Origin of the sequence: Mesorhizobium sp. M0119 (genome assembly GCF_040322615.1) — a bacterium.
GTDB lineage: Bacteria > Pseudomonadota > Alphaproteobacteria > Rhizobiales > Rhizobiaceae > Mesorhizobium.
In genome coordinates this window covers 57,672-114,972 of the sequence record NZ_JAMYTU010000007.1, presented here as the reverse complement: position 1 = coordinate 114,972, position 57,301 = coordinate 57,672, and the positions used below count along the sequence as shown (strand labels likewise).

General features: G+C 63.3%; 50 protein-coding genes and 2 tRNA genes (2 of these 52 only partly in view). 19 read left to right on the top strand and 33 right to left on the bottom strand.

Features of this window, described 5'->3' with window-relative positions:
- The 5 genes in view from NKJ40_RS09570 to NKJ40_RS09550 are tightly spaced (at most 15 nt apart) and all read right to left on the bottom strand, a layout consistent with a single transcriptional unit that may run on beyond the window.
- On the bottom strand, positions 1-34 hold the 5' end (the start) of the coding sequence (locus NKJ40_RS09570) for an aldehyde dehydrogenase family protein (protein ID WP_352465867.1). It extends 1,478 nt beyond the left edge of the window; only the first 34 of its 1,512 coding nucleotides appear in the window; it begins with the start codon at positions 32-34; its stop codon lies off the left edge, out of view.
- Positions 35-49: 15 nt separating this feature from the next.
- Positions 50-826, bottom strand: a complete 777-nt coding sequence (locus tag NKJ40_RS09565) for an enoyl-CoA hydratase/isomerase family protein (RefSeq protein WP_352465866.1) — start codon at positions 824-826, stop codon at positions 50-52.
- Positions 819-2,420, bottom strand: a complete 1,602-nt coding sequence (locus tag NKJ40_RS09560) for an acyl CoA:acetate/3-ketoacid CoA transferase (RefSeq protein WP_352465865.1) — start codon at positions 2,418-2,420, stop codon at positions 819-821. The genes NKJ40_RS09565 and NKJ40_RS09560 overlap by 8 nt, the downstream gene beginning before the upstream one ends.
- A complete protein-coding gene (locus tag NKJ40_RS09555; RefSeq protein ID WP_352465864.1) occupies positions 2,417-3,433 on the bottom strand; it encodes a Gfo/Idh/MocA family protein in 1,017 nt (338 codons plus the stop codon). Before NKJ40_RS09555 ends, NKJ40_RS09560 begins: the two co-directional genes overlap by 4 nt.
- A complete protein-coding gene (locus NKJ40_RS09550) occupies positions 3,430-4,485 on the bottom strand; it encodes a LacI family DNA-binding transcriptional regulator (protein WP_352465863.1) in 1,056 nt (351 codons plus the stop codon). Before NKJ40_RS09550 ends, NKJ40_RS09555 begins: the two co-directional genes overlap by 4 nt.
- Positions 4,486-4,728: 243 nt before the next feature.
- Between NKJ40_RS09550 and NKJ40_RS09545 the strand changes: the two genes are divergently transcribed.
- Entirely contained in the window at positions 4,729-5,883 is a 1,155-nt protein-coding gene (locus NKJ40_RS09545; protein ID WP_352465862.1) for a dihydrodipicolinate synthase family protein, read from the top strand.
- A gap of 163 nt (positions 5,884-6,046) precedes the next feature.
- Positions 6,047-7,009, top strand: coding sequence for a GDP-L-fucose synthase (fcl, locus tag NKJ40_RS09540; protein WP_352465861.1), 963 nt, complete (start codon positions 6,047-6,049; stop codon positions 7,007-7,009).
- A 92-nt stretch (positions 7,010-7,101) separates the two neighbouring features.
- On the opposite strand, the gene NKJ40_RS09535 is transcribed toward fcl, so the two are convergent.
- Both NKJ40_RS09535 and cpdR read right to left on the bottom strand, forming a co-directional pair.
- Positions 7,102-7,176, bottom strand: a tRNA-Val gene (locus NKJ40_RS09535).
- Positions 7,177-7,338: 162 nt separating this feature from the next.
- Positions 7,339-7,701, bottom strand: coding sequence for a cell cycle two-component system response regulator CpdR (cpdR, locus tag NKJ40_RS09530; protein WP_006199474.1), 363 nt, complete (start codon positions 7,699-7,701; stop codon positions 7,339-7,341).
- Between the two features lie 139 nt (positions 7,702-7,840).
- Here cpdR and NKJ40_RS09525 point away from each other — a divergent pair, with 139 nt between their 5' ends.
- Positions 7,841-8,797: an N-formylglutamate amidohydrolase gene (locus tag NKJ40_RS09525; protein WP_352465958.1), complete on the top strand. Its 957-nt coding sequence runs from the start codon at positions 7,841-7,843 to the stop codon at positions 8,795-8,797.
- A gap of 327 nt (positions 8,798-9,124) precedes the next feature.
- Positions 9,125-9,898: a histidinol-phosphatase gene (gene hisN / locus NKJ40_RS09520; RefSeq protein ID WP_352465860.1), complete on the top strand. Its 774-nt coding sequence runs from the start codon at positions 9,125-9,127 to the stop codon at positions 9,896-9,898.
- A 133-nt stretch (positions 9,899-10,031) separates the two neighbouring features.
- Here the strand turns inward: hisN and NKJ40_RS09515 are convergent, their stop codons facing one another.
- Both NKJ40_RS09515 and NKJ40_RS09510 read right to left on the bottom strand, forming a co-directional pair.
- On the bottom strand, positions 10,032-10,490 hold the full coding sequence (locus NKJ40_RS09515) for a styrene oxide isomerase (protein WP_352465859.1): 459 nt from the start codon (positions 10,488-10,490) through the stop codon (positions 10,032-10,034).
- A gap of 137 nt (positions 10,491-10,627) precedes the next feature.
- Positions 10,628-11,602, bottom strand: coding sequence for an alpha/beta fold hydrolase (locus tag NKJ40_RS09510; RefSeq protein WP_352465858.1), 975 nt, complete (start codon positions 11,600-11,602; stop codon positions 10,628-10,630).
- Positions 11,603-12,072: 470 nt separating this feature from the next.
- Between NKJ40_RS09510 and NKJ40_RS09505 the strand changes: the two genes are divergently transcribed.
- Positions 12,073-12,537, top strand: coding sequence for an Hsp20 family protein (locus NKJ40_RS09505; protein ID WP_023675381.1), 465 nt, complete (start codon positions 12,073-12,075; stop codon positions 12,535-12,537).
- Positions 12,538-12,628: 91 nt separating this feature from the next.
- Here the strand turns inward: NKJ40_RS09505 and NKJ40_RS09500 are convergent, their stop codons facing one another.
- Positions 12,629-13,681: a threonine aldolase family protein gene (locus NKJ40_RS09500; RefSeq protein WP_352465857.1), complete on the bottom strand. Its 1,053-nt coding sequence runs from the start codon at positions 13,679-13,681 to the stop codon at positions 12,629-12,631.
- 476 nt (positions 13,682-14,157) lie between these two features.
- Between NKJ40_RS09500 and gltB the strand changes: the two genes are divergently transcribed.
- Together gltB and NKJ40_RS09490 are read left to right on the top strand one after the other, a co-directional pair.
- On the top strand, positions 14,158-18,888 hold the full coding sequence (gene gltB / locus NKJ40_RS09495) for a glutamate synthase large subunit (protein WP_352465856.1): 4,731 nt from the start codon (positions 14,158-14,160) through the stop codon (positions 18,886-18,888).
- 143 nt (positions 18,889-19,031) lie between these two features.
- Positions 19,032-20,486, top strand: a complete 1,455-nt coding sequence (locus NKJ40_RS09490; RefSeq protein ID WP_352465855.1) for a glutamate synthase subunit beta — start codon at positions 19,032-19,034, stop codon at positions 20,484-20,486.
- A gap of 22 nt (positions 20,487-20,508) precedes the next feature.
- On the opposite strand, the gene NKJ40_RS09485 is transcribed toward NKJ40_RS09490, so the two are convergent.
- Together NKJ40_RS09485 and NKJ40_RS09480 are read right to left on the bottom strand one after the other, a co-directional pair.
- Positions 20,509-21,756: an SGNH/GDSL hydrolase family protein gene (locus tag NKJ40_RS09485; protein WP_352465854.1), complete on the bottom strand. Its 1,248-nt coding sequence runs from the start codon at positions 21,754-21,756 to the stop codon at positions 20,509-20,511.
- Positions 21,757-21,782: 26 nt separating this feature from the next.
- Positions 21,783-23,009: a lytic murein transglycosylase gene (locus tag NKJ40_RS09480; protein WP_352465853.1), complete on the bottom strand. Its 1,227-nt coding sequence runs from the start codon at positions 23,007-23,009 to the stop codon at positions 21,783-21,785.
- Positions 23,010-23,216: 207 nt separating this feature from the next.
- Here NKJ40_RS09480 and galU point away from each other — a divergent pair, with 207 nt between their 5' ends.
- Positions 23,217-24,122: a UTP--glucose-1-phosphate uridylyltransferase GalU gene (galU, locus tag NKJ40_RS09475; RefSeq protein ID WP_352465852.1), complete on the top strand. Its 906-nt coding sequence runs from the start codon at positions 23,217-23,219 to the stop codon at positions 24,120-24,122.
- Between the two features lie 130 nt (positions 24,123-24,252).
- Here galU and NKJ40_RS09470 read toward each other — a convergent pair whose 3' ends face one another.
- Positions 24,253-25,992: an outer membrane beta-barrel protein gene (locus tag NKJ40_RS09470; protein ID WP_502903697.1), complete on the bottom strand. Its 1,740-nt coding sequence runs from the start codon at positions 25,990-25,992 to the stop codon at positions 24,253-24,255.
- A gap of 177 nt (positions 25,993-26,169) precedes the next feature.
- Between NKJ40_RS09470 and NKJ40_RS09465 the strand changes: the two genes are divergently transcribed.
- Complete coding sequence (locus NKJ40_RS09465) at positions 26,170-27,171, top strand: KpsF/GutQ family sugar-phosphate isomerase (protein ID WP_352465957.1); 1,002 nt, start codon at positions 26,170-26,172, stop codon at positions 27,169-27,171.
- Positions 27,172-27,184: 13 nt separating this feature from the next.
- Here NKJ40_RS09465 and NKJ40_RS09460 read toward each other — a convergent pair whose 3' ends face one another.
- The 13 genes from NKJ40_RS09460 to NKJ40_RS09400 all read right to left on the bottom strand — a co-directional run bounded on the left by NKJ40_RS09460 (position 27,185) and on the right by NKJ40_RS09400 (position 41,752).
- Entirely contained in the window at positions 27,185-27,649 is a 465-nt protein-coding gene (locus tag NKJ40_RS09460) for an NfeD family protein (RefSeq protein ID WP_352465850.1), read from the bottom strand.
- A gap of 10 nt (positions 27,650-27,659) precedes the next feature.
- Complete coding sequence (locus NKJ40_RS09455) at positions 27,660-28,610, bottom strand: SPFH domain-containing protein (protein ID WP_292664671.1); 951 nt, start codon at positions 28,608-28,610, stop codon at positions 27,660-27,662.
- 129 nt (positions 28,611-28,739) lie between these two features.
- Positions 28,740-29,804: a ferrochelatase gene (gene hemH / locus NKJ40_RS09450; protein WP_352465849.1), complete on the bottom strand. Its 1,065-nt coding sequence runs from the start codon at positions 29,802-29,804 to the stop codon at positions 28,740-28,742.
- Between the two features lie 150 nt (positions 29,805-29,954).
- On the bottom strand, positions 29,955-32,105 hold the full coding sequence (locus tag NKJ40_RS09445) for a 5'-nucleotidase C-terminal domain-containing protein (RefSeq protein WP_352465848.1): 2,151 nt from the start codon (positions 32,103-32,105) through the stop codon (positions 29,955-29,957).
- A gap of 189 nt (positions 32,106-32,294) precedes the next feature.
- Positions 32,295-32,669 carry an outer membrane lipoprotein Omp10 gene (omp10, locus tag NKJ40_RS09440; RefSeq protein WP_352465956.1) on the bottom strand — a complete coding sequence of 125 codons (375 nt, stop codon included), beginning with the start codon at positions 32,667-32,669 and terminating at the stop codon, positions 32,295-32,297.
- 85 nt (positions 32,670-32,754) lie between these two features.
- On the bottom strand, positions 32,755-34,200 hold the full coding sequence (locus NKJ40_RS09435; RefSeq protein ID WP_352465847.1) for a homospermidine synthase: 1,446 nt from the start codon (positions 34,198-34,200) through the stop codon (positions 32,755-32,757).
- A gap of 122 nt (positions 34,201-34,322) precedes the next feature.
- Entirely contained in the window at positions 34,323-35,561 is a 1,239-nt protein-coding gene (locus NKJ40_RS09430) for a hypothetical protein (RefSeq protein ID WP_352465846.1), read from the bottom strand.
- Positions 35,545-36,501 (bottom strand): heme-dependent oxidative N-demethylase family protein, encoded by a 957-nt coding sequence (locus NKJ40_RS09425; RefSeq protein ID WP_352465845.1) that lies wholly within the window; start codon positions 36,499-36,501, stop codon positions 35,545-35,547. Before NKJ40_RS09425 ends, NKJ40_RS09430 begins: the two co-directional genes overlap by 17 nt.
- Positions 36,498-36,785 (bottom strand): YciI family protein, encoded by a 288-nt coding sequence (locus NKJ40_RS09420; protein WP_352465844.1) that lies wholly within the window; start codon positions 36,783-36,785, stop codon positions 36,498-36,500. Before NKJ40_RS09420 ends, NKJ40_RS09425 begins: the two co-directional genes overlap by 4 nt.
- A gap of 17 nt (positions 36,786-36,802) precedes the next feature.
- Positions 36,803-37,465: an aminotransferase class IV family protein gene (locus tag NKJ40_RS09415; RefSeq protein ID WP_352465843.1), complete on the bottom strand. Its 663-nt coding sequence runs from the start codon at positions 37,463-37,465 to the stop codon at positions 36,803-36,805.
- Positions 37,414-38,565 carry an aminodeoxychorismate synthase component I gene (locus NKJ40_RS09410; RefSeq protein ID WP_352465842.1) on the bottom strand — a complete coding sequence of 384 codons (1,152 nt, stop codon included), beginning with the start codon at positions 38,563-38,565 and terminating at the stop codon, positions 37,414-37,416. Before NKJ40_RS09410 ends, NKJ40_RS09415 begins: the two co-directional genes overlap by 52 nt.
- 156 nt (positions 38,566-38,721) lie before the next feature.
- On the bottom strand, positions 38,722-39,525 hold the full coding sequence (locus NKJ40_RS09405) for a helix-hairpin-helix domain-containing protein (protein WP_352465841.1): 804 nt from the start codon (positions 39,523-39,525) through the stop codon (positions 38,722-38,724).
- 391 nt (positions 39,526-39,916) lie between these two features.
- The gene (locus tag NKJ40_RS09400) at positions 39,917-41,752 is read right to left on the bottom strand and encodes a M3 family oligoendopeptidase (RefSeq protein WP_352465840.1); all 1,836 of its coding nucleotides are present in this window, start codon (positions 41,750-41,752) and stop codon (positions 39,917-39,919) included.
- A 151-nt stretch (positions 41,753-41,903) separates the two neighbouring features.
- Here NKJ40_RS09400 and NKJ40_RS09395 point away from each other — a divergent pair, with 151 nt between their 5' ends.
- The 3 genes from NKJ40_RS09395 (at position 41,904) to NKJ40_RS09385 (ending at position 45,852) form a co-directional block, all read left to right on the top strand.
- Entirely contained in the window at positions 41,904-43,481 is a 1,578-nt protein-coding gene (locus NKJ40_RS09395; RefSeq protein ID WP_352465839.1) for a sigma-54-dependent transcriptional regulator, read from the top strand.
- A gap of 360 nt (positions 43,482-43,841) precedes the next feature.
- Entirely contained in the window at positions 43,842-45,695 is a 1,854-nt protein-coding gene (mepK, locus tag NKJ40_RS09390; protein WP_352465838.1) for a peptidoglycan L,D-endopeptidase MepK, read from the top strand.
- An 83-nt stretch (positions 45,696-45,778) separates the two neighbouring features.
- Positions 45,779-45,852 (top strand) — tRNA-Gln (locus tag NKJ40_RS09385).
- Between the two features lie 58 nt (positions 45,853-45,910).
- Here NKJ40_RS09385 and NKJ40_RS09380 read toward each other — a convergent pair.
- Complete coding sequence (locus tag NKJ40_RS09380) at positions 45,911-46,549, bottom strand: 2-dehydro-3-deoxy-phosphogluconate aldolase (protein WP_352465837.1); 639 nt, start codon at positions 46,547-46,549, stop codon at positions 45,911-45,913.
- 170 nt (positions 46,550-46,719) lie between these two features.
- On the opposite strand from NKJ40_RS09380, the gene trhO reads away from it, so the two are divergent.
- Positions 46,720-47,640: an oxygen-dependent tRNA uridine(34) hydroxylase TrhO gene (trhO, locus tag NKJ40_RS09375; RefSeq protein WP_376703285.1), complete on the top strand. Its 921-nt coding sequence runs from the start codon at positions 46,720-46,722 to the stop codon at positions 47,638-47,640.
- A gap of 21 nt (positions 47,641-47,661) precedes the next feature.
- Here the strand turns inward: trhO and NKJ40_RS09370 are convergent, their stop codons facing one another.
- Positions 47,662-48,021, bottom strand: a complete 360-nt coding sequence (locus tag NKJ40_RS09370) for a YybH family protein (RefSeq protein WP_352465835.1) — start codon at positions 48,019-48,021, stop codon at positions 47,662-47,664.
- A 277-nt stretch (positions 48,022-48,298) separates the two neighbouring features.
- Between NKJ40_RS09370 and NKJ40_RS09365 the strand changes: the two genes are divergently transcribed.
- A complete protein-coding gene (locus NKJ40_RS09365) occupies positions 48,299-49,045 on the top strand; it encodes a tellurite resistance TerB family protein (RefSeq protein ID WP_352465834.1) in 747 nt (248 codons plus the stop codon).
- Between the two features lie 223 nt (positions 49,046-49,268).
- Positions 49,269-50,024: an SDR family oxidoreductase gene (locus tag NKJ40_RS09360; RefSeq protein ID WP_352465833.1), complete on the top strand. Its 756-nt coding sequence runs from the start codon at positions 49,269-49,271 to the stop codon at positions 50,022-50,024.
- A gap of 23 nt (positions 50,025-50,047) precedes the next feature.
- Here NKJ40_RS09360 and NKJ40_RS09355 read toward each other — a convergent pair whose 3' ends face one another.
- Both NKJ40_RS09355 and NKJ40_RS09350 read right to left on the bottom strand, forming a co-directional pair.
- On the bottom strand, positions 50,048-50,428 hold the full coding sequence (locus NKJ40_RS09355) for a YciI family protein (protein ID WP_352465832.1): 381 nt from the start codon (positions 50,426-50,428) through the stop codon (positions 50,048-50,050).
- A 29-nt stretch (positions 50,429-50,457) separates the two neighbouring features.
- The gene (locus tag NKJ40_RS09350; RefSeq protein ID WP_352465831.1) at positions 50,458-51,642 is read right to left on the bottom strand and encodes a pyridoxal phosphate-dependent aminotransferase; all 1,185 of its coding nucleotides are present in this window, start codon (positions 51,640-51,642) and stop codon (positions 50,458-50,460) included.
- An 83-nt stretch (positions 51,643-51,725) separates the two neighbouring features.
- Between NKJ40_RS09350 and NKJ40_RS09345 the strand changes: the two genes are divergently transcribed.
- The 4 genes from NKJ40_RS09345 to denD all read left to right on the top strand — a co-directional run bounded on the left by NKJ40_RS09345 (position 51,726) and on the right by denD (position 54,817).
- Positions 51,726-52,412, top strand: coding sequence for a GNAT family N-acetyltransferase (locus NKJ40_RS09345; protein WP_352465830.1), 687 nt, complete (start codon positions 51,726-51,728; stop codon positions 52,410-52,412).
- A gap of 173 nt (positions 52,413-52,585) precedes the next feature.
- A complete protein-coding gene (locus tag NKJ40_RS09340) occupies positions 52,586-53,569 on the top strand; it encodes a cation diffusion facilitator family transporter (RefSeq protein WP_352465829.1) in 984 nt (327 codons plus the stop codon).
- 62 nt (positions 53,570-53,631) lie between these two features.
- Positions 53,632-53,838, top strand: a complete 207-nt coding sequence (locus NKJ40_RS09335) for a hypothetical protein (protein ID WP_352465828.1) — start codon at positions 53,632-53,634, stop codon at positions 53,836-53,838.
- 1 nt (position 53,839) lies between these two features.
- Entirely contained in the window at positions 53,840-54,817 is a 978-nt protein-coding gene (denD, locus tag NKJ40_RS09330) for a D-erythronate dehydrogenase (RefSeq protein WP_352465827.1), read from the top strand.
- Between the two features lie 25 nt (positions 54,818-54,842).
- Here denD and NKJ40_RS09325 read toward each other — a convergent pair whose 3' ends face one another.
- From NKJ40_RS09325 to NKJ40_RS09315, 3 genes are all read right to left on the bottom strand, one after another.
- Positions 54,843-55,997, bottom strand: a complete 1,155-nt coding sequence (locus NKJ40_RS09325; protein ID WP_352465955.1) for a nickel/cobalt transporter — start codon at positions 55,995-55,997, stop codon at positions 54,843-54,845.
- Positions 55,994-56,662 (bottom strand): DUF1007 family protein, encoded by a 669-nt coding sequence (locus NKJ40_RS09320; protein WP_352465826.1) that lies wholly within the window; start codon positions 56,660-56,662, stop codon positions 55,994-55,996. The genes NKJ40_RS09325 and NKJ40_RS09320 overlap by 4 nt, the downstream gene beginning before the upstream one ends.
- Before the next feature lie 86 nt (positions 56,663-56,748).
- A protein-coding gene (locus NKJ40_RS09315; protein WP_352465825.1) for a LysR family transcriptional regulator crosses the window boundary here: on the bottom strand, positions 56,749-57,301 show its 3' portion. It continues 347 nt past the right edge of the window; the window shows 553 of its 900 coding nt (coding positions 348-900); the start codon falls outside the window, past its right edge; it ends in the stop codon at positions 56,749-56,751.

Sequence of the window (57,301 nt, the reverse complement as noted above, 5' to 3'; positions counted from 1 at the left end):
CCGCGGGCATGGCGATGTTGAGAGGTGCGTTCATGTGAGTTTCAGGTTCCTAAGATCTTGAGAACGCCGGCTTCTGCTTGGCTTTGAAAGCCTCGACGCCAGCCCTGAGATCGCTTGTCAGCGCAATGAAGCCGCTGGCCAGCGCTTCGGTCGCGGCAGCACTCTCCTCGCCTTCGGCGATGGCAATCATCAGCTTGGCGGCCTCGGTCGCCAGCGGTCCGCGCTCGGCGATTTTTTCTCCCCAGGCCTTGGCCTCGACGCGTGCCTGACCGGTCTCCACCACCCGATCAACGATGCCCAGAGCAAGAGCCTCGGTCGCCAGAAACACTTCGCCGCCAATCGCCATCCGCCGCACCGCCTGTGCACCGAAGCGGCGCACGGCGCGCTGTGTGCCGGACCAGCCGGGAACGACGCCGATCGAGGTTTCGGGGAACCCCAGCTTCACCTGCGTTTCCGCCACGCGAAAGTCGCACGCAGCCGCCAGTTCCAGCCCACCGCCCAGCGCATGGCCGGCAAGAACGGCGATCGTCGGCTGCCGCAGTCGCGCCAGCCGCTCGAAGACACGGTGGCCGTAGCGCACCCATTGCACCTGGAAATCGGCGGCGCTCATTTCTGCCCAAGCCTCGACGTCGCCGCCGGCGCAAAAGCCCTTGCCTTCGCCGCAGATCAGCACGACGCGGATGCCTTCCGCCGCCTCGGCTTCATCGAGTGCCGCTTCCAGCGCCCGCAGCATCGGAATATCGAGCGCGTTGAATTTCTCCGGCCGGCGCAGCGTGACAATGCCGATGGCGCCGTCAGTTTCAAAGGTGACGAGGCGCTCAGCCATAGGCGCCTCCAAGCGATGCGCCGCCATTGAGCGACAGGCCGATCGGCCGGTCCCGGTAGAGCGCATCCGGCGTCACTTTCAGGTCGTTGGCGACAGCAAGCGGGACCTCGGCCTGGGCCAGCACATCGCGCTCCAAGTCTACACCCGGCGCCAGCTCCGTCACCATCAGCCCTGCTGGCGTCAGCTTCATCACGCAGCGCTCGGTGACATAGGTGATATCCTGTCCCTGCGCGACGGCACGCTTGCCCGAGAAGGAGATATGCTCCACCTCGCCGACGACTTTCTTGATCTTGCCCTCCTGGTCGATGCGGATGCCGCCATCGGCAAGCGACAGCTTGGCGCCGGCATTGAAGAAACCTGAAAAGACGATCTTCTTCGCCCGCGCGGTGATGTCGACGAAGCCGCCGGCGCCGGCGGTGACGTGGGGTCGCGCCGATAGCTTCGACACGTTGACAGAACCATGGCGGTCGATCTGCAGGAAGGACAGCAGCGAGGCGTCGAAGCCGCCGGCCTGGAAATAGAGGAACTGGTGCGGCGAGGGCATGAAGGCGTCGGCGTTCGACGAGCAGCCGAACTTGAAGTCGAGCAGCGGCACGCCGCCGACCGCGCCCTGTTCGATGACCCAGGTGACCTTGCCGTGCTGGCCTTCCTCGAGCAGGATCCGCGGCACATTGGCCGAGATGCCGAAGCCGATATTGACCGCCATGCCGTCGGCAAGCTCCATGGCGACGCGGCGCGCAATGACCTTCTGGACGTTCATCTCGGCGTTGCGGAAGCTCGACAACGGACGGAAGATCTCGCCGGAGATGGCCGGATCGTAGGGCGTCAGCGTCGTCTGCAACTGGTAGGGCGCCACGACGATATGGTCGACCAGCATGCCGGGCACGCGCACATCGTGCGGTTTCAGCGTGCCGTTCTCGACGACGCGCTTGACCTGCGCGATGACGATGCCGCCATTGTTGCGGGCGGCGAGCGCCTGTTCGAGGCCGCCGAGATAGGCACCCTCATGCTCATAGGTGAGGTTGCCGCGCTCGTCGGCGGTGGTGGCGCGGATGATCGCCACCTGCGGCACGATCGCGCGGAAATAGAGCCACTCCTCGCCGTCGAACTGCTGCACCGAAACGATCGGCTCGCTGGCGGCAGCATTCATGGCGCAACCCTGGTGGCGCGGGTCGGCAAAGGTATCGAGCCCGACCTTGGTCAGCACGCCGGGGCGTTTGGCGGCGGCTTCGCGATGCATGTCGAACAGGATGCCGGACGGCACGTTGTAAGCGGCGACCGTATTGTCGCCGATCATCTTCCAGATCTGCGGCGGTTCCGACGATGACGGCCCGGACGGATAGGAGCCGCACAAAGTGCGCTTCAACAGGCCGGGCTTGGCTAGATGGTCGATGCCCTTGATGCCGTACATGTCACCAGCGGCGATCGGGTGCAGCGTCGTTATGTCCTTGGGATGACCTTCGGCGTCGAAGCGCTCGCCGATGGCGGCCAGCACCGCGTCCGGACAGCCGAGGCCGCTCGACGACGACACCGAAACGACCATGCCGTCCCTGATCAGGCCGGCGGCCTCAGCTGCGGAGACGAGCTTGCTCACGTGGCGCTCCCGAGCTTCGGGTCGATGGCAACGGCCTTGCCGGAGCTGGCCGATTGCAATGCCGCCTCGGCTGATGTCAGCGACCAGACGCCGTCTTCGCCGGTGGCGGAAGGCTGGCCCTCGCCGCGGATCGCGGCATGGAATTGGCGCAGCGAACGGGCATATAGGTCTTCGCGGTCGAAGCTCAATTCCTCCTCGCCCTGTGCCGTGCGCAGCAACACCGAGCCGACCGGCTTCTGCGTCATCACATCCTTGGCGATCAGCGAGCCTTCGCTGCCATGCGCCTCGAAGCCGGTGCCGGCGAATTTTGTCGTGAAGCCCTCATGCGATTGGGCAATGACCCCCGATCCGAAGCGCCAGAGGCACATGGCGCCGTCTTCCAGTCCGCCGGCGGCCATGCCGGCCGATTGCGTGAAGGCCGAGATCTCGACCGGATCGTCGCCGAGCACGAACCGCAGCGTATCGGCATCGTGGACGGTGATGTCGAGCACCACGCCGCCGCCGGCGTCCGGCCTGGTGATCCGCCAGCCCTGCAGGTTTTCCGGCAGATAGACAGAGTGGAAGACGCGCGCGGCGATCGGCCTGCCGATGCGGCCGGCAGCGATCGCTTCGCGCATCGCCCGATGCGAGCCGGCGTTGCGCAGATGGTGATTGGTGCCGAGCACGACGCCGGCGGCCCTGGCGGCGGCGACCATCTTGCGCGCGTCGGCGCTAGTCAGCGCCAGTGGTTTTTCGCAAAGCACATGCTTTCCCGCCTCGATGGCTGCGAGTGCCTGTTCGAGATGCAATTCGTTGGTGGTCGAGATGTAGACGGCGTTGATGTCGGAGCCGAGCAATTCATCAAGCGTCGCGACCGCCGCCGGAATGCGGTTTTCGCTAGCATAGGCGGTGGCGCGCTCCGGGCTGGAGCTCATCACCGCGGTGATCTCGCCGTCCGGCTGCGCGCGGATGGCGTCGATCATGAACTGTCTTGCGATCGTGCTGGCGCCGATCAGCCCCCAACTGACGGTCATGCCGCGTCTCCCATTCCTGCGCAGCCATGCTCTTTGCGATCGGGGCCGCAGCTTTCCCTGACCACGAGGTTGACGGCGCCGATATGATCCTCGGCGCGCGTGGTGCGCGATTGGATCATCTTCAGCACGACATGGGCGGCGCGCTCGCCGAGGCCGGCGGTGTTCACCGACACGCTGGTCAGCGCCGGCATATAGTGCTCGGCCTCGGCCACGTCGTCGAAGCCGACGACGGCAAAGTCCGCGCCGGGTTCCAGGCCGCGCTTGCGCAGCGCCAGCAAGACGCCGAAGGCGACCGCATCGTTGAAGCAAAGGGCTGCAGTCGGCGGCGCGGCCATGGCGAGCGCGGTTTCCAGGCAGGCAATGCCGCCCTTGCGGCTGGTTTCGCCCTCGAAGACCAGCCTGTCGGCCGGTGCGATGCCGAGCGCTTCACAGGCCTCGCGAAAGCCGCCCAGCCGCTCGTGATAGACGACAAGGTCGGATGAGCCGCCGAAGAAGGCCAATCGGCGATGGCCCTTGCCGATCAGATGGGCGGTGGCGAGATAGGCGCCGCGATGATTGTCGGGCGTGATCACCGGGATACGGCTTTCGGGAAGCCGGCGCATGACGAAGACGACCGGAACGCCTGCGGTCTCAAGGCGACGGAACGCGCCAGGCGTGGTGCCGCGCGCCGGCGACACAACGAGCCCGGCGACACCCTGCTCCATCAGCGATTTCAGAACCTCTTCCTGGCGCACCGGGTTTTCAGCCGTATTGGCGATGAAAGGCACGACGCCGGCCGACTGGAAGACGCGCTCCATGCCGACCGCCAGTTCGGCGAAAAACGGATTGGTGAGATCATTGATGACCATGCCGATGACGTTGGAATGGGCCTTGCGCAGATTGGCGGCGCCGCGGTTATAGACATAGCCGACATCTTCGATCGCCTTGCGCACCTTGAGCGCGGTTTCGGGCCGGATCAGCCCGCTGCCTTGCAGCACCAGCGATACCGTCGATTTGGACACGCCCGCCTCACGGGCGATGTCGAGTATCGTTGCCTTGGCCCGGCTGGCCATCCAGATCTGTCCTCCCGGTGGTTTCTTAGCGATTTTGTTGGAACGATCTAATCCCTACGGCACATTTGAGTCAATCGCGTTTTTGCGAACCCGAGAAAAATGCGGCTCAGGGGGCGCAATCCTCCGACAAGTAGGGCTTTCACCTGTTGCGATGAAGCAATTTTGAGCTGCGCGAGGCAGGGAGCAAAATATCTTGATTTATTGGAACGTTCCATTTAATAGGCACTGGGAAGGGAGAGAGCCATGGACATCACCTTGCCCGGGGAAGGCGGCGGCCGTGTCCGCTACCGGCTTGACGGCCAGCCGGTGCAGCCTGTGGCCGACGCGCGGTTCTCGCGCATCGCCTACGCCGCCGCCCATGTCGTCGCCGATCCCTTCGCCATGACCGATCCCTGGTCGAGGCCCGCCGTCGACTGGGACAAGACGATGGCGTTTCGCCGTCACCTTTGGCGGCTCGGCTTTCGCGTCGCCGAAGCGATGGACACCTCGCAGCGCGGCATGGGTTTCGACTGGGCAAATGCCAAGGAATTGATCCGCCGCTCCATTATCGAGGCGCGCAGCGTCGACGGCGCCGATCTCGCGTCAGGCGCCGGCACCGACCATCTGGCGCCGGGGGCCGCCAGCACGCTCGACGATGTCATCGCGGCCTATGAAGAGCAGCTCGGCTTCATCGAAGGGCTTGGCGGCAAGGCGATCATGATGGCCAGCCGGGCGCTGGCGGCGACCGGCAAAGGCCCCGACGATTATATCGGCGTCTACGATCGCATCCTGTCCCAGGCATCCGGCAAGGTCATCCTGCACTGGCTGGGCGACATGTTCGACCCGGCGCTGAAAGGCTACTGGGGCAGCAGCGATTTCGAAACCGCCCTCGAGACGGTGATCGCGATCATCGAACGCCATGCCAGCAAGGTCGAAGGCATAAAGATATCGCTGCTCGATGCCGGCAAAGAGATCGCGCTCAGGGAGCGGCTGCCCGAGGGCGTGGTGATGTTCACCGGCGACGACTTCAATTACCCCGAGCTGATCGCCGGCGACGGCGACAGACATTCGCACGCGCTGCTCGGCATTTTCGATGCCATCGCGCCGGTCGCCAATGCGGCGCTGGCAAAGCTGGCCGAAGGCGACCGCGCCGGCTATGACGCGCTGATGGCCCCGACAGTGCCGCTGTCGCGCAAGATCTTCGAGGCGCCGACCGAATACTACAAGGCCGGCGTCGTCTTCATGGCATGGCTGAACGGACATCAGGAGCATTTTTCGATGATCGGCGGCATGCAATCGGCGCGCGGCATCCGTCACTATGCCGATGTCTTTCGCCTTGCCGACCAGGCGGGGTTGCTGGCCGACCCCGAGCTCGCGATTGCCAGAATGATAAGCCTCTGCGCCGTAGCGGGCGTTTGATCGCAAGACGCTACAGCGTCCGGTCCAAAGCTTGGTCCGGGTGGCTTTGCGATTTGCCTTGTCTGGGCAAATCTGTATGCGGTATGCCTCCAGCAACAGAGAAGCCGATCCGGCGCTCCGCCGGCCAACTGGCAAAGCTGCCGTTCTGCATTGGGGTAAGCTGATGACCTTCGACCTTCATGGCAAGCGCGTTTTCGTGGCCGGACATCGCGGCATGGTCGGCTCGGCCATCCTGCGCCGATTGGCCGACGAGGATTGCGAGGTCCTGACCGCCTCGCGCGCCGAGCTCGATCTTCTCGACCAGGCCGGCGTGCGGCGCTGGATGGCCGACCGCAAGCCGGATGCGGTGGTCATGGCGGCGGCCAAGGTCGGCGGTATCCTGGCCAACAACAGGCTTCCGGTCGATTTTCTGCAGGACAACCTCGTCATGCAGAACAATGTCATCGACAGCGCCTTCCGCAACGAGGTGCAGAAGCTGCTGTTTCTCGGCTCGTCCTGCATCTATCCCAAATTCGCGGCGCAGCCGATCTCCGAGGACGCCTTGCTGACCGGCCCGCTCGAACCTACCAATGAATGGTATGCGATCGCCAAGATCGCCGGGCTGAAACTGTGCCAGGCCTATCGGCGCCAATACGGCGTCGACTACATCTCGGCGATGCCGACCAATCTCTATGGCCCGGGCGACAATTTCGACCTCAATTCAAGCCATGTCGTACCCGCCCTGATGCGCAAGGCGCACGAGGCCAGGCGCGCCGGCCGCAAGAGCCTGGAGGTGTGGGGATCGGGCACGCCGATGCGCGAATTCCTGCATGTCGACGACGCCGCCGACGCCCTGGTCTGGCTGTTGAAGAATTATGCCGGCGATAGCCACATCAATGTCGGCTCTGGGGAAGACATCACCATTGCCGATCTTGCCCGCACCATCGTGTCGGTCGCCGGCGCCGATGCGACGATCACATTCGACGCGACGAAGCCGGACGGCACGCCGCGCAAGCTGATGGACGTGTCGCGCCTATTCGCCACCGGCTGGCGCCCACGCTATTCGCTGCGCAGCGGCTTGGAACAGACCTACGCCTGGTTTCTGGAGCACGTCGAGACCGGCGATCTCCGCCTCGGCGCAGCCTGAGGCCGGTATTGGCGAGCTCGGCATCAGGACTGGATGAGGGCGAGAACGCCAGCCGATGAAAACACCGACGGCCAATTGAGGGATTATCTGGATGGTGGGCGTGACAGGGATTGAACCTGTGACCCCTGCAATGTCAATGCAGTGCTCTCCCGCTGAGCTACACGCCCATCCGAAGCCGCGCATACACCATTTTTGGTTCTGCACGTCAATAGCGGGAAAAGGGAAAGAATGGCTGGCTTGTCTCTTTGTTTTGACGCAATTCCGGACGGAAAACCGCTTCACACTTTTCCTGGAATTGCTCTAGTCGATCAAGACGCGACAAAAGTGCGTCAGGCGGCCTGCAGCATCTTTTCGACTTCGTTGACGAGGTCGCGCAGGTGGAACGGCTTCGATAGCACCTTGGCGTCTTTCGGCGCCTTGGAATCAGGATTCAGCGCGACGGCGGCGAAGCCGGTGATGAACATCACCTTGAGGTCGGGATCGATCTCGGTGGCGCGGCGGGCGAGCTCGATGCCATCCATCTCGGGCATGACGATGTCGGTCAAAAGTAGCGAAAAAGGTTCCTCGCGCAGCCGCTCATAGGCACTGGCGCCATTGTCGAAATCGCTGACCTGATAGCCGGCGCGCTCCAGCGCCTTGACGAGGAACCGGCGCATGTCGTCGTCGTCTTCCGCCAGCAGAATGCGTGCCATCTTGTCCCGTCCGAATCACCCAACCGACAATGCCGTGCGGCAAGCCCGTTAACCATGCTGTATATGAGGAGGTGACGGTAAACATCAAGTGAACGTTGGCCGCACAATCCTGATTTGGCTGGCACTTCGGCGGCTGGACATGCGGGCGGCGAGGTGGCACTTTCCTTATCATGATGCATTGGTATTTCCGGGTTCCTTCAAATTGAAAACGGCAGCCGAGGATTTTTCGGTCGTTCCACCCTTCGAAATCCGATCGGGCGCAGAACAGCGCGTTCCCTTCCTCTTCAACTCGCCGCATAGCGGCCGCTACTATCCGGACCGGTTCATGGCGATGGCCAAGCTGGACCGCAACGCCATCCGCCGCTCCGAGGACTGCTATGTCGAGGAATTGTTCGGCGGCGCCGTCGCGCTCGGGGCGCCGATGCTGGCGGCAAACTTCCCGCGCGCCTATCTCGACGTCAACCGGGAGCCGTGGGAACTCGACCCGCGCATGTTCGCCGAACCGGTGCCGTCATTCTGCAACATCCGCTCGGCGCGGGTGGCCGGCGGGCTCGGCACCGTGCCCAAGCTGGTCGGCGAGGGGCTCGACATCTATTCCGGCCGCTTGCCACTGGCGGAAGCCGTGGCGCGCATCGAAGCGGTCTACAAGCCCTATCACGAGACGCTGAAACGGCTTTTGACCAGAACCCATGCGCGCTTCGGCTACGCCGTCCTGATTGACTGCCACTCGATGCCCGCAAGCATAAGGGTCGGCGACAGCGGATTGCGGCCGGATTTCATCGTCGGCGATCGGTTCGGCATTTCCGCCGCGGCGACGTTGACCGAGACGGCTATCGGCCTGCTCACCGGCATGGGCTACAGCGTCGCCCACAACAAGCCCTATGCCGGAGGCTTCATTACCGAGCACTATGGCCGCCCCGTGCGCCATCTGCACGCGCTGCAGATCGAGGTCAATCGCGGGCTCTACATGAATGAGCGGACGTTCCAGAGATCGGCTGGTTTCGACGCCCTGGCCGGCGATCTGGCGCGGTTTTCGGCCGAACTGATGGCGATGCCCGATCACAATTTCATGGATCTGCCGCTGGCCGCCGAATAGCGCCGGAATCGCGGTACTCGCCGCTCATGCGGCAGCGTAAAAAAAGACCGCATCGTTTGCACGACACGGTCGAAGTCTAGGGAGGAAACGCCCAAGGAGGGCATGGACAGGAACCCCTGTCCGAGAACAAACGTATTGTGCGCTGCACAAATGTCAAGGCGCGTTCCAGCTTTTTTAATTCACTGTGAAGTGGAAATTGCATTTCCATGACGGCGGCGTTGCATTCGAGCAACAGTTGGCACCGTGCAAAAGGCTCCAAACGCCCTTGTTTCGGCATAAATCCGTAGGCAAACCGGCATCTCAGACATGCTGGAGCGGGAGAATCAGTTGGACATCAGCATCGAGTTCATGCGGCGCATTGCGCGTGCCGCCGCAGCCGAGACCTTGCCGCGCTTCCGCAATCAGGGCGCGGTCACCAACAAGGAGCACGGCAGCTTCGACCCGGTCACCGAGGCCGACCGTGAAGCCGAGCGCGCCATCCGGGCGGTGATCAGCGCGCAATACCCCGATCACGGCATCCTCGGCGAGGAGCATGGCAGCGAAAACATCTCCAGCCGGCATGTCTGGGTGATCGATCCGATCGACGGCACGCGCGCCTTCATTTCCGGCCTGCCGGTATGGGGCACGCTGGTCGGGCTGACGGTCGACGGCGATGCCGTCGCCGGCATGATGTCGCAGCCCTTCACCGGCGAGCTGTTCTACGCCAATGCTTCCGGCTCGCATTATGAAGGTCCGGGTGGCCCGCGAAAACTCACGACGCGCAAGACCACAAATCTCGCCGAAGCGACGCTGTTCACCACCACGCCGGCGCTGTTCAAGGGAGACGCGCGCCTGCGCTACGACCTGTTCGAGCAACAGGTCCAACTCGCCCGCTACGGCACCGACTGCTATGCCTTCGCCATGGTGGCGGCGGGCAGCGTCGATATCGTCGCCGATCCCGGATTGAAGCCCTACGACATCGTGGCGCTGATCCCGATCATCGAGAAGGCAGGCGGCGTCGTCACCACTTTCGAGGGCGGACCGGCGGAAAAGGGCGGCGACATCCTGGCGGCGGCGACACCGGAGCTGCACGCGGCGGCGATGGCGGCGCTGTGCGGCTGAGCATCCGGTGCACCCACGCGTCTGTTTTTGCGCAAATCCGCGTTTGAAATGGACTCATGGGCCGCGCTTGTGGGACGCGCTTGTTTTTTACGCATGTCGTCATCGCAAAACCGATGCGCACTTTTGACATGCATTAGCTGTCGGCAGGCCAAGCGTCCGAGAGACGCAGGCCCCACAAAATGAGCACGAAAGAGATGAGGCCGGTCGGCGCGGACGAATACGCCACGCCTTTGATCACGGCTTCCTGAAAGGCGCTTCCGTGGAAGCCTCCGGCCGCCAACGGCATTGTCTCGTTGCCGGCTCCCCAGGCGCTGGCGATCACGTAGGCGGCCAGGATCGCCAAAGCCGAATAGATCAGGAGCCAGAACGCAATCCGCGACATCGCCGCGCCGAGATTGAGCCTAGACCATGTGAGGCCTAGCGCCAGCAAGAGAACGCCCTCCAGGGCGCTGAGCGTGTGCGCGGACAGTCCGAGCCGCGGTGCGGCGAGGTACGGTATTGCAAACCCCTCGAATGACGAAAACAGCAGCAGCGCGACGCCAATCTGCAGTAGCCGATGCCCCTGACGTGACAGCGTGTTCGATGCGTTCATGGTCGTTTTTCTCCCGGCGAATTGCCTCCAATCTCTTTGGCCGCTACCTAGCGCTCGATGCCTGAACGGGAATAAGGGGCAAGCTGCGCCGGGCAAGCAACCCGCGCAGGCTTTGTTGCCGGGCGCCGGCGAAGCGGTCAAACAGCGTCGCCGGTTCCTGGGATGAAGGCATCGAATGCCGCAAGCAGTTGCTCGCGATAGAGGTCGGCTTCCTGCAGGATCTCATGGCGGGCGCCGTCGATCATCACTAGCGAGCCGACGCGCAGACGTCTCGCATAGGCCTCGACTGCCCTGGTCGAGACGACCTGGTCGGCGCCGGCGGCGATCATCAGCAAGGGCACCTGGATCTTGGCCATGAAATCCGGGTTGCTGACGATCAAGGACGCCTCCGTGGCCGCCTTCAGCCAGCGGATCGTCGGTCCGCCAAGCGCCAGCTGCGGATAGGTTTCGTAGATCAGCGTGTTGCGCCGATAGCGCGCCGGATCGCTGGTCAGCTTGTTCATGGCGAAGGGCACTGATTCCTTGGGTCGCGGACCCCATGCGGCATAGAGCCGTCCAAGGCCGAGAAGGCAGAACAGCGAACAGATGCCGCGAACGGTTTTTACCGAAACCGGGAGGTCAGGCACGGTGAAGAACGGTGCGATCAGCACCATGCGGCGCACGCGGTTCGCCATCGAGGGCGCGGCGAGCAGCGCAATCACCGCGCCGGCCGAGTGGGCCAGTATGTAGTAGGGGCCTCGGCAATCGGGCAGCACGATCTCCTCGAAGAACTGCTCCAGATCGCCGGTGTAGTCGAAGAAGCTCCGGACGAAGCCGCGCTGTCGGTCGCCGATCAGCCGGTCGGAAGCGCCCTGGCCGCGCCAGTCGAGGGTTGCCACGCCAAAGCCCCGGTCGGCAAGGTTGCGAATGGTCTCGAAATATTTCTCGATGCACTCGTTGCGGCCGGTCAGGACGACCACGGTGCCCTTCATCGGGCGGGTAACCGCGGCAAACAGCCCATAGCGGATCTTCTTGCCGTCGCGCGTGGTGAAGAAGCCGCCGGCCGCGTTTTCCGGCAGCGGATTGCCCGGAGTTTCGTGGAAGAGGGGGGGCTGGTGGAAAAGATCGGTCATACGGTGTTTGGTTGGTGTCGGTGCCGACGGGCGCAAGTCAGGCATAAACGCCCATGCGCCAAAAGCAAAGGAATTCGGGACGCCGGGGAGGTCGACCCAGGCAGCGAACAAGTAAGGCCGGAAGCAGCCTTGGGCGTGCTTCCGGCCTCAGTCGACCGGGAGGAAGGGACGTTACACCCGGTTCGGCCTCGTCGTGTCGCCTTTCCGGCGACCTGTTCGTGATCTCGAGAACAGTTTTAATGCCGCCTGGCTGAACGCTCGCCGAAGCCACGGTTCATCTGCCGTTCATCGGCATCGGGACGTGGGCCGGGACCGGTCCCGTTCGGACGCGGGAAATCTTGAAATGCCGTCGTCCGCTTCCCAAATTTGTCATGCGGCCGCCAATGTCGGGGCCGCTGGCCCATCCGGAACGCCATCACGGGTTTCGCACCGGCCATACGCAACCTTGTTGCTCAACAGGAGAACACACCATGCGTCACGTTGATTTTTCCCCGCTCTACCGTTCGACCGTCGGTTTTGACCGGCTGTTCACCATGCTCGATTCGCTTGCGCAGCCGGAAGGCCAGACCTACCCGCCTTACAACATCGAGCGCACGGGTGAGGATGCCTATCGCATCTCGATGGCTGTGGCCGGCTTCTCGGAAGATGAGATTTCGATCGAGGCTCACCGCAATGTGCTGACAGTCAAGGGTGAGCGCAAGGAGGAAGGCAATGGCGAAGGCTCCGAACTGCTCTATCGCGGTATCGCCAGCCGAGCCTTTGAGCGCCGCTTCCAGCTTGCCGATCACGTCGAGGTTGTCGGCGCCGCGCTGAAGAATGGCCTGCTCTTCGTCGACCTCAAGCGCAACATCCCCGAAGAGCTGAAGCCGCGCAAGATCGCGATCACCTCGGCTCCGGCCAAGGCCAAGCAGATCGAGGCCAAGACGGCCGCCTAAGCCAGGCAGCTAAACTCTCCGGGGACGCCAACTCCCCGGGAAAAAAGGGGCGGTGCAGCAATGCGCCGCTCTTTTTGCTGGGTAAGGCTTGCTATCCGGCGAGAAGGTAGCCGAAACGGTCGACCTCGTCGGGCGTGGTCGCGAAGCTGGTGACGAAGCGATAGAGCGCTTCGTCTTCGCCAATGTGGCCGTCGTAGCCGAGCGGCCTGTGCCAGTCGTGGAAGGCCGCGCCTGCCGCTTGCATTCTTTCGGCCTCGGCCTTTTTCATCACCGCGAAGACCTCGTTCGCCTGCGGTAGCCAGGCCAGCCGGGCCGAAGGGGAATCTTCTATCGCCGCGGCAAGCCGTGCCGCCATCGCATTGGCGTGCCGTGCCGTGTCGAGCCATAGCCCACCCCTGAAATAAGCATCGAATTGCGCGGCGATGAAGCGCGACTTCGAGAACAGCTGGGCCGCGCGCTTGCGCAAAAAGGCCAATTCCTTGGCTCGCTCGAGGTCGAACAGCACGATCGCCTCGGCGCACCAACAGCCATTCTTGGTGCCGCCGAAGGAGAGGATGTCGACACCGTGCTTCCAGGTCATTTCGGCCGGCGTCGTTTCCAGCGCGACGAGCGCATTGGCAAAGCGGGCCCCGTCCATGTGCAGCGGCAGTCCATGCTGCTTTGCGATCGCTGAAATCCTGGCGATTTCGTTCAGCGTGTAGACGGTGCCGACCTCGGTCGACTGAGTGATCGAAACCGCCATCGGCCGCCCGGAATGGACGTTTTCGGGTGCGAAACGGTCCACCGCCCGTTCCAGATTGCCGGCATCGATCTTGCCGAGTGCGCCTTCGACCGTATAAAGCCGCGAACCGCCGGTGAAATATTCCGGTGCACCGCATTCGTCCTCGATTACGTGCGATTCGCGATGGCAGAAGGAAATGCCGCCTGGCTTGTTATAGGTAGTCAGCGACAGCGAATTGGCAGCTGTGCCGGTGGCGACGAAAAACACCGCGACTTCGCATTGGAAAATTTCATTGAAGCGCTGGAAAACGGCCTTGTCGAGGACGCCGTCGCCATAGGCGGTGGAGAAGCCGTCGGCATGGGCCGACAGGCCGGCAGCGATACGGGGATGGGCGCCTGCCCAATTGTCGGAAGCGAAAATCATGCGTCTGCCTATGCTGGGGAAATCGGTGCGAGCTTGGCCGCTTTCGCATGCCGGCCGCAAGTGGCAGATACCGAAAATCCGCTAAAGCCAGCGAAACGCATGAGCGTACATGCAGCGACTGAAGGTTACGCTGACACCGCGTTCCGCGCAATTTTCTGTCGCCAAAGCCCCAAGAATTTTGTGAATCGGTCTTGTGTGCATCCAAAATTTCTGTCATAAAAATTTAGGACAGTAGTGCTGTCTTATTTTGTCGCACAAAACTGGCCGCATTGGCATATGATTGCGCCTCTGCGGCAATTGCCGCGAGCGACAGCTAGACAGCCTGGCTCTGGCCTGTACGAATACCATATGCGAACCATGCGGAAGGCCGCACGGTCGACAAGAATTTCGCAAGACGTGCCGCAAGATTGAAAGGGGAGCCACGCGCTTCCCGACGGAAACCAGCGCCCGAAGGGGACGGAACGGAGGACAGGACGATGACGGACATGACGCCATCTGCGATGAAGGCCGCGCAGACGAAAGCGGCAGCCGTCAAAAATCCGTCCCTGACCAATATTGGGCGAACCAGCACCGGCTATGCCGCGCACGGCCTCTACGATCCGCGCAATGAGCATGATGCCTGCGGCGTTGGCTTCATCGTCAACATGAAGGGCGTAAGGTCACACCAGATCGTCGAGGACGGCCTTGCCGTGCTCGAAAACCTGACGCATCGCGGCGCCGTCGGCGCCGATCCGCTGATGGGCGACGGCGCCGGCGTGCTGGTGCAACTGCCGGACCGCTTCTTCCGCGAGGAGATGGCCAAACAAGGGGTCGAATTGCCGAAGCCCGGCCACTATGCCGTCGGCCACGTGTTCATGCCGCGCGACCCGGAGCTGCAGGCGCATATCGAAGGCATCATCGCCGAGGTGGCGCAACTCGAGGGCCAGCCGCTGCTCGGCTTTCGCGACGTGCCCGTCGACAATTCGTCGCTGTCCAAGGCGCCCGACATCGCCGCTTCCGAGCCGGTGCACCGGCAGGTGTTCCTGGGCCGCGGCGCCGAGATCGAGAACGACGACGATTACGAGCGGCGGCTCTACATCCTGCGCAAGGTCATTTCCGGCCGTATCCACGAGGAGACCAAAGGCGTCGACAACGGCTTCTATGTCGTCTCGATGTCCTCGCGGACCATCGTCTACAAGGGCATGTTCCTGGCCTATCAGGTCGGCGCCTACTACAAGGACCTCACCGACCCGCGTTTCGAGACGGCGCTGATCCTGGTCCACCAGCGCTTCTCGACCAACACGTTCCCGTCGTGGAAGCTGGCGCATCCCTACCGCATGGTCGCCCATAATGGCGAGATCAACACGCTGCGCGGCAACGTCAACTGGATGGCGGCACGGCAGGCCTCGGTCGATTCCGAACTGTTCGGCAACGACATCTCGAAGCTGTGGCCGATCTCCTATGAAGGGCAGTCGGACACCGCCTGCTTCGACAATGCGCTCGAATTCCTGACGCAGGGCGGCTATTCGCTCGCCCATGCCATGATGATGCTGATCCCGGAAGCCTGGGCCGGCAACAAGCTGATGGGTCAGGACCGCAAGGCCTTCTACGAGTATCACGCAGCCCTGATGGAGCCGTGGGACGGACCGGCGGCGGTTGCCTTCACCGACGGCCGCCAGATCGGCGCCACGCTCGATCGCAATGGGCTGCGGCCGGCGCGCTACATCGTCACCGACGACGACCGCGTCATTATGGCCTCGGAAGCCGGCGTGCTGCCGGTGCCAGAGGAAAGGATCGTCAAGAAGTGGCGGCTGCAGCCCGGCCGCATGCTGCTGATCGACCTGGACAAGGGCCGCATCGTTTCCGACGAGGAGATCAAGTCGGAGATTGCGACCAGGCACCCGTACAAGAGCTGGCTCGCCAACACCCAGCTCATCCTCGAGGATCTGAACCCGGTCGAGCCGCGCGCCCTGCGCAGGGATGTCTCACTGCTCGACCGCCAGCAGGCGTTCGGCTACACCCAGGAAGACACCAAGCTGTTGATGTCGCCGATGGCGACCACCGGGCAGGAGGCGGTCGGCTCGATGGGCACCGACACGCCGATATCGGCAATGTCGGACAGATCGAAGCTGCTCTACACCTATTTCAAGCAGAACTTCGCACAGGTCACCAACCCGCCGATCGACCCGATTCGCGAGGAACTGGTGATGAGCCTCGTCTCCTTCATCGGGCCGCGGCCCAACATCTTTGATCTTGTCGGCACTTCGCGCCGCAAGCGGCTCGAAGTGCGCCAGCCGATCCTGACCAATGGCGATCTGGAGAAGCTGCGCTCGGTCGGTCACACCGAGGACCGTTTCGACACCAAGACGATCGACATCACCTATGCTTCGAATGAAGGCGCGGCCGGCATGCTGGGCGCCATCGACCGGCTGTGCGAGCGCGCCGAGGCGGCGGTCGCCGGCGGCTACAACATCATCATCCTGTCGGACCGTCAGCTCGGGCCGGACCGCATCGCCATTCCGGCGCTGCTGGCAACGGCGGCCGTGCATCATCATTTGATCCGGAAGGGATTGCGCACCTCGGTTGGGCTCGTCGTGGAATCCGGCGAGCCGCGCGAGGTGCATCATTTCTGCTGTCTCGCCGGCTACGGCGCCGAGGCGATCAATCCCTATCTCGCTTTCGACACGCTGCTCGATATGCACAAGCGTGGCGAATTGCCGGCGGAGGTCGATGCCTACGAGGTCGTCTCCCGCTACATCAAGTCAATCGGCAAGGGCATCCTCAAGGTGATGTCCAAGATGGGCATCTCCACCTACCAGTCCTATTGCGGTGCGCAGATCTTTGATGCCATCGGGCTGAAGTCGGACTTCGTGCAGAAGTACTTCACCGGCACGGCGACGCTGATCGAAGGCGTCGGGCTGGACGAGATCGCCGCCGAAACGGTCAGCCGCCACACCGACGGCTTCGGCAACGACCCGGTGCTGCGCAACAGCCTCGAGGTCGGCGGCGAATACATGTTCCGCATGCGCGGCGAGGCCCATATCTGGTCGCCGGACGCAGTGGCGACCTTGCAGCACGCCGTGCGCCAAGGCTCGTGGGAAACGTTCAAGGACTATTCCGCCCAGATCGACAGCGACACGGCACAGGCGCAGACCATTCGCGGCCTGTTCAAGATCAAGCTGGCGCAAGAGACCGGGCGCAAGAAGGTCAAGCTCGACGAGGTGATGCCGGCCGCCGATATCGTCAAGCGCTTCTCGACCGGGGCGATGTCCTTCGGCTCGATCTCCAGGGAAGCGCACACGACACTGGCGCGCGCCATGAACGCCATCGGCGGCAAGTCGAACACCGGCGAGGGCGGCGAAGAGGCCGACCGCTATCTGCCACTGCCGGGCGGCGGCAAGAACCCCGAACGCTCGGCGATCAAGCAGGTCGCTTCGGGACGCTTTGGCGTCACGGCGGAATATCTGGTCAATTCCGACATGATGCAGATCAAGGTCGCGCAAGGGGCGAAGCCCGGCGAGGGCGGCCAGCTGCCGGGCCACAAAGTCGATGCGACCATAGCCAAGGTCAGGCATTCGACGCCGGGCGTCGGCCTGATCTCGCCGCCGCCGCATCATGACATCTATTCGATCGAGGATCTGGCGCAGCTCATCTACGATCTGAAGAACGTCAACCCGGCGGCCGACGTATCGGTCAAGCTGGTCTCGGAAGTCGGCGTCGGCACAGTTGCGGCCGGCGTTGCCAAGGCGCGTGCCGACCACATCACCATATCAGGTTATGACGGCGGCACCGGCGCCTCGCCGCTGACCTCGCTCAAGCATGCCGGCAGCCCGTGGGAGATGGGCCTTGCCGAGACGCACCAGACGCTGGTGCTCAACGGTCTCAGGTCGCGCGTCGCGCTGCAGGTCGATGGCGGCCTGCGCACCGGGCGTGACGTCATCATCGGCGCACTGCTCGGCGCCGACGAGTTCGGCTTCTCGACCGCGCCGTTGATCGCGGCCGGCTGCATCATGATGCGCAAGTGCCATCTCAACACCTGCCCGGTCGGCGTCGCGACACAGGACCCGGTGCTGCGCAAGCGCTTCAAGGGCACGCCCGAGCACGTCATCAACTTCTTCTTCTATGTGGCGGAAGAGGTGCGGGCGCTGCTTGCCGAGATGGGCCATACCCATCTCGACCAGATCATCGGCGACACCGACCTTCTGGAAAAGCGCGAGCTGATCCAGCACTGGAAGGCGCGCGGGCTCGACTTCAGCAAGATGTTCTACAAGCCTGATGCGCCGCACGAGGCGGTGCACTGGACCGAGCGGCAGAAGCATCCGATCGACGACGTGCTCGACCGCAAGCTGATCGAACTGGCAAAGCCGGCGCTCGAAGCCAGGCAGCCGGTCAGTATCGAACTGCCGATCCGCAACGTCGACCGTTCGACGGGCGCCATGCTGTCGGGCGAGGTGGCAAAGCGCTTCAAGCACAAGGGCCTGCGCGAGGACACGATCTCGGTGAAGCTCACCGGCACGGCCGGCCAGTCCTTTGGCGCCTTCCTGGCGCGCGGCGTCTCGTTCGAACTGGTGGGCGCTGCCAACGACTATGTCGGCAAGGGCCTGTCGGGCGGCCGCATCGTCATCCGCCCGCCGGAGAACACGAAAATCGTTGCTGCCGAGTCCATTATTGTCGGCAATACCGTGCTCTACGGCGCAACCGAGGGCGAGGCCTATTTCTGCGGCGTCGCCGGCGAGCGTTTTGCCGTGCGCAATTCGGGTGTCGCCGCCGTCGTTGAAGGCGTCGGCGACCATGGTTGCGAATACATGACCGGCGGTATCGTCGTCGTTATCGGCCAGACCGGCCGCAACTTCGCCGCCGGCATGTCGGGCGGCGTCGCCTATGTGCTCGACGAGGCGGGCGATTTCGCCGAGCGCTGCAACATGGCGATGGTCGAGCTGGAGCCGGTTCCGGAAGAGGACGACCTTATGGAAAAGCTGCTCCACCATGGCGGCGATCTCGACCACAAGGGCCGTGTCGACGTATCCGGCGATATGACCAGCCATGACGAGGAGCGGCTCTACCAGCTGATCTCCAACCACGTCCACTACACGGGCTCGGTGCGAGGTCGCGAGATCCTCGACGACTGGGCGATTTTCCGGCCGAAATTCCGGAAGATCATGCCGGTCGAATACCGCCGCGCGCTGATCGAGATGGAACGTATGCGCATGAACGTGGCGGCGGAATAGATTTGGAAATTGCCGGGAAGCCATGCGTCCCGGCAACCATCTTCATCAACAATCCTGACCTCGGACTGAAGGTTGCCACGGCTGCCTTATGAGGTTAACGGGTGCGTCGCCAGGCGTGCCTTCCGGACAGCAGGGACTGGACTATGGGCAAGGTAACAGGGTTTCTCGAGATCGACCGGCAGGTGCACAAGTACCAGCCGGCTTCCGACCGCATCCGGCATTTTCGCGAGTTCACGCTGCCGATGTCGGACAAGGAGGTCGAGAAACAGGCCGCGCGCTGTATGGATTGCGGCATTCCGTATTGCCATGGACCGACCGGCTGCCCGATCCACAATCAGATCCCGGACTGGAACGACCTCGTCTACAATGGCGACTGGGACAACGCGATCCGCAACCTGCATTCGACGAACAATTTTCCGGAATTCACCGGCCGCATCTGTCCGGCACCTTGCGAGGAAGCCTGCACGCTGAATCTCGAGGACATTCCGGTCGCCATCAAGACGATCGAGCAGGCGATTGCCGACAAGGCCTATGAAACCGGCCATATCCGGCCCTATCCGCCGGAACGGAAGACCGGCAAGCGCGTCGCGATCATCGGCTCGGGGCCGGCGGGAATGGCCGCTGCCCAGCAACTCGGTCGTGCCGGCCATGACGTTCACGTCTATGAGCGCGAGAGCCGGCCGGGCGGGCTGATGCGCTACGGCATCCCCGATTTCAAGATCGAGAAGCATTATATCGACCGGCGCATCGAGCAGATGCAGGGCGAAGGTGTCAGCTTCCATTGTGGCGTCAATGTCGGCGTCGACAAGCCGGTCGCCGAACTGCTCGCCGAATATGACGCGGTCCTCTATTGCGGCGGTTCCGAAACACCGCGTCCGGCCAACATCCCGGGCGATGATCTCGACGGCGTGCACGACGCCATGCCCTATTTGGTGCAGCAGAACAAGCGCATAGGCGGCGAGCCGATCCAGTCGGTCGCATGGCCGTCCCGCCCGATCGTCGCCGGCGGCCAGCATGTCGTCGTCGTCGGCGGCGGCGACACTGCCTCCGACTGCGTCGGCACTGCCTTCCGCCAGGGCGCGGTGCGCGTCACCCAGCTCGACATCCGGCCGCAGCCGCCGGAAAAGGAAGACAAGCTGTCGGTCTGGCCCTACTGGGCGACCAAGATGCGCACCTCGTCCTCGCAGGCCGAAGGCGCCGAGCGCGAATTCCAGGTGGCGACGCTCGAATTCATCGGCGAAGACGGCCAGCTGACCGGGGTCAAATGCTGCGAGGTCGACGAAAAGCGCAAGCCGATCGCCGGCACCGAATTCGTTATCCGCGCCGATCTCGCGTTCATCGCCATCGGCTTTGCCGGGCCAGCCGCTCGAGGGCCGGTGTCGGAGCTCGACGGGCAGATGACGATCGTCACCGACAGCCGCCGTTCGAAGAATGTCGAGGCCAATGATCGGGATTACAGGACCAGCGTCGAAAGGCTCTATGCGGCGGGCGACGTGCGGCGCGGCCAGTCGCTGGTCGTCTGGGCGATCCGCGAGGGCCGCCAAGCGGCGCGCGCCATCGACGAGGCGCTGATGGGATCGAGCGTGCTGCCGCGTTGAGTCCGTTCCGAAGAGGTTCTGCTTACTGCCGGATCGCCGTCGTCGTGTCGGATGCGGCCGCCGTCGCAGGCTGTGTCTTCGGCGGCCAGGAGAAATCGTCGGCACGGCCCGGTGAGGCGTCGGGCGCCTTGCCCTCGATGACAAGCCTTTCGCCCGGCAAATTCTTGTCAGCTTTTGCCGGCGGGGCGGCGCCGAGAAGTTCCGAGCCGCCGTCCAGTGCCGGATCGCTGAGCAGCATCGGCACGGTGCGATCGACGGCTATCGGTGCGGCAGCAGGTGCCGGCGCCTCGACGGGAGCGCCGGCCGGGGCAGAAGCCGGGACCACGCTTCCCGGCGCGGCCAGCCCAAGGATCTTCATCAGCGGCTTTTCGGTATAGAAGGCGAGCTTGCGCTTGCCGGCCTTCGACATGTTGATGCCATCGTCGGAGCGCAGGCGCACCGATTGGCCGTTGATGTCCGGACCGCTGGTGATGAAGGCGCCGTTCTCGTCGACGAACCCGTCCCAGACGTCGACGAATTCGCCGCCGTGGCTTTCGGCGGACGAGCGGAATATGTCGTTGAAGGCCAGCATGTCGGAGGTCATTTTCGAGACCCGGATGGCCGGCATGCCGACCCACAGATACGGCACCTTGGTTGCGGCGATGGCCTTGCCGAACGCATCGGTCCGGCGCTCGTATTCCTTGGTCCAGTTTTCGGATCGCGGCTGCTCGCGCACATCGCCGACGCGCATCTGCTGTCGGTCGTTGGATCCGAGCATGACGACGACGGCTGCCGGTTTCTCGGCAGCGATCAGCGACTTGACCTGTTCTGGCCAGTTGTAGACATCGTCACGCACGAAGCCGGACGATCCGTTGGCACGGATGACGATCCTGACGCCGGTGTTCTCGGCAAAGGCGGCGTCGAGCCCCTCAGCCAGCCCAGACGCCATGAAATCGCCGACCACCAGAACGACGCGTGCATCCGGCGCCTTCTCGGCCACCGGGGTTGTCGGTTCGGCCGGCGGCGGCCGGCGACCGGACCGGGGCTTCCTCAGCTTGGGTCTGGGCTTTGCTCTCTGGAATTCTCTCTGGAATTCGGGCGGCGGCTGCTCAAACCGCTCGCTTCTGCGCGGAAACAACAGGTCGCGTAGCGACCAGCCACGACTTTCCGGCTCCTGCGCCATGGCCGAGGTATGAAAGGCACTGGCGGCGCCGACTGCCAGAACGGCGATCGCCACAACGAGGATCGGCACGCGACGAACGATTAACCGGATGCGCGCAGCCGAAACCAATCACCCTCTCCATCCCGTAACCGGCTCTAGTTCTGCCTGAGCCATTTGAGCACTTCCTTGCTCGGATACCCGTCCTGGGTCAAGCCGGCCTTTGCCTGGAAGGCCATGATGGCGGTTTTCGATCCGTCACCGATCTTGCCGTCGAACTTGCCGTCGTAATAGCCGTGCTCAGAAAGTCGCTTCTGAAGCTCCTGCCTTTCCTCGAAGGAGAGCTTGGTAAACGGTCGCTTCCAGTCCTGCACAAGCCCGCCATAGCCGGCGATTTCGTCGGCAAGAAGGCCCACGGCGAGCGCATATTTGTCGGCATTGTTGTAGCGCTTGATGACCGAGAAATTCTTGATCATCAGGAAAGCCGGCCCGCCGCGGCCGCCGGGCAGCTTCAACGTCGCCTTGTCCGCACCGTTCTTGAACGGCTTGCCGTTGGCACGGGTGACGCCCAGCGCCTGCCATTGCGACAGCGACTTCGAGCCTCCGGGCAGCTTCTTGCCGTCCGGAAGGCTGACCTCATAACCCCAGGTCTTGCCTGCCTGCCAGCCGTTCTTCCTCAGCAAATTGGCGGCTGTCGCCAGTGCGTCGGGAATCGAATTCCAGATGTCGCGCTTGCCGTTGCCGTCCATATCGACCGCATAGGACTGGTAGCTGGTCGGGATGAACTGGGTATGGCCCATTGCGCCGGCCCATGAGCCGCTGAGATGGCTTTCGTCGATGTCGCCGGTTTGCAGGATCTTCAGCGCCGCGATCAGCTGGGTGCGGGCAAATTTCGCTCGCTTTGGGTCGGCATAACCAAGCGTCGCCAGCGAGCGCACGACATTGCGCATGATGTCATCGCGCTTGAGGGTTTCGCCATAGTTCGATTCCATAGACCAGATGGCCAGCAGGATGTAGCGGTCGACGCCGTATCTTACCTCGATCCTGTCCAGCCAAGGCTTCCATTTCCTTGCCATCTGCTGGCCGACGGCGACCGACTGGTCATGGACGCGGTTGTCGAAATAATCCCAGGCGGGTGCGGTGAATTCGGGTTGAGTACGAGCCTTTTCCAGCACCACCGGGTCAGCATCGTTGATGCCCTTGAATGCCTGGTCGTAGACGGAGCCGGAAACGCCGCTCGCCACTGCGGTAGCACGGAAGCTGGCGACCCATTGGCGGAAGCCGGCATCGGCAAAAGCCGGCCCGCTGGGCATGAGCAAGGCAAGCGAGAGGCTGGCGGCCGTCAGGACGCTGGTGAAGCGCCTTGCGGCGTTGCGAACGGACATCTTTTCCTCCTTCTTCATGTCAGGAAGACTATTCATCGCCGAACCCGGTTAGCATTTGGTTTACCATAGGTGCCGTCCGGGGTGAAAAGATGCGTCAATGCTTTACCAGCTGAGATTTCTGACCCGCCGTTCAGTAATCCTCGATTTCGGCATGAAAATGTCTCGAATCGGGATTGCCGAACAGGCATGCAAATGGATAATTGGCACATGAAGAGAGTTCGCAAGGCAGTATTCCCGGTTGCCGGTCTCGGCACGCGCTTTCTCCCCGCTACCAAGGCCATTCCCAAGGAAATGCTGACGGTCGTCGACAGGCCGGTCATCCAGTATGTGGTCGATGAGGCGCGCGATGCGGGGATCGAGCATTTCATCTTCGTGACCGGCCGCAACAAGGCGGTCATCGAGGATCACTTCGATGTCCAGTTCGAGCTCTACGACACGCTTGCGCAGCGCGGCAAGGACGACCAGCTCGCCCGCCTGCAGCGGCTGCAGCCGGCGCCGGGGCAGACCAGCTTCACCCGCCAGCAGGTACCGCTCGGCCTTGGTCACGCCGTCTGGTGCGCGCGCGAGCTTGTCGGCGACGAGCCCTTTGCGCTGCTGTTACCCGACATGATCATGCAGTCGGAAAAAAGCTGCATGAAGGACATGGTCGAGCTTTACGCCGAGACCGGCAACAACATCGTCGCCGTGCAGGAATGCGATCCGGCCGAGGCGCACAAATACGGCATTGTCGGCCGCGGCGAGGACGCGCATCACGGTTTCCGCATCACCGGCATGGTGGAAAAGCCGAAGACCGGCACGGCGCCGTCGAACCTCTACATCAACGGGCGCTACATCCTGCAGCCGGAGATATTCAAGATACTCGAAGGTCAGGAAAAAGGCGCCGGCAACGAGATCCAGCTCACCGATGCAATGCTGAAGCTGCAGAAGCAACAGCCCTTCTACGGCTACCACTACCGCGGGCGGACGTTCGACTGCGGCTCGCCCGAAGGCTTCGTCGAGGCCAACGTTGCCTTCGCACTGTGGCGCAGCGACGTGAATGCCAGCATGGCCGGTGTCATTCGCACGCTTCTGGACGAACTCGCGCCGTCAGAACGCCGCGGCGTAGCCTTGTAGTTTCAACACCGGCTGCCGCTGACCGGCTAAAGCGCGCCGCGTTCGACCGGCCTCATGCGACGCGCTTTAGGTTCTTGTTTTATGCAAGTCGTTATCGCAAAACCGCTGCACACTTTTGCGCGACATGCATTTAGCGCTGCAACTTCAAGCCGACGAAGATACTGTTGGCCGTGTAGCCGCGCCCAACCAGGTTGCTGGTCAGTTTTTCAGTCCTGGCGCGGGTGGTGAGCCCGGTGTAGCGGTTCAGCCACCACGTCAGCCCAGCCTCGGCGCTCAGCGTCAAATCATGGTCGTCGGAGCCGGTATAGTCGCGCCATTCAAGGCCGAGTGCGGCATTTCCGGTCAGGTTGGCGCGGATTTGCCGCTCGCCGGTGAGGCTGCCGGAATAGAGCATGTCGCCGCTTTCGCCCGCGTTCGTCGTGTTCTCGGCGGTCGTCTGTGCGGTGAGCCCGATCGTGGTGCCGCGTTCCGGCGACCATTTGAGATCGGCATTGACCGTCGCGCCCGAAATCGCCGGCAGGGCGTCGTCGTCGATGGCTTCGCGCAGCCAGCCGACCGAGAACTCGCCGCTAAGCTTCTCGCGGAGATCGACCTCGACGCCGGCCCGTGCGCCAAGCCTGGTCGAGGAGCGCTGGAAGCCGTTTGGATCGACGCGCAAATCATAAGCGCGCCGGCCGATCTCGATTTCGGTGAACGGGGTGATGGCAGGCGAGATCTCGTAACCGGTGCGCAAAATGGCCGTGTAGAGCGTCGAGTCGCGGCCCTTCTGCGACAGCGATCCGCCCGACGAAAGCTTGGCGTCACCGAAGATGTCGTGCTCAACCGCGCCGGTCAGCGCGAAGCGCATCTTGCCGGCATCCTTCTCGACGGCGAGACTGCCGTTCACGGTCTGGCGCACCGGCTGCCCAACGGCACCGACGATGGCGTCCGGCGACGAGGCCGATTCGGGCACGGCCTCATAGCCCAGCTTGGCGATGGCGCGCAGATCACTGTCGAGATCGATGTTGAGCGTGCCGTCGACGCGGCCTTGCGCCTCGTGAATGTCATAGCCGGACAAGGTTTCGCGGAAGATGCCATAGCCCTCAACCGTCGCCGAATTCTCCCGCCAATCGGAGACGGCGTTGAAGCGCAGCGTCGTTTCCGACAGCAATGCCGGCTTGCCGAGGCTGCTCGAATCGGCGTTTGTCGAAGACGTCAGGCCTTGCTCGAGCGTCGGCCGGATCACGAAGGAGCCGATCTTGATGCCTGTGGCGGCGAACGGATCGTCCTCGTTCTTTTTGTTCTGGCCTTCGATGGCTTCGGTGCGCTCGGCGCCGGGGTCGAGCCTGAGCCTTTCGGCGGAATCGACGGTGACGGCACGGCGGTTGACCGTATCCTGCTCGTCTATGGCAGCTGTATCGGTGTCATCGGTCGTCGCCGCGGCTGCAATCGCAGTCCCCTTGCGCTTCTGGCTGTCCGCGGTCTCGTCTTCGGCGTTGGCCGCATTGGTGGCGCGTTGCGTTGCGCTTGGCCGCCGTCGCGGCGGCGGAGCAGGGTTGTCGGGAAATGGGTCGCCGCTGGCCTCTGGCGGATCGAAAGTGCCGCCGGTTGTGGCCGCCTCGCCCGTGCCGTCGTCAGGCAAGGCCCCCGGACTGGCCGGACGATAGGTAGGCAGCGGCTTATTGTCGTTGGCGGTTGCAGCAGCCTGGGCGGCTTGGGTTCCAGCCATGCTCGATTGCCTGATCTTGTACTGCTGGTCGTCCAGGATTGTCGATTCCGAAACCTCGCCGCGCAGCTCGGTTTCCTGGGCGCAAAGCAGCGCCGGCCGCGACAACGCAAGGACACTGGTTGCCAGCAGCAAAGCGCAGACCGCCTTGCCCTTTCGTCCCATTTTGCTTTGAGGCTGAAACCCGGACATCGGCACCACTGCTTGCGCGGCGCACGCGCGCCATACTTACGAAACCGTAAATGGGGATGGTTAACGGAGCGTTGAGGGATGGGCCGTCAAGGTGTTCGGGGCGGCAATTCCGTTGGACAGGCGCGCGCCGAAGCGCTAATCGCATCGTCCATGGACGTGAAATCCCCAGACAGGAAGCGGCACGACGGGCAGGCCGCGATTGCCTCGGCGCTGAGAACGGTGGCGACGGAGCAGGCCGGCGTCGCGGCACTGGCAGACGCTCTCGAAAACGGGCTGGCCGAGCCGTTCGCACGGGCCGTCGACATGGTGTCGCAGATCGATGGCCGCGTCATCGTCACCGGGGTCGGCAAAAGCGGCCATATCGGCTCGAAGATCGCCGCGACACTCGCCTCGACCGGCACGCCGGCCTTCTTCGTCCACCCTGCCGAAGCCAATCACGGCGACCTCGGCATGATCGCCAGGAACGACGCTATCGTCGCCCTGTCGTGGTCGGGGGAAAGCCTCGAGCTCAAAGGCATCATCGCCTATTCGAGGCGCTTCTCGATCCCGCTGGTCGCGGTCACTGCGGGCGAAAAATCGGCTCTGGCGCGCGCGGCGGACGTGGTGCTTCTGCTGCCGCGAGCCCCGGAAGCCTGTCCGCACGGCCTTGCGCCGACGACCTCGACGCTGCTGCAAATGGTGATGGGCGATGCGCTGGCCATCGCGCTGCTCGAGGCACGCGGCTTCACCCCGGACCATTTCCGCACGTTCCATCCCGGCGGCCAGCTCGGAGCCAACCTGACGCAGATCCGCGAGATCATGCATGTCGGCGACAGGCTGCCGCTGGTGTCGTCAGGTACCGGCATGCGCGAGGCAATCCTCGAATTGTCGCGCAAGGGGTTTGGCTGCGTGGCGGTCACTTCGGCGGACGGCAAGTTGATCGGCATCATCACCGATGGCGACATCAGGCGCCATATCGGCAGCGATCTCCTGGCCATGAGCGTCGATCAGGTGATGACCAGAGAGCCAAAAATGGCCGCGCCCGACACGCTTGTTGCGACGGCGCTGCAGACGATCAACGACTCGGCCATCACCAGCCTGATGGTGGTCGAAGGCAGGCGGCCGATCGGGCTCGTCCATCTGCACGACCTGCTACGGATCGGTGCTGCCTAGTCTAGCGGGTTTTCTAGACCGCCTCGACCGTCAACTCCAGATCGGTATCGGCAGCACCCGTCACGCGCACCTGCGTGCCGGCTGGCAGGTCAGGGCCGGAGACGCGCCACAACGTGTCGCCCAGCTTGATGCGGCCGCGCCCGTCCCTGATCGGCTCGGCAAGCGTCGCCGTCCGGCCGACCATCTGCGCGCCGCGGCGGTTGAGCAGCGGCTGGTCGGTCTCCTCATGGCGCCCGCCTACCAGCCGCTTGCCGACATAGGCCGAGACCAGCGACAGCGCGAGGAAGACGACGACCTGGACCTGCCAGGTCCAGAAACCGGCGTCCCAGATGAGCAGCGAGACGACGCCGATCAACAGCGCGGCAATGCCGATCCACAGCATGAAAATGCCGGGCGCGATGACCTCCATAACCAGCAGGACGAAGCCGAGGACCATCCAGCTCCACGGGCCGAGTTCGGAAACAATGCGGTCGAGCATGGCTGCGGCCTCAGGTCTCGCTCGGGCGAACCACCGGTGGGCGGGCGGCCTGTCGTGCGGCGCCGGCGGTGCCTTCGCTCCGGAAAACCTCCTTGGCGATTTCGCCAATGCCGCCGAGCGTGCCGATCAGCGATGAGGCCTCCACCGGCATCAGAACGAGTTTGCTGTTTGTCGCCGAGCCGATCTTGGTCAGCGCTTCGGTGTATTTCAGCGCGACGAAGTAGTTGAGCGCCTGCACGTCGCCCTTGGAGATCGCCTCCGACACCACCTGCGTGGCGCGTGCTTCAGCCTCGGCCGAGCGCTCGCGCGCCTCGGCGTCGCGGAATGCGGCTTCCTTGCGGCCCTCGGCCTCCAGAATCTGCGATTGCTTGAGGCCTTCGGCGGCGAGGATCTGGGCGCGCTTATTGCGCTCGGCCATCATCTGGCGGCCCATCGATTCGACGAGATTGGCCGGCGGGTTGATGTCCTTGATCTCGACACGAGTGATCTTGATGCCCCAGGGGTGCGCGGCCTCGTCAACGACGCGCAGCAGGCGCTCGTTGATGGCGTCGCGGTTCGACAAAAGTTCGTCGAGGTCCATCGAGCCCATCACGGTGCGGATGTTGGTCATCGTGAGATTGAGAATCGCATTCTGCAGGCCGGAGACCTGGTAGGCGGCCTGCGCCGCGTTGAGCACCTGATAGAAGGCGATGCCATCGACGGCAACGGTGGCATTGTCGCGGGTGATGATCTCCTGCGTCGGGACATCGAGCACCTGCTCCATCATGTTCATCTTGGCGCCGACACGATCGATGAAGGGCACGATCAGGTTGAGGCCTGGGTTCAATGTCTTGGTGTAACGGCCAAAGCGTTCGACGGTATAATTATAGCCTTGCGGAATTGTCCGGATGCCCTTGAAAAGCACCAGCACGACAAGGGCGACAAGAACAAGAAGCGCGATATCAAAACCACTGAAACCCATTTGGCTCTCCCCTCAAAGGCCGGCCATGTTGGACATTCCACGCGGCCGACTTGACCAAACACTTAAGTGTGTTTCAGCAACGTTACAATCGGGTGATCATGGATGCCGGTGCATAGACAGGTGATCTGTTCAGGCCCAGCCGGACAGCTCGCGCCGTACCATTGCCTCGATCACCGCCATGCCCTCGGCACTGTCGTTGAGGCAAGGGATGTGTGCGAACTTTTCACCGCCGGCATGGTGGAAGGTCTCGGCCGCTTCCCTGCCGATTTCGTCCAGCGTCTCGATGCAGTCGACGGAAAAGCCCGGATTGACGATGGCGATCGATTTCACGCCTTCACGCCCTAGTCTTTCGACCGTCTTGTCGGTGTAGGGCTGCAGCCATTCCTGCGCGCCGAAGCGCGACTGGAAGGTGGTGATCAGCTTCTTTTCATCCCAGCCGAGTTTTTCGCGCAGCAGCCGCGTCGTCTCGAGGCAATGGGCCTGGTAGGGGTCGCCCTTGTCGGAATAGGGTTTCGGAATGCCGTGATAGGAAGCGATGACAATTTCCGGTTCGAAGTCGAGGCTCGCCAGATGCTTTTCGATCGAACGGGCGAGCGCCTCGATATAGGCCGGCTCGTCGTAATAGGGCGGCACGCTGCGAATGGCCGGGGCATGGCGCATCTTCATCAGCGCGCGAAACAGCTGGTCGTTGGCGGTCGCAGTCGTCGTCGCCGAATATTGCGGATAGAGCGGGAAAGAAAGGATGCGGTCGCAGCCTTGCTCGACCAGTTTGTTGGCCACGCTCTCGGTCGAAGGCCTGCCGTAGCGCATCGCCCAGTCGACGACGACGTTGGGTAGATCGCCGAGCGCAAGCCCGAGCTTCTCGGCCTGGGCGCGGGTATAGGTGCGCAGCGGCGACTCGTTACGCTCCCTGTTCCATATCCTGGCATAGTTGGCGCCCGATTTCGTCGGCCGGGTGGTGAGGACCACGCCATAGAGGATCGGATACCAGATCGCCTTGTTGAGCTCGATGACGCGCGGATCGGACAGGAACTCCCGGAGGTAGCGCCACATCGGCTTGAAGTCGGTGCCGTCGGGGGTGCCGAGATTGATCAGCATGACACCGACTTTGCCGGTCCTGACCAGAGGGCGCCCTGCCGACGGCGAGGCGGTAGTCTTCTCGGCTCTGATTTCAGCAGGGCTGGCACGGGTCATGAGGTTCTCCAACACCGCGAACCAACGGTGCCGCGGCGAAAGTAGCGATGCCGCGCTGGTTTTCAAATGCTGCGTCTGGCCGCAGCTAATCCCAGAAATGCAACACCCGCCCGGTTTGCCGGGCGGGTGCATTGCGTTCCTGCGGCCGGATTACTTCGAGGCCGCCGGGATAGTCAAGGTTGCGCCGACCGGCAGCCGGCGTGGCTCGTAGGCTTTGTTGGCATCATAGATCATTTTCCATTTGGTGCCGTCGCCATAGGCCTTCACCGCGAGATCCCAATAGGTATCGCCGGCGACGATTACATGGCTGCTTTCGGCCGGTGCCGGCTCAGCCGGCTTGGTGGGCTCGGCAGGTTTTGCCGGCTCGGTTGGGGCCGGCTCGGTTGGGGCCGGTTCACTTGGGGCTGGCTGACTCGGGGCAGGCGCTGTCTCGGCGGGCTTGGCCGGTTCGGCCGGAGCAGGGGTCGCCGGAGCCGGTGTGGCCGGAGCCGCAGGTGCCGCCGGCTGGGCCGGCTCGGCGGGTGCGGGTGTTGCCGGCGCGGTTTCCGGCGGGACGGCCGGCGGCGTTTTGGAAATGTCGCCGGAGCCGGCCGGCATTTCGGGCATTGCCGGCTCAGCAGGCTTTATCGGCGCTGCCTCAGCAGGTTTTGGCGGTTCGGCCGGGTTGGCAGGTTCTGCGGCCGGGGCTCCGGTCGCGGCGATCTCGGTGATGCGGCCGTCGAGCTTGGGCGTATAGGGCCGGTGCGCGCCGAGGTAATCGGCAACGACCTGTTCCAGCCCCGGGCCGTAATCATAGGCGTTCTTGGCCTTCTCGGCGAACACCTTGTAGCCGTCGCCGCCCTGGCGGACATAGTTGTTGGTGGCGACCAGGTAGTCCTTGTCCGGTTTGATCGGCGTCCAGGCGCCGCCTTCCATGACCTCGGCCGATTTGACGCGTCCGTTAGGCGGCGCCGATTTGTCGAACGCATATTTCAGGCCGGCAACCTGCGGGAAGCGCCCGGCGCCGTCCTCGACCTGGCTGAGGCCGCTTTCGAGCCCGGCAACCAGATCCTTGCCGGAGATCTGGAAGGTCGCCAGCGTGTTCTGAAACGGCAGGACGGTGAGAACCTCGCCCATGGTGACGGTGCCCTGGTCGATCGAGGCGCGCAAGCCGCCACCATTCGAGATGACGATCTCTACACCTTGGCCCTTGACCCGGTCGAGGACGGCGTCGGAGACCAGATTGCCCATCTCGCATTCGCGGGCGCGGCAGTTTTCGCGGCTGCCGTCGATCGCCTTGGTGGTCTCGGCGACTTCCTTGTTCTTCAAAGCCTCGATCGGCGCGCCGAGTTCCTTGATGCGGGCAAGCACGGCGGGATCGGGCGTGATCGATTTGTCGAGATGGATCGGATCGCCGCTGGCCTCCTTGACGACGCCGTTGTCGTCGAACACGACCTTGAATTCGCCGAGATATTTCGAATAGGACGCCGCCTGCACGACCGGCACTTTGTAGCCGTCCGGATTGTCGACCATCGTCGGATATGGGCCTTCCGCCTTGGGATCGGTGTTGGACAGCAGCGAATGGCTGTGGCCGCCGACCACCACGTCGACGCCCGGGATCTTGGCGATCACGTCGCGCTCGCGCTTGTAGCCGATATGGGTGACCGCGATGATCTTGTTGACACCCTCCCCCTTCAGTTTTTCGACCTCGGCGGTGATCGACTTGACGTCATCTTCAATGGCGATGTTCGGGCCAGGGGTGGCAAGCTCCGGCGTGTCGTTGGTGACCGCGCCGACGATCCCGATCTTCTGGCCGCCGACCTCGACCACGATCGACGGCTTGACGCGGTCGCCGAGCTTGGATTGCGCATTGGCCTTCACATTGGCGCCGAGCACCGGAAACTGGATCATGTCGAGAAACGGCGCCAGCGCCGACTCACCATCGTCGAACTCATGGTTGCCAAGAGCCTCGGCATCGAATTTCATCTGGTTGAGGAATTCGCCTTCGGTCTTGCCTTTGTAGGTCGTGTAGAAGAGCGAGCCCTGGAAATTGTCGCCGGCGCTGAGCAGCAGCACGTTCTGGCCTTGCAACTTCTTGCGCTCCTGGGCGATCGCGGTGACCAGGCGGCCGGCGCCGCCGACGCATTCGCCCTTGGTCTCCTCCTCGGCCGAGCAGGTCGATTCATACTTGTTGTTGCTCTCGATGCGGCTGTGCCAGTCGTTGATGTGCAGGATGTTCAGCGTGTAGTCGGCAAAGGATATCCCTGCCGACAGGCCAAGCGCCGATGCCGACAGCGCGGCGATGGCAGCGATCTTCTTCATTCTCGTCTCCCGGATAACTGGACCAGACGCGTTTAACGCTCTTGTTTGACTGGGATGTAACAGCCCTCTCGGGCCATGTTCACATCGCGTTTCAGTCGATGCAAGCGGAAATCGGTATCAGCTTTGCCGGCGCAAGAAGACGGCGGCTTGAAGCCGCCGCCCTTTGCAAAGTCAATTCGGAATCGAATTTCAGGTGCGCCTGGTCAGCACAAAATTCTGCCCGCTCGCGCTGGTGCAATTGAGCTGGCTTGTGGAGACCATCAAGCAGTTGAAGCTGATCGGCGTCTGCCGGATCAGCGAAGTGCCATGGATCTCGACCGAGGTGCCGCCCGTCATGGTGTAGCTGCCATCGGCAAGCTTCTGGCCGGTATCGGTGGCGACGGTCGCGAAGCTGCCGGCTTTGAAGGTCGACAAGCCGGTGCCCTGTGCGTCGATCCAGGAGCCTTCGACCCCTTTGGCCGTGATCACCGGCGGCTCGCCTGGGCCGGTGGTGGTGCAGGCCGCCAACGTGACGGCAGCGGCTGCGGCAACGCCAGCCGAAAGCAACCTTTGCACAATCGTCATCATCAAATTCCTCTCCTCGGTCCGCCCTCTTCAATCGCCCGATTTCCAGGCGATTGCAAGCTGGCGGAGTGTCGAGGCAACGCTGCTATCGAACGAGGATGTTGCGGAATTGCCACGGGTCTTTGGTGTCGAGGTCCTCGGAAAACAGACCAGGCCGATTGTCGAGCGGTGTCCAGTCCGTATAATAGCTCCTGACCGGCCCGAGATATGGGTTCTGCACGTCGAGGCAGCGCTTGTAATCCATCTCGTCGGCTTCGACGATGCCGGCCTCGGGATTTTCCAGCGCCCAGACCATGCCGGCCAGCACCGCCGACGTGACCTGCATGCCGGTGGCGTTCTGGTAGGGCGCCAGCTTGCGCGCCTCGGCCAGCGACAGCTGCGAGCCATACCAGTAGGCGTTCTTGGCGTGGCCGTAGAGCAGCACGCCGAGTTCGTCGATGCCATCGACCAGTTCGTTTTCGTCGAGCACGTGATGCACGGGCTGAGCCTCGCCGGCGGCACCGAACATCTCGTGTAGTGACAGCACGGCGTCGTTGCAGGGATGATAGGCGTAATGGCAGGTCGGCCGGTACTGCACCTTGCCCTTCTTGCTGTGCAAAGTGAAGAAATCGGCAATCGAAATCGCCTCATTATGCGTCACCAGGAAGCCGTATTGCGGACCGGACGTCGGGCACCATGTGCGCACGCGCGTGTTGGCGCCGGGCTGCTCCAGAAAGATCGCGGCCTTCGAGCCGTTCTTGTGCTTTTTGGCGTTCTTCGGCATCCACGTCTCATGCGTGCCCCAACCGAGCTCGGCCGGCTGCAGGCCTTCCGAAATGAAGCCTTCGACCGACCAGGTGTTCCAGAACACGTTCATCGGCTTGGGTTTCTTGGTGCGCTGGGTGTCGCGCTCGGCGATATGGATGCCCTTGACGCCGGCCTTCTTCATCAGCCTGGCCCAGCCTTCGCGATCATGCTGCGCGGGTTCCGAGAAGTCGAGGCCAAGATCTGTGGCGAGGTTGACCAGTGCCTGCTTGACGAACCACGAGACCATGCCGGGATTGGCGCCGCAGCACGAGATCGCCGTGGTGCCGCCCGGGTTCTTCGCGATTTCAGTACGCACCGTCTCGCGCAGCGCATAGTTGGTGCGTGACGCATTGTCGGCCTTTTCGTCGAAATAGAAGCCGAGCCAGGGCTCGACCACGGTGTCGACGTAGAGGACGCCAAGCTTGCGGCAGAGCTTCATCAGCTCGAGCGAAGAAGTGTCGACCGACAGGTTGACGCAAAAGCCCTGGCCGCCGCCATTGGTCAAAAGCGGTGTCAGCAGCTTCTTGTAGTTCTTTTTGGTCACCGCATCCTGCATGAAGGTGATGCCGCGCTCGTCGAGCAATTTGCGGTCGGTGTCGCGCGGGTCGATGACCGTCATGCGCGACTTGTCGAATTTGAAATGGCGCTCGATCAGCGGCAGCGTTCCCCGTCCGATCGAGCCGAAGCCGATCATCACGACAGGGCCGGTGATCTCACCGTAAACGGGCCAGTTTTCATTCGCCATTTATCGATTACTCCCTCAAAAAACGCTTCGGAACAGCGGCTTGGCCGCGGCGCGACAAACCATAGATCATTGTCACAATAAAGCGAAAAGCGGACGGCCGGCCTCACGCCGCGCCATCCCGGCTACGGCTCGACCAGTCTTGCGAATTCAGGCTTGAAGAGGTCACGTGCCTCGGAGACCGGTAGTTCCAGCAGATCGTCGGCGCAGGCCTGGATGGCATGCGGCAGGGTCTGGAGCCCGAACACCAGAACCTGCTTGTCGCCCTCACGCCAGAGGCTCGCCGCCAAATTTTCGTCGATGAGATCGTCCATGCCGCATTCGGCTTCGTGATCGATATCGGCCTGATCGGTCGGTTTCTTGCGCCGTTGCTTGACCAAGGAGGCGAGGGAAGGGCCTGGCTTGCCATCTACCGTATCCAGGAAAATGTCCTGAAGGCCGAGCAGGACGCCGCGGCGCACATCCATGATGTAGGTGTCCGAATAGTTGGTCGGATGCGCTCCGCCGCAGAAGATGCTGCCGGACTCCCGCCAGCTCATCAGCCGCGGCGTCAGCGAGGTCACTTCGAATGTGCTGTCCTCATAGCCACCGAGGGTGCCGTCGTTCACACCGTCAATCGACCCGCCTTCGTTGAAGCCGGCATATTGCGCCGCCACGCAGCCCAGTGCGCCAATGTTTGCGCGCCAGTGCCTGTCTTGCAGCAGAGCATTCGCGGCCTCGATTGGAACGTTGCCGGACAGTTCGACAATGCGCGGCGTGGCAAATTTGGTGCGGGGGTCGACGACATAGCGGTAGGTTGCGTCCGGCCAACCAGTCGTCTTGCCGTTATCGAGCTGAGTGTCCATCCGCAGATAGTCATAAGGGGACGTTTCCATGGTGAGCGGCGTGTCATTGCCGAAGAACTTCATGAAGCTGAAATCGTAGAGATCGAGCGGGCTGCTGGGCTCGTTCCCGGTCACCTGCCGACTTGCGACCCGTTCCAATCTGAGCGGCAGCGCCTTCTTTCCGTTCCAGCTGCCTTCAAGGGTCTTGCCGTTACTGGATGAGGCCAGGCGCCAGACGGCGGCAATCGGCGCGGCCTTTCCGTTATCGCAATTGTCGGCGCCGCATGCCTCCTCCTCGGCCAGTTCGAACTTGCTGCCCTTTTGAGACCGGGCCTGCAGCGGGATGTCGACGCCCTTCGAGCGGTAGAAATAGCGGCCGGCCAGCGGGCCGCCGGGCGCCGCGGGGTCGCCGGTGAATTCGACGACGATATCGCTCTTTCCAAGCTTGCCGGCATAAGTCACCGGTTCGGCCTTGGCTGCTGTCGACAATGCCAGGATCGTGGCCACGAGAACGACCTGTTTGCTAAGATACTGAATCATTGTTCCCCCGAGCCATGATTTTCAGTCGTTCCGTCAGTCGGTCACGGTCGGCTGTCAGGCCCTTATAGTCAAGTTGTGCCTCATCCAACGCCAGAAGCTGCTCGGCGAACGACGCTGCGAGCGCGGCGCGGTCAAGGTGGCGCTCCAGCACGGCGAGCGGGTCGAGATGGATGCGGATGGTGAAGAGTACGTCGCCCGAAACGGGGAGCTTTCTCAGCGTCTGCCGTTCGACGCGGATAAAGGCATGGGCGTCGATGTCGCCGTCCGGGAATCTCGACGGGCGACTGCTGGCGCGATCGATGCGCTCGAGGTTGGAGAGCGGATGGTAGAGCGCGTCGCCCGCCTGGATCGACCAGTTGTAGCGCTCGACGGCTTGGCCCTGGAGGCCGTCGAACATGCGGTTGATGAGATCGGCCGGGCGTGTGCCTGGGCCGAAACCCGGTACCGGCGCGTGGATCTGCTGCAGCGGCTTGCCGAATTTTTCGGTCAGCGCCCATGACGAGGGGAAGCAGAGCGAGCCGGCCGCCAGACGCCAGCCGCTCTCGTCGCGGCGCATCAGGATCAGATCCTCCTGCACAAGCAACGAGGCCGCGACAAGCGGCGCATCGCTGAAAGGAGCTGCGGTGCCTGAGCCTTCGAGGTTGTCGGTGCCGCCGATCACCTCGATCCCGTCGGCGGTACGCCTGTGGCTCTCAGGAAAGTTCGCCGCCAGATGCGTACCGAGCAGATCGAGCACTTCGCGTTGGGCTTCGCGCGTGGCTTGCTCCTCGACAAAAACCTTGTCGGGAATTTCCGCATAAAGCCGGCGTTTCTCGGCAAGATAGGGCAGCAGATATTCGTCGACCTCGATCCATCTATCGAGATTGAGCGGCTTCAGCCCGATGGTGAACAGTTTCGACGAGCCGTCATAGGGTGTGTGGGTCGGTGGGCGGAAACTCATGCTTCTTTGTAGACTTCCAGTGCGGCAGCGGCCATTCTCGCCGTGAATTCGGTGATTTCGTAATCGGCGGCGCCTGCCTTGGCGAAAGGATCGTCCGCCAGCCTGGCATCGAGCACGTTGCGTGGACCGCGCGCGATGATGATGCCGCCGGTCCTCGGCCGCTTCGGCCCGGAGGCGACAAAAATGCCTTCCGCATAGCAGGCCTTCAGCCATTCGACATGCGCTTGCTGCAGGCGGTCGATCTCGGTCAGCGGCACCTTGTAGTTCAGCGAAACCACGAACATTGTTGTCTCCCGATGCTTCAGCCCAGCCGCGCCGGGATCAATCCGCGCAGCGAGTTGCCGACGAACAGCGCCTTGGCCGATTTCAGTTCGTTCCACGTGTAGACCGCTTCACCGGCGCGGCCTTGATCCAGCAGTTCGCCGCGCAGCACGCCAGGCAGCAGGCCGCAATCGAGCCGCGGCGTGGCCAGCCCGCCGTCGCCGAAATCGGCAAAGACATTGGTGATCGTGCCCTCGCAGATTTCGCCGCGCTCATTGGCGAGCAGCACCTCATCGGCCCGGCCGGCGAGATATTCGGCGCGGGCGCGCGTATAGGTTTGTCGACGGCTGGTCTTGTGGCGCAGCAGCATGTCGCTCGAATCAAGCCGCACCCGTGCCAGCTGCAGTGTCCAGACCTTGTCGGCGGCAAGCGGCTCGTAGGGCTGCACCGAAACCGCGACTTCGCCATTGCGCGACAGGACGAGGCGGGTGCGCAACGCGATCTGTTGGTGGCCAACCGCCTTCATCAGCGCTTCGCCAACTCTGCGCGGATCGCAGGCGAAACCGAGTTCGCTTGCCGAGCCGTAAAGCCGCGCGAGATGGCGGTCGAAACGGAGGAAACCCGAGCCGGGCTCCCAGCGCATTGTTTCGATCAGTTCGAAATCGGCGGTGTTCCCGTCGCGAAACGGGCTTTCAGCAGACACTCCTGGTACTCCTCTTCGGCTGTCGAATCGAAGACGACGCCACCGCCGACATTGTAGACCGCCTCGCCATTGGCAAAGAGCGAGATGGTGCGGATCGCCACCGAAAAGCGCATCCGGCCGCCGGGCGCGATCCAGCCTATGGCGCCGCAATAGACATCGCGTGGGCCACCTTCCAGCTCGCGCAAGATCTCCATGGCGCGGATCTTCGGTGCGCCGGTAATCGAGCCGCAGGGGAACAGCGCGGCGAAAATCTGGCGGATGGTGAGGCCGGGCAAGAGTTTCGCCCGCACGCGGCTCACCATCTGGTGGACGGTCGGGTAGCTCTCGATGCGGAAAAGCTCCGGCACATCGAGCGTGCCAACCTCGCTGATCAGTGAAATGTCGTTGCGCAGGAGATCGACAATCATTCGGTTCTCGGCCTGGTTCTTCTCGTCGTTGCGCAAGAACGCTTTCAGGCGATCGTCCTCCGCCTTGGTGGCGCCGCGCGGCGCAGTGCCTTTCATCGGATGCGTTTCGATCATGCCTTCCGCGTCGACCTCGAAGAACAGTTCCGGCGAACGCGACAAGACGATCGGATCGCCGAGCGCGACCAGCGCCCCGTACTTTACCGGCTGGCGTTCGGTCAGCGCGTTGAAGGCGACCAGTGGATCGCCCGACCATTGCGCGTGGACCGGAAAGGTCAGATTGCCCTGGTAGCAGTCGCCCTTGCGGATGTGGTCATGCAGCCTGGCAAAGCGTGCGGCGTAGTCGTCCGAAGACCAGGCTGCCTTGGCGTCAAAAATCGGGCCGTTGCTAGCCGGCAGATCGCCTGGCGCGACCGTCTCCTCGACCGGCGCGTCGAACACGCCGAGGCAGAAAAGCGGGGCGCGGCGGCCGGCCGGCAGCAGCGGAACGAGCTTGGGTTCGAGCAGGTAACCGGCCTCGTAGGAGAAATAGCCGGCCAGCCATTTGCCGCCGTCATGTGCGGCCTGCACTGCTTCCAGGGCCGGCAAAAAGCCCGCCTCGCAATGCGCTGCGATGATCTCGGCCGGCCGGTCGAAAACGAGCTGACGCGCGGTCTCGTCGTTCCGGAAGATTGCAAAGGGCAGGGGCAGGGACATAAGGCTCGGATGCTGCGGTCACCAGCGATCGATCTATATGGGGGCTCGACCGTGCGCAATCGAGGGAACGGCGTCTCAAGACGCAAAGGCGCGGCGGCAAAAACAAAAGCGGCGCCAGAGGGCGCCGCCTTGTTCCAGATGCCGTCTTGCCATGGATCAGGTATTGCTGGCTTCTCCCGCGGTCGGGAAGCGGCGCGCAAATTCCTTTTCGTCGCCGGCGGCAAGCAGTTTCGCCTGCTCGATCCAGCGTTCACGTTCGATGCGGCCGTCGAAATTCAATGTCGCCTCGATCCGCGTGACATCGTCGGGTGTCCAGGCGGCGATCTGGGCATAGGTCGTGACCCCAAGCCCTTTGAGCAGCCGCTCGTTGGTCGGGCCGATGCCGATCAGGCGACGCAGATCGTTGGCTTTGCCTGCCGCGGTGGCTGTTGCCTTGCCGGTCGCGGCTTTCTTTCCAGCTGGCGCGGCCTTGCTTGCCACCGGCGCAGCCTTGCTTGCCGCTGGTGCGGTCCTGGGCGCGGCGCTCGCTTTCGATGCAGGCGGTTTCGGCGTTGCCGTTTTCGCGGCACTTGCGTGTGGCGCGGTCGCGGCCTTCGCCGTTACAGATTTTTTCGGCGCCGGTTTGGCTGGTGCGGATGTCGACATCAGGGTTGACGGCGCCTGCATCGCGGCTTTGGTCGCGCCGGTCTTGGCGGCTGGCGCCTTCGCTGTTGCCGCGGTTGGCGCCTTGGCGGCCGGCGCCTCGCCTAGCCGCCGCTCGAGGTCGGCGCGGGCGCGGCCGCATGCATCCAACTCACCAGTCAGACGGTCGCTATCGGCCCGCAATCTGTCACGTTCGCTGCGCGTGCGGTCGAGATCGCCACGCAAACTGTCGAGCTCGCCGCGCAGGCGTCCCCAAATGAACCAGCCAACCAACACACCTACCAGGAACGCCAGGAGCATGTAGAAAAAAGTGCCCATTGTCTTTCTCTCTCCAGTCCGATCCGTCCGCCCTGGCCTGTGGGGCCATGACCTCGGCGAAGGACCATTCGATGGTGGTTCCGCAATCTGCAGAACAGCCGGCTTCGATCGAGCTGTCGGCAACCGGTTTGCCCCTGGCCAACAACCGTTGTCGCATCCGCCGACGCGCCATGACCGGTCGGGATTTTCCGACCGGATCCATTCGTGCCCGGCTGAGCTTGAGGGCGGACGCTATCATACAGCTTACGGGAATCTAACGGAAAACTTCCATGGAAAGTTATTTAAGAACAAATATCCAAGACAAGAATAGAACCATCGCCAATATGCATTGCAGCTAAACTGTTCTGGAAAACCCGGTCATCCGGTGTTGCGCATCACCCAGTGTTGCGCATCAATTGTCCAGTGCTTCCAGCTCGTCGATCAGTCCGCTGATCACGCCAAGCCCGATCTGCCAGAAGGCAGGGTCGGCCGCGTCGAGGCCGAACGGCGCCAGAAGCTCGGAATGATGCTTGGTGCCGCCGGCGCGCAGCATGGCAAAATATTTGTCCTGAAAGCCGCGCTCGGCGTTCTGGTAGACCGCGTAGAGCGAGTTCACAAGGCAATCGCCGAATGCATAGGCATAGACGTAGAAAGGCGAGTGGATGAAGTGCGGGATATAGGTCCAGAAAACCTCGTATCCCTCGCGCAGCTTGATCGCCGGCCCGAGGCTTTCCGCCTGCACTTCCAGCCAGAGCTGGCCGAGCTTGTCGGAGGTCAATTCGCCGCTCTTGCGCTCGGCATGCACCTTGCGCTCGAACTCGTAGAAGGCGACCTGGCGCACGACCGTGTTGATCATGTCCTCGACCTTCTGGGCGAGCATGGTCTTGCGTTCGCGCTTGTCGGTGGTCTGCTCGAGCAGCGAGCGGAAGGTCAGCATCTCGCCGAACACCGATGCGGTTTCGGCCAGCGTCAGCGGCGTCGATGCCATCAAGGCGCCCTGGCCGCCGGCCAGCACCTGGTGCACGCCGTGGCCGAGCTCGTGCGCCAGCGTCATCACGTCGCGCGGCTTGCCCATGTAGTTGAGCAACACATAGGGATGCGCCGACGGTACGGTCGGATGGGCGAAGGCACCAGGCGACTTGCCGGGTCTCACCGGTGCATCGATCCAGTTGCGGTCGAAGAAAATTCTGGCGATCTCCGCCATGTCGGGCGAAAAGCGCTGGTAGGCGGAAAGCACGGTGTTCTTGGCCTCGTCCCAGCCGATGACCGCCTGCGGGCTCTCCGGCAGGGGCGCATTGCGGTCCCAGTGGTTCATCACCTCCATGCCGAGCCAGCGCGCCTTCATCGCATAGTAGCGATGCGACAGGCGCGGATAGGCGTCGCGAACGGCGGCTGCGAGCGCATCCACCACGCTGCGTTCGACGCGGTTGGCGAGGTGGCGGGAATCGGCAATGTCTTCGAAGCCGCGCCAGCGGTCGGAGATATCCTTGTCTTTGGCCAGCGTGTTGGTGACCAGCGTGAAGACGCGCAAATTCTTGCGAAAAGTTGCGGCCAGCGCCTCGGACGCCCGGCGGCGCACCTCGCCGTCGGCATCCTGAAGGCGATTGAGTGCCGGCTCCAGCGTCAACTCCTCGCCGTCGACGTCGAAGCGCAAATCGGTCATCGTCTCGTCGAACAGGCGGTTCCAGGCCCCGCGCCCGGTGACCGACTTTTCGTGGAAGAGCTGCTCGATGCGGTCTTCGAGCTGATAGGGCTTATCCTTGCGCAGATCGAGCACCCAGGGCCGGTAGTGGGCGAAGGCCGGATCGGCGGCGAGTGCGTTTTCGATCGCGCCATCGTCGATGAGGTTCAGCTCGAGCGCGAAAAACAGCAGGTGCGCGCTGGCATCGGTCATCTTTTCCTGGATGTCGCCATAGAGCTTGGCGCGCTGCGGATCCGACGTGTTGCCGGCATAGACAAGCCCGGCATAGGAGACGATCCGGCCGATCAGCTCCTCCAGCGCTTCATAGGCCTGAAGCGCCTCGCCCAGCCTGCCGGCGCTGCCACGCCCGGCCTCGGCGGCGAGCGTGCCTTTCCAACGGCTTTCGAAGGCGATGGCATCGGCGGCGGCCTGGGCGATGTCGCGCTTCAGCTCGGGCGCTTCCATGCCCGAATAGAGATCGGCCAGGTTCCATTCCGGCAGGTCGCCAAGCTCCGCCGCGCCCTGACCGGGCGCTGCCGCCAGCTTTCGAGCAAAAACCATGCGCATTGCCGATCCTTCCAGATACGAAATTCAGGGAAACGAGAAGCCGGTCAAATCCTAAGGAATTCGTTCACCGGGTTTTTTGAAAGCTTATTTAGAACCCTGTGCCAAGATGATCCATAGGGCGCATTCTCGGGCGGGCACGGGCGGATCAGTCATGGCAGCTTCCATACTCATAGTCGATGACGATCCCGTGCAGCGCAGGCTGCTCGAGGCGGCGGTGACGAAATTCGGCCACACGGCGATCGTCGCCGATGGCGGCGAGGCCGGTCTCGATCTCGTCGACGGGCCCAATGCGCGCGACATCTCGGTGGTCATCCTCGACCTGATGATGCCCGGGCTCGACGGCATCGGCGTGCTGAAGGCGATGCGCGAGCGTGGCATCCACATTCCCGTCATCGTGCAGACCGCGCAGGGCGGCATCGAAACCGTCGTTTCGGCAATGCGTCACGGCGCCTTCGACTTCGTCGTCAAGCCGGCCTCTCCCGACAGGCTGCAGGCGTCGATCGGCAACGCCCTCAAGGTCGAGGCGCTCGAAGGCGAAGTGAAGCGCTCGTCACGGCAGCGCGGCGGCCATCTGACCTTCAAGGACATGATCACCCACAGTCCAGCGATGGACCGGGTGATCCGGCTCGGCCGCAAGGCTGCGGCGTCCAACATTCCGATCCTGATCGAAGGTGAATCCGGCGTCGGCAAGGAACTGGTAGCGCGCGCCATCCAGGGCAGCGGCGACCGCCGCTCGAAACCCTTCGTCACCGTCAATTGTGGCGCCATCCCCGACAATCTGGTCGAATCGATCCTGTTCGGTCACGAGAAGGGCTCGTTCACCGGCGCCACCGAAAAACATACCGGCAAGTTCGTCGAAGCGCACACCGGCACGCTGTTTCTTGACGAAATCGGCGACCTGCCGCTCGACGTGCAGGTCAAGCTGTTGCGCGCGGTGCAGGACGGCGAGGTCGATCCGGTTGGCGGGCGCTCGACCGTCAGGGTTGACATCAGGCTGATCTCGGCAACCCATCGCAACCTGCTGCAGCAGGTCAAGGACGGCAAGTTCCGCGAGGACCTGTTCTACCGGCTGAACGTCTATCCGATCTTCGTGCCGCCATTGCGCGACCGTCGCGACGACATCCCCTACCTGGTCGAGCACTTCATGGAGAAGGTGGCGCCCGCCGATCCGCGCCACCGCCTGCGAGGCATCTCGGCTGCGGCGCTTGCCATGCTGCAGGCCTACGACTGGCCGGGCAACATAAGGCAGCTCGAAAACGCCGTCTTCCGGGCTTCGGTGCTCGCCGACGGCGACATGCTGACCGAAGAAGAATTCCCGCAGATCCGGGCGCAGGTCGAGGGCACGGTCAATCTCGATGCGGGTATCGCCTTGCCAGCTTCAGGGGGGCCAGCTCCAGGGGGGCCAGCTCCAGGGTGGCCAGCTTCCAGCTTGGCTTCGGGCAGCCAGCCGCGCGACAGCATACCGGCCGCCGGCGGCATCGCAGCCGCCGACCCCGATGCGCCGGCCATGCCTCGTTTCGGCACGCTGCGGGCGCTCGACGAGCGCGGCAATGTGCGTGCGCTGGCCGACGTCGAGCTCGAAATGATCAAGCTCGCCATCGACCACTACAACGGCCAGATGAGCGAGGTCGCCCGCCGCCTCGGCATCGGCCGGTCGACGCTCTACCGCAAGCTCAAGGAATACGGCATCGACCCGGAAACCGGCCGCGTCGAACGGCTCGCTTCCTGAGCCACAGGGCCAAGCGGGTTCTCATCCGGACATCCATTCGAAGCACGCACGCCTCGAAACGAGGTATTCGGCGCAGTGTTCACGTATTAAGGCGGACGGTAACAGATCGTGTTTCGAGCTAGCGCCAAAACATGATCTAAACCAGCGGTTTACCAAGATATCCTGCGCAATATTTTTGGCGGGATATCGCCACCGTGTTACCGCATTTCGGCTTCAATAAGCGATGATTAACCATTAGGATCGATATTCGGATGCATACACCACGCATCCGTTTGGTCAAATCCGGGGACAAAACGGCAGCCTGCAAGGCCTTTTGATTTGAACAGAATCGAACGACACAAAAACGGGCGGCATTATCACATGAGCGTCTGGCCGAGATGGCTGGCAGCGGTGATTGTTACCGTCGGGTTCCTTGCAGCGGCGGCAACCGGCGCCAGCGCCGAGACACGTTCGCTGAAGCTCTATCATCTCCACACGCATGAAAAGGCGGAGATCGTCTACAAGCGCAATGGCCGCTACGACCAGGCGGGCTTGCGAAAAATCAACATCATCCTGCGCGACTGGCGTCGCAACGAGCCGACCAAGATGGATCCGCGCCTGCTGGACCTGGTCTGGGAAGCGTATCGGGAGAGCGGCGCCACCGATTACATCCAGGTCGTCTGCGGCTATCGTTCGCCGGCCACGAATTCGATGCTGCGCAGCCGCAGCAGGGGCGTCGCCGAGAAGAGCCAGCACATGCTCGGCAGGGCGATGGATTTCTACATTCCCGGCGTCCCACTGAAGAAGCTGCGCGACATCGGCCTCAGGATGCAGGGCGGCGGCGTCGGCTACTATCCCAGCTCCGGCTCGCCCTTCGTGCATATGGATGTCGGCAATGTGCGCCACTGGCCCGGCATCAGCCGCCAGGAGCTGGCGCGCGTGTTCCCCAACGGCAAGACCCTGCATGTGCCGAGCGACGGCAAGCCGCTGCCTGGTTATCAACAGGCGCTCGCCTCCTATAAGGCCCGCAAGGGCGCCGGCGCGCCGGCCATCGAACTGGCCAGCGCAAGCGGCGGTGCAAAAAAATCCCGCGGGTTCCTGGCAGCCTTCTTCGGCGGCGGCGACGACGAGGCGGACGACAGCGCCGACGTGGCGATGGCCGAGCCAGCGCCAAAGCCCCGTAACGTGAAGCCGGCGCCGTCCGCCAAGAGCAGCAACTTGCCTGGCATTGCCATCGTGGCGCCTCAGGACGCCAAGCGCGCCGAGATTCCGGAAGCCGCCGATGCTCCGGCGCCTGCGCCTGAACCGGAGAACGACACGCCAGAGACGATCATCGCGGCATTGCCGGCGCGCAGCATTCCGCTGCCGGATTTTGCTCCGCGTCCGAAGACCGACGTCGGCGCCCAGCCGCCTGAAAACGTTCCGTTCGGCGTGGCGGATGCGGCTGGATCGACCGAACAGGCGGTGGCGACCGCGCAAGCGCCGGCAAGCATGGCGCCTGAAAACGTTCCGTTCGGCATGGCAGACCCGTCTGCTGCGGCCGGCCCGGTGCAGGTCGCGGCCAACACCATTCCCGTGCCGAACTGGCGGCCCGATCATTCGCTGCCGGCCGATCTTTCGACGGCTAGTCTTGCGCCGCAGGACAAGCAAGTGTTGCTGGCGCTGGCGAGTGCGGCCGAGCGGAGCAACACCGCCACCGACGCATTCTCCGTATTGCCGTCGGCGCGGCCCGACAGTTCGCAGCCCGACGAGGTCAAGGCCGTTCTGGAACGGGTCAGCGCGACCGACGAATACAAGGTCGCGTCGCTTTCCGAGCAAGCATCGGTGTTCGAGGAACCGGCGAACGACGACGGGGCATCGAGCGACGGGGCATCGCCGCGCGAGGCCATCGTTGCCCGCCCGACCGGCTCCGATCCGGCGGCCGTCATCGGTGCGGGCGTGAAGACCACACGCAAGGAACCCAGGGCTACCGCCCGCGACCTGAAACCCGGCCCCAAGCCGGTGGTGGTCGCCGCCGCGCCGCAGGCCGCCCGTTGGGCGCTGCACAGCGGTGAGTATGTCGCAACCGTTTCAGATGCGACAACGGCGCCGCGCTACGCCTACGACTTCGTCCGTACGGCACCGAGCGAGGTCTATACCGTGGGCTTCCAGCCGGGCAACGAAATGGCCGACGCCAACCGGTTCACCGGCAAGGCCGTCAAGTTCATGTCGGTAGCCCGCTTCAAGACCGAGTAGGCCGCGCTGGGCATCCCGCGCGGCTGGCTCCACGCCGGCACTGGCTTCCTTCATCCCGGGATGCTAACCACTGGTCGGCATTATCCCGCTTCGTCTAATGGTAGGACAGCGCCCTTTGAAGGCGTGAATCGTGGTTCGAGCCCATGAGCGGGAACCAGCCGGCGAACCAGATCGGCAGCAGGCCAGATCGGCAGCGGCTTTTCATACAGAAGGTGCTAGCGGCCGAGCTTGCTAGCGGCGCGTGCCAAGGCTTCGATCTCGTCCCATTTGCCGGCTTTGACCAGATCGTCCGGCGCCACCCAGGAACCGCCGACGCAGATGACGTTGGGCAGGCTGAGATAGTCGGCGGCGTTCTTGCCGGTGATACCGCCGGTCGGGCAGAATTTCACGTCGGCAAGCGGCGAGGCGAAAGCCTTGAGCGAGGCGATGCCGCCCGACTGTTCGGCCGGGAAGAATTTCAGAAAGCGCAGGCCGGCTTCGCGCGCGGCCATGACCTCTCCCGGCGTGATGGCACCGGGCAGCAACGGCACGTCGCTGTCCTTGGCTGCCGCGAGAAGCTCGCGGGTGATGCCGGGGCTGACGATGAACTTCGAACCGGCGGCCGCCGCCTCGCCGAACTGGCGGGCGTCCAGGATGGTGCCGGCGCCGACGACGGCGTCTTCGACCTCGCCTGCCACCTGGCGGATCGCCTCCAGCGCGTCGGCGGTGCGCAGCGTGATCTCGATCGCCGGCAGGCCACCGCGGGCCAGCGCCCGGGCCAGCGGCACCGCGTCGGCAACATTGGCGATCTTCAGCACCGGTATGACCGGCTGGCCGTTGAGGAGCGACAGGAGCTTTTCGGTCGTGCTGGGCATTCGTCGTCTCTCCTCTGTTGATCAAGTCGACCGGTTAGCAGAAGGCGGTTTTTCTGTCCACGAAACGCGGCGTGTCGCGATGTCACGCGTGGCGTTCGAAACGCACCCGCGGTCATACCGCTCCCGGCTCTGCCTTGATCCGGCTGCCGTGAGCGTTTAGTGGCTTGGTGATGACACTGCCCAGCCAAGCCTTCCGCGTTGCCGCGCTTTACCGCTTCGCCCGGCTCGACACCTTCGAGGCGCTGCGCGCGCCGCTCGCCGCCTTCTGCTGCGCACGTGGCATCAAAGGCACGCTGCTGCTGGCGCGTGAGGGCATCAACGGCACGGTCGCCGGCAGTGAAGCGGCAATCGCGGCGCTCATCGATCATCTCGAATCCATCGAAGGTCTCGCCGGCCTCGAGATCAAGTACAGCAGCGCCGCAACGATGCCGTTCCTCCGCATGAAGGTGCGGTTGAAGCGCGAGATCGTCACCATGGGGGTGGAGAATATCGATCCGGCGGCAGGTGCAGGCACCTATGTCGCGCCGGCTGACTGGAACGCACTGATCTCGGATACCGGCACCATCGTCATCGACACGCGCAACGCCTACGAAGTGTCGCTCGGCACCTTCAAGGGCGCTGTCGATCCCGCCACCACCAGCTTCCGCGAATTCCCGGCCTGGGTCGAGCAGCATCGGCATGAGTTCGACGGGCGCAAGGTCGCCATGTTCTGCACCGGCGGCATACGCTGCGAAAAGGCGACGGCGTATGTGAAGTCGCTCGGCTTCGAGGATGTGTTCCACCTCAAGGGCGGCATTCTGAAATATCTCGAGGACATGCCCGCCGAACAGAGCCTGTGGCAAGGCGAATGCTTCGTCTTCGACGAGCGCGTTTCGGTGTCGCACGGGCTGCTCGAGGGCGAAGCCCAACTCTGCCGCGCCTGCCGGCATCCGCTAGCCGCAGAAGACCGGCTGTCGCCGAAATACGCGACCGGCGTCTCATGCCCGCATTGCTTCGATGCCCGCTCGGACGAAGATCGCGCCCGTTATGCCGAGCGCCAGCGACAGGTCGAGCTGGCGCAAGCGCGCGGCGACCGCCACATCGGAAGTTAGCTCCACGTCAGCAACTTCACGTCAGGTAACAGAGAAGCGATCAATGACCCACAGCCATGTCCCGTCGTTCTGCCGGCGCGCGACCTCGGTAGTGATCGTGCCGTCGGGAAGCCGGGTCGAGGTGAGCGCCAGGTCGCCATTGATGACAGCCGGACGCTGATCTCCGGACTGAAATTTTCGGCCGGTTGCGGTGATCTCCGCGAACAGCGTTCGGATGGCTTCGCGGCCGAACGTCAGTTGTCCGCCACCGCTGTCGATGACTGCATGCGGCTCGAAAAGCGCGGCCATGCCGTCAATGTCTCCGACCCATTGCCGTGAAATCAGCAGGCGCTCCAATTCCTGGGGATCGCGTGCCGGTTCGCGGTCAGTTTCATCGGTCATGCCAGGCTCCTCTCAAGCGACATGCCGCGACATTAGTCGAAGTCGGGGGCGGTTTCGACACGTCCAATGTCCACAGCGTCGCGTGTTTTTTGGGCGCGGAAGGAGGCTGCAGCACTTTGATTTCCGCGTGAAATCCCAGCAGATGTCGGTGCGAGGTCATGCGTGGCAGCGGGCAAAAGCATGCACCCCGTCATTGTAATGTCAAACTGCGGGACCTAGGTCTTCGACGTCCAAACCTGCCCGCGCACCTTCGGCCGGGCCAATTCTGGAGGCATAGATGTTCGATCCCAAGAAGCTCCTCGACGATCTGCTCGGCTCGCAAGTTCCCGGTACCGGATCGACTGTCCGCGACAAGGCAGGGCAGGCGGTGCAGATGGCCAAGGACAATCCGCTTGCCGCCGGTGCGCTGGCCGCGGTGCTGCTCGGAACCGGCCCAGGCCGTCAGGTCACCGGTGCGGCGGTGAAGCTTGGTGGGTTGGCTGCGATCGGCGGCCTCGCCTACAAGGCCTACCAGAACTACAAGAACGGCAACGCGCCGGCCGAGACACAAGCTGCCGGCGAACCGGAATTGCTGCCGCCGCCGGCCGATACGGCCTTCCATCCGTCGCAAGCGCCGCAGGGCCAAGACGAATTCACGCTGACGCTGGTCAGGGCGATGATCTCGGCGGCGAAGGCCGACGGCCACGTCGATGACGAAGAGCGGCAGAAGATCGCCGGCAAGCTCAGCCTCGCCGGCGTCGGCGCCGAAGCGGAGAAATTCCTGATATCGGAACTGGAGGCACCGCTCGATCTGGATGTGCTGATCGCCGGAGCCAAGACCGATGCGCAAAAGCTGGAACTCTACACCGCCTCGCGTCTTGCCATCGATCCGGACACGCGGGCCGAACGCGGCTATCTCGACCTGCTTGCCGGCCGTCTCGGCCTGCCGGACGCGCTGGTCGATCATGTCGAGGCGACAGTGACGGCGGCGAAAGTGCCGGCAGCGGGCAGCACGGCCAAGCCGGTGACCGGTTCGCGCTGGTAGGTTGAAGGTTGGGCGGCGGAGACCCGGTGCGCCGTTGGCGTTAGCTTCTCGTTAATCCGGTGGGCGCATGATTCAGGCAGTCGGATCGGCTTTCCTCCTCCCAAGCCCGGTTCGGAACAGGGGCGGTCGCCAATGGCCGCCCTTTTTGTGAGCACAGGCTTTGGGCCGGCTTGCCATGGTTCTCGTCATTTGCGATGGCTCATCCCTTTCAGGGAGTACAGCCATGACCGACTATAAAACCGCCATAGTCACCGGCGCCGGCACGGGCATCGGCAAGAGCGTCGCCACGGCGCTGCTCAAGACCGGCTGGAACACGGTCTTCTGCGGCCGCCGCAAGCCGGTGCTGGAGGAGGCGATTGCCGCCGCCGGGCCGACGCAGGCCAAGGCATTGGCCTTCGCCTGCGACATCAGCAAGGCCGATCAGGTCGACGATCTGTTCGAGACGGTGGCTGCGGCTTTCGGGCGCGTCGACCTGCTCTTCAACAATGCCGGCACGAGCTACAAATCGACATTGATCGACGATATCCCGGTCGAGGTGTGGAACGACATCGTCGGGGTCAATCTCACCGGCTCGTTTCTGTGTGCTCGCGCCGCCTTCGGCGCCATGCGCAGGCAGCAGCCGATGGGCGGCCGCATCATCAACAACGGCTCGGTATCGGCCTATGCGCCACGGCCGGGCTCGGTGCCCTATACGGCGACCAAGCACGCCATCACCGGGCTGACCAAGACGCTGGCGCTGGACGGCAGGCCCTTCGACATTGCTTGCGGTCAGATCGACATCGGCAACGCGCTGACCGACATGGCGCAGGCGATGACGGTCGGCGTGCCGCAAGCCAACGGCACCATTGCCGCCGAAGCGGTGATGGATGTCGAGCGCGTCGCCGATGCCGTCCTCCATATGGCCAGCCTGCCGCTCGACGCCAACGTGCTGTTCATGACCGTGATGGCGACCAAGATGCCGTTTGTCGGGCGAGGCTAAATTAGTCTCAACCCGGTCCTAAATTAGGGCCGCGTGACCGGAAGCGGCACGCCGGGTAAATATAGCGAAATCGGACGGATTTCGTAGACCGCGGTCGGATTGACGCGGCGAAGATCGCGCGCAATGTCGATGGCGGCGTCACGGTTGGCGCAGTCGACGACATAGAGCCCCAGCAATTGTTCCTTGGTCTCAGCGAAGGGGCCGTCGACAACCATTCCGGTGCCTGGCCCGCGCAAGGTGCAGGCGTCTTGGGTCGCGCCGAGCCGGGCCGCCGGCCCAAGGGTGCCTTGCCGGTAAAGCCGATCGTTGATCTGAAGAAGATCGGTCATCAGCGCCGCATCCTGCTCAGGCGTCAGTGCCGTAATCGCTTCTTCCTCGTGATAGGCAAGAATGGCATAGAACATCTGGCGTCTCCTTTCGTCGGTCGTGCGTCTCACTTCGCCAGGAACGCCTCGATCCGCTCCAGCGCGCGCAGGATGTTCTCTTCGGAATTTGCGTAGGACAGCCTGACATAGCCTTCGCCGAGAATGCCGAAATCGGGGCCGCCGATCAGCGCCACGCCGGCATCCTCGAGCAGCGCCGAGGCGAGCTTCTTGGCCTTCCAGCCGGTTTTGGAAACATTAGGGAAAGCATAGAAAGCGCCTTTCGGCGTGATGCAGGAAACGCCGGGCAAGGCATTCAACCCCTCGACCACGACCTTCCTGCGGCGGTCGAAGGCGCGCATCATCTTGTCGACGTCGTCCTGCGGGCCGTCGATGGCGGCTATGCCGGCATACTGGCTCGGTGCGTTGACGCAGGACCAGCAATTGACCGCCAGCTTGCGCACCTTGTCGTAGAGATGCGCGCCCTTGTCGCCGTTCGGCCAGATCGACCAGCCCATGCGCCAGCCGGTCATCGCCCAGGTCTTCGACCAGCCGTTGAGGACGATCAGCCGGTCACGGATTTCGGGGAAGGCGAGCAGCGAACAATGCGTCTCACCGTCATAGGTCATCACATCGTAGATTTCGTCGGAGAGGATGGCGACGTCCGGGTGTGCTTGCAGCCCTTTGACCAGCTTCTCGATCTCGGCTCGCGGCGTGACACCGCCGGTCGGATTGGCGGGTGAGTTGAGAATCAGCAGCCTGGTCTTCGGGGTGATCAGCGCCAGTGTCTCCTCGGCGGAAAAGGCGAAGCCGTTCTCCTCGCGCATCGGCACCGGGATGGGGGCAGCGCCGGTGAACTCGATCATCGAGCGGTAGATCGGAAAGCCCGGATCGGGATAGAGAATTTCGGCGCCCGGCTCGCCGAACATCAGGATCGCCGCGAACATGGTCGGCTTGCCGCCGGGCAGGATCATCACCGCTTCCGGCGAGACTTCGACGCCGGTGGTGGCCAGTGTGCGGCGGACCACCGCTTCGCGCGTCGCCAGCAGGCCGTTGGCCGGCGTATAGCCGTGATGGCCGTCGCGCAGCGCCTTGATCGCGGCCTCGACGATGTGCTGCGGCGTCTTGAAGTCGGGCTGGCCGATGCCGAGATTGACGATATCGCGGCCCTGATGGGCAAGTGCCGTGGCACGCGCCAGCACCGCGAATGCATTTTCCTCGCCGAGGCGGTCGAAGGCCGAAATCGTGTGGAGCATTTTTCCTGTCCGTGTGGTTCTTTCAGCGAGCGTGCGTTTTTGTGAGCGTCCGCCCGCAAAAGTCAAACGGATTGGAGTTTTCGGTGTCGGAAAATCTCAAGAATTGGCAACCGCGCCCGCGGCCCGAACGCAAGGTGCTGGAAGGGCGCACTGTCAGGCTGGAGCCGCTCAACGCTGAAAAGCACGGCGACGGCCTGTTCGAGGCCTCGTCGGTGGCCGATGCCGGCGATCGCTTCGCCTGGCTGTTCGACTACCCGCCGCAGACCCGCACCGACTTCCAGCCATGGCTGGACAAGGCCGAAGCCAGCGATGACCCGCTGTTCTTTACCGTCATCGACAAGGCCAGCGGCAAGGTCGCCGGGCGCCAGACGCTGATGCGCATCGACGCCGCCTACGGCGTTATCGAGATCGGCAACATCTATTGGGGCCCGCTGATCTCGCGCAAGCCGGCGGCGACGGAAGCACAGTTCCTGTTCATGAAGTACGTCTTCGACGAGCTTGGCTACCGCCGCTACGAATGGAAATGCAATAACCGCAACGAGCCGTCGAAGCGCGCAGCGGAACGTTTCGGCTTCAAGTTCGAAGGCATTTTCCGTCAGCATCTTGTGGTCAAGGGCGAAAACCGCGATACCGCGTGGTATTCGATCATCGACAAGGAATGGCCTGATCTGCGCAGAGCCTATGAGGCGTGGCTCGATCCGGCCAATTTCGACAGCGATGGCCAGCAGAGGCGGCGGCTCGAGGATTTTCGCGCCGAGTTCGGCGCCTGACCATGATCCCGAAAAGTGGACGCCGGTTTTCGGATAAGATCATGGTCAAACAAGAAGGACCATGATCCCGAAAAGTGGACGCCGGTTTTCGGATAAGATCATGGTCAAACAAGAAGACAGAGCCTCCATCCCGATTCTGCCGGGATGGATCAGGCTTTAGCAGGGGCTCGTAGATGGCGCATACCCACGACCACGCTTCGCAAGGGCATGACGACAGCCATGGCGCAGGGCATGTGCACGGCTCGACCGACAAGAAGCGCGTGCTGATCGCTGCCTGCCTGACCGCCGGCTTCATGGTTGCGGAGACGCTGGGCGCCATCTTCACGGGCTCACTGGCGCTGCTGGCGGATGCCGGCCATATGCTTGCCGATTGCGTCGCGCTCGGCCTTGCCTGGTATGCCTTTCATCTTGCAAGCCGCCCGGGGACCGTGCGCCTCACCTACGGCTTCGGCCGGGTCAAGACGCTGGTCGCCTACACCAACGGCATTGCCATCTTCGCCATCGCGCTGTGGATCGTCTACGAGGCTTGGGGCCGCTTGCAAGCGCCGGCTCCGGTGCTCGGCGGGCCGATGCTGGTCGTGGCGGTCGCCGGCCTGCTGGTCAATCTCGGCTCGTTCTACGTGCTGCATGGCGGCGACCGCGGCAGCCTGAACATGCGCGGCGCCATGCTGCACGTGCTCGGCGACCTGCTCGGCTCGGCGGCGGCGATCGTCGCGGCGCTGGTGATCCTGGCGACGGGCTGGACGCCCATCGATCCGATCCTGTCGATCCTGGTCTCGCTGCTGATCCTGTCCACGGCCTGGTCGCTGATGCGCGAGGCAGCTCACGTCCTGCTCGAGGGCGTGCCGGCAAGCCTCGACCGCGACCTGATCGCGAGGGACATCGAAGGCTCGGTCAAGGGCGTGCGCGAGGTGCATCACATGCATGTCTGGTCGCTCGACGGCTCCAGCAACATGGCGACGTTGCATGCCTGCCTCAATGACGGCGTCGACGCGCATATGGCGGTCAGCGCGATCAAGAAGCGGCTTGCGGCGGAACATGGCATAGCCCATGCCACCGTCGAACCGGAATTCGGCCAATGTGCCGATAGCCATGAGAATGATGACGAGCACGAGCATGCGCATGATACGGCACAACACCGTGGCCACTATCACTGACTTCGGGAGTTCTGGGCATTGGCAACGATCGACATGAATTCCCGCTACCCTCGGGCCGCGTGATGGACCGCGACACCCGCAATGCGGCGATCGGCGCCGCCTGGGTTTTGCTGCTGTTCGGCATCGCTGCCTTTTATCTACCAACAGTGATGCTGGCGGTCGGCAAGGTCTCGACGGTTCTTGCCGGCGTCGTAGCGGCAGTCTTCATGGTGGCAATCTTCGTCGTGTTCTGGCTGCGTAGCCGCAGCCAGCGCAAAAAAGGAAAATGACATGCACATTCTGATTACCGGCGCGGCAGGCATGGTCGGCCGCAAGCTCATCGCCAGGCTGGCCAAGGACGGGACGCTCGGCGGCCGCAAGATCGCCGCGCTCGACCTTCACGACATCGTACCGCCGCAGGCGCCCGCCCTCGACGGCGTCAGCATCGGCGTCCACACCGGCGACCTTGCAGCGCCGGGGGCGACGGCAGATCTGGTCGCGCCGCGCCCCGACGTGATCTTCCACCTCGCCGGCGTGGTGTCGGGTGAGGCGGAGGCCAATTTCGATCTCGGCTACCGCGTCAATCTCGACGGCACGAGGGCGCTGTTCGATGCCGTCCGGCTGGCGGCATTTGCGCCGCGCCTCGTCTTCACCTCGTCGATCGCCGTGTTCGGCGCACCGTTTCCCGACATCATTCCGGACGAGTTCCACCCGACGCCTCTGACCTCCTACGGCACGCAGAAGCTGATCGGCGAGGCGCTGCTTGCCGACTATACGCGCCGCGGTTTCTTCGACGGCATTGGCATCAGGCTGCCGACCATCTGCGTCAGGCCGGGAAAGCCGAACAAGGCGGCCTCAGGGTTCTTCTCCGGTATCATCCGCGAGCCGCTGAGCGGCCATGAAGCGATCCTGCCGGTGCCGCGTTCGGTCGTCCACACACACGCCAGCCCGCGTTCGGCGGTGAATTTCCTGATCCATGCGGCTCAGATCGACGGCAGTGCCGTCGGCCCGCGCCGCAACCTGACGATGCCGGGCGTCGCCGTCACCGTCGGCGAACAGATCGAAGCGCTGGAACGCGTCGCCGGCGCCAGGGCGGTGAAACTGATCCGCGAGGAGCCCGACGAGACGATCTGGGCGATCGTCAAGGGCTGGCCGACACGCTTCGAGGCGCGGCGCTCGAGGGAGCTTGGCTTTGCCGCCGAAACAAGCTTCGACGACATCATCCGCGTCTATATCGAGGACGAGTTGGGTGGCAAGATCCCTAGTTAAGGCGCCCTGATCGGACGCAACGAGGTCAGGCGCCAGTCAGGCTGGCCGAAAGCAGCAGCAGTCCGAACAAGAAGACGAAGGCGGCGCCGCCGATCTCGACGAAGGAATGGATGCGGTTGCCCATGCGGCCATCGCCGGCGAAATACACCGCCCAGTTCTTGGCGGTCACCGCAAGCGTCGCCAGGGCCGAGACGGTGATTGCGGTGCCGAGCGCCATGGCCAGCACCGACAGGATGCCGCCAAACCACAGGCCGTTGAGCAACGCAAAGCTCAGCACGATCAGTGCGCCGGAGCAGGGCCGGATGCCGACGGCAGCCACTGCCGACCAGGCCGTGCGCCAATCGAAGCGATCGCCGGAAAGCAGCGCCGGGTCGGGCGCATGCGAGTGCCCGCACGTCTCGCAGACCTCGCCCGCGGCATGGCTGTGGTGATCGTGCGCGGCATGGGCGTGGTCGTGGGCGCCGTGATCGTGATGGTCATGCGCATGATCGTGGTGGTCATGCGCATCAAGCGCGTGGGAATGTGCCGCATGGGCATGCGCGGAATGTGAATGGCCGGCATGTGAATGGCCGGCGTGGGCAGCCGAGAGGCTGTAGCCGGGATTTGCCCCGAACAGGCGAAGGATGGCCGGGCCGGCCTTACGCCACAGCAGCCAGGCGCCGAACAGAGTGACGAAGACATAGCTCATGATTTCGAGGAACCATGCAGCGTCGGTCATCGAGACAGCAGTGCCGCGCAGCACGAAATAGGCCACCAGCATCACCACGATCGCGGTCAGCGCCTGCAGCAGGGCCGAGACGAAGGACAACATGATGCCGCGCCGGAGCGCCACTTCATTGGCCACCATGTAGGACGAGATCACCGCCTTGCCGTGACCGGGGCCGGCGGCGTGGAAAATGCCGTAGGCAAATGACAGGCCGATGAGCAGCCACAACTTGCTGCCGTCCTGGCGCATCGCCTTCATCGCGCCGGCAAGCGCATGATAGAATTCCTGCTGGCGCAGATTGATCCACATCAGGATGTGGGCAAACGGGCCGGTGGCGGTTGGAGCCATGCCGTCATTAGTGCCGATGCCGAGCGAGCTCTGGGCGTGGGCGGAGCCGAAAAAGTGCGTCATCACAAAGGCGACGGCCAGAAGTCCGAATGCCAAACGCAGGGACGGTTTGGTCACTGGATCTATCCTTCCGGCTGACAGGTCAGTTCAAGTTTGGTGGCAAAGATCTTGCTCATGTCGGTGCCTGTCGGATCGTTGAAGAAGGCCTCGGTCAGGGTCTTCTGGTTCTGGGCGATCGCCTCGTCCGGGTTCGGGCGGACAACCTTGCTGGTGCAGGTCGGCGGCAAGCCATCGACCTGCAGATTGGCATCCTCGGTGAAATCGATGGCGGTGTAGAAGGTCGGGTCGTAGACGCCGATATCTATCTTGCCGCTCAGTTTGATCGGCACCTTCGGTTCGGATTCAAACAGGATGATCAACTGGTCATTGTCGAAATTGGCCATCAAATGCGGCGGCGGGGTCATTGCCACGTCCTTGCCGTCGACGGTGACGAGCTGGAAATAGTTGAATTCTGCAAGCGAGGCATGGACGGTGTCGGCAACATCCTTCAACTCCTTGTCGTCGAGTTTCAGGTCGGAATTCTTGTCGAACTCCATCATCACTGTGCTCGAAAACAAATCGTCGAAGCGCCAGACATGGCGCAATGCCTTCACAGTTTGGTGATCCGGGCTAAGGACCACTTCGAGGCGGGCCTCGGCAAAAACGTGGGGATGCACCTCAGCCGGTCCGACGGCGGCAAACGTCGCGGTCAAGGCCGAAGCCAGCATGATTGCTTGCTGTTTCAGGTGCATTCTCGGTCGCGATTCAATCGGCTTCGGTGAATTGCCGACAGTTACCAGAAAGCGGGCGAAAATGGGACCGCAAGGCGGCTGAAAGCTCATGCGTTGTCCAGCGCCTTGAACCACTGCACCAGGAAATCGACAAAAACGCGAACTTTTGCAGGCAGATAGCGCCGGTGCGGATAGACGGCGAAGATGCCGCCGCCGGGCAGGATGCGGTCATCCAGCGCAGTCACCAGCCTGCCGTTTTCAATGTCGGGCGCGGCGATGAAATCCGGCAGGATGGAAAATCCCAATCCAGCCACGGCAGCGGCCCTTGCCGCCATCGGGCTGTTGACCTCGATCGGGCCGGAAACCGAAACGCTCACCGTATCGCCGCTGTCGCCCTTGAACGGCCAGTTGGTGAGCCAGCGGCCATTGGTGTCGATGATGCAAGGCACGCGGGCAAGGTCTTGCGCCCTGACCGGCATGCCGTGCTTGGCGATCAGTTCGGGAGACGCGCAAAGCCGTACCGAAAATGGCGCTAGGCGCCTGGCGATCAGCGAGGAATTTTCCAGCCGCGAAATGCGCACCGCCAGATCGAAACCCTCCTCGACCAGATCGACGAAACGGTCGTCGAGATGGATGTCGAGGACGATATCGGGGTGCTGC

Coding starts and splice junctions, on each gene's coding strand:
- NKJ40_RS09435 (WP_352465847.1), bottom strand. CDS start 34,200: ATGGCGAATGAAAACTGGCCCGTTTACGGTGAGATCACCGGCCCTGTC.
- NKJ40_RS09355 (WP_352465832.1), bottom strand. CDS start 50,428: ATGTTCTATGCCATTCTTGCCTATCACGAGGAAGAAGCGATTACGGCA.
- NKJ40_RS09470 (WP_502903697.1), bottom strand. CDS start 25,992: ATGGGACGAAAGGGCAAGGCGGTCTGCGCTTTGCTGCTGGCAACCAGT.
- trhO (WP_376703285.1), top strand. CDS start 46,720: ATGACACTGCCCAGCCAAGCCTTCCGCGTTGCCGCGCTTTACCGCTTC.
- NKJ40_RS09515 (WP_352465859.1), bottom strand. CDS start 10,490: ATGAACGCATCGAACACGCTGTCACGTCAGGGGCATCGGCTACTGCAG.
- NKJ40_RS09445 (WP_352465848.1), bottom strand. CDS start 32,105: ATGAAGAAGATCGCTGCCATCGCCGCGCTGTCGGCATCGGCGCTTGGC.
- NKJ40_RS09420 (WP_352465844.1), bottom strand. CDS start 36,785: ATGTTCGTGGTTTCGCTGAACTACAAGGTGCCGCTGACCGAGATCGAC.
- NKJ40_RS09350 (WP_352465831.1), bottom strand. CDS start 51,642: ATGCTCCACACGATTTCGGCCTTCGACCGCCTCGGCGAGGAAAATGCA.
- cpdR (WP_006199474.1), bottom strand. CDS start 7,701: ATGGCACGCATTCTGCTGGCGGAAGACGACGACGACATGCGCCGGTTC.
- NKJ40_RS09400 (WP_352465840.1), bottom strand. CDS start 41,752: ATGCGCATGGTTTTTGCTCGAAAGCTGGCGGCAGCGCCCGGTCAGGGC.
- NKJ40_RS09505 (WP_023675381.1), top strand. CDS start 12,073: ATGCGTCACGTTGATTTTTCCCCGCTCTACCGTTCGACCGTCGGTTTT.
- NKJ40_RS09460 (WP_352465850.1), bottom strand. CDS start 27,649: ATGCTCGACCGCATTGTTTCCGAACTCGGCCCGTGGAGCTGGATGGTC.
- denD (WP_352465827.1), top strand. CDS start 53,840: ATGCACATTCTGATTACCGGCGCGGCAGGCATGGTCGGCCGCAAGCTC.
- fcl (WP_352465861.1), top strand. CDS start 6,047: ATGACCTTCGACCTTCATGGCAAGCGCGTTTTCGTGGCCGGACATCGC.
- NKJ40_RS09365 (WP_352465834.1), top strand. CDS start 48,299: ATGTTCGATCCCAAGAAGCTCCTCGACGATCTGCTCGGCTCGCAAGTT.
- NKJ40_RS09335 (WP_352465828.1), top strand. CDS start 53,632: ATGGACCGCGACACCCGCAATGCGGCGATCGGCGCCGCCTGGGTTTTG.
- omp10 (WP_352465956.1), bottom strand. CDS start 32,669: ATGACGATTGTGCAAAGGTTGCTTTCGGCTGGCGTTGCCGCAGCCGCT.
- mepK (WP_352465838.1), top strand. CDS start 43,842: ATGAGCGTCTGGCCGAGATGGCTGGCAGCGGTGATTGTTACCGTCGGG.
- gltB (WP_352465856.1), top strand. CDS start 14,158: ATGACGGACATGACGCCATCTGCGATGAAGGCCGCGCAGACGAAAGCG.
- NKJ40_RS09320 (WP_352465826.1), bottom strand. CDS start 56,662: ATGCACCTGAAACAGCAAGCAATCATGCTGGCTTCGGCCTTGACCGCG.
- galU (WP_352465852.1), top strand. CDS start 23,217: ATGAAGAGAGTTCGCAAGGCAGTATTCCCGGTTGCCGGTCTCGGCACG.
- NKJ40_RS09480 (WP_352465853.1), bottom strand. CDS start 23,009: ATGTCCGTTCGCAACGCCGCAAGGCGCTTCACCAGCGTCCTGACGGCC.
- NKJ40_RS09380 (WP_352465837.1), bottom strand. CDS start 46,549: ATGCCCAGCACGACCGAAAAGCTCCTGTCGCTCCTCAACGGCCAGCCG.
- NKJ40_RS09425 (WP_352465845.1), bottom strand. CDS start 36,501: ATGAGTTTCCGCCCACCGACCCACACACCCTATGACGGCTCGTCGAAA.
- NKJ40_RS09465 (WP_352465957.1), top strand. CDS start 26,170: ATGGACGTGAAATCCCCAGACAGGAAGCGGCACGACGGGCAGGCCGCG.
- hemH (WP_352465849.1), bottom strand. CDS start 29,804: ATGACCCGTGCCAGCCCTGCTGAAATCAGAGCCGAGAAGACTACCGCC.
- NKJ40_RS09565 (WP_352465866.1), bottom strand. CDS start 826: ATGGCTGAGCGCCTCGTCACCTTTGAAACTGACGGCGCCATCGGCATT.
- NKJ40_RS09430 (WP_352465846.1), bottom strand. CDS start 35,561: ATGATTCAGTATCTTAGCAAACAGGTCGTTCTCGTGGCCACGATCCTG.
- NKJ40_RS09550 (WP_352465863.1), bottom strand. CDS start 4,485: ATGGCCAGCCGGGCCAAGGCAACGATACTCGACATCGCCCGTGAGGCG.
- NKJ40_RS09545 (WP_352465862.1), top strand. CDS start 4,729: ATGGACATCACCTTGCCCGGGGAAGGCGGCGGCCGTGTCCGCTACCGG.
- NKJ40_RS09410 (WP_352465842.1), bottom strand. CDS start 38,565: ATGTCCCTGCCCCTGCCCTTTGCAATCTTCCGGAACGACGAGACCGCG.
- NKJ40_RS09525 (WP_352465958.1), top strand. CDS start 7,841: ATGCGGGCGGCGAGGTGGCACTTTCCTTATCATGATGCATTGGTATTT.
- NKJ40_RS09340 (WP_352465829.1), top strand. CDS start 52,586: ATGGCGCATACCCACGACCACGCTTCGCAAGGGCATGACGACAGCCAT.
- NKJ40_RS09510 (WP_352465858.1), bottom strand. CDS start 11,602: ATGACCGATCTTTTCCACCAGCCCCCCCTCTTCCACGAAACTCCGGGC.
- NKJ40_RS09405 (WP_352465841.1), bottom strand. CDS start 39,525: ATGGGCACTTTTTTCTACATGCTCCTGGCGTTCCTGGTAGGTGTGTTG.
- NKJ40_RS09395 (WP_352465839.1), top strand. CDS start 41,904: ATGGCAGCTTCCATACTCATAGTCGATGACGATCCCGTGCAGCGCAGG.
- NKJ40_RS09370 (WP_352465835.1), bottom strand. CDS start 48,021: ATGACCGATGAAACTGACCGCGAACCGGCACGCGATCCCCAGGAATTG.
- NKJ40_RS09490 (WP_352465855.1), top strand. CDS start 19,032: ATGGGCAAGGTAACAGGGTTTCTCGAGATCGACCGGCAGGTGCACAAG.
- NKJ40_RS09360 (WP_352465833.1), top strand. CDS start 49,269: ATGACCGACTATAAAACCGCCATAGTCACCGGCGCCGGCACGGGCATC.
- NKJ40_RS09555 (WP_352465864.1), bottom strand. CDS start 3,433: ATGACCGTCAGTTGGGGGCTGATCGGCGCCAGCACGATCGCAAGACAG.
- NKJ40_RS09455 (WP_292664671.1), bottom strand. CDS start 28,610: ATGGGTTTCAGTGGTTTTGATATCGCGCTTCTTGTTCTTGTCGCCCTT.
- NKJ40_RS09500 (WP_352465857.1), bottom strand. CDS start 13,681: ATGATTTTCGCTTCCGACAATTGGGCAGGCGCCCATCCCCGTATCGCT.